Genomic DNA, 53,485 nt, shown 5'->3' with positions numbered 1-53,485 from the left:
GCGTTTTGAGGATTGAGCCTGTGCGGTAAATGCCCTTCACCGGCACGCCGCCCGCTGCCGCTGCCGTATCATCGGCATAATTCCCGAGGCCGTCGATCTTCGGCGCTGCGAGCGTCTTGTTCGAGAATGTCTCGACGTTCGCCACCGTCGCAAGGATGCCCCCGAGCGGTATCGCAACCGTCGTATCGCCTGCGAGCGTCAGGAGCAGCGTGAAGTCGCCGTTGACGATGGGGACTTTCGAGCTGGTGCTGAGCTTGAGCTTGCCATCCTCATCGACGCCCGAAAGCCCCTGCCCCAATTCCAGAATCCGCTCGTTCGAGAAGGCCGCATTGCTCGCCAGCACGATGACCGATGCGTCCTGAATAGCCTCCGTCGCCTCCGCCTGTGTCGAGAGGCCTTCTGTCGCCACGTCAACCGCTTGGGCCTGCGCCTCCATCGCACGGATCATGCGGGGATTGTTGAACACCTCGCCGAGCAGTCGGCGGTCGAGCTTGTCGCGTACCTTCTGGCTCATGACAGCGGCTCCACGTCGGCCTCTATCTTGGTGAAGCCGGGCATCGAGGCGTCATATCCCCGGAACCGGAAGGTCGCGTAATTCGGGACGCGGACATTGGGGCGCCACATCATGCGCTTTCGCCGGCTGCCCGCGACCCCGATGCGGATCATCCGTTCGCGGCTCCACGTCTCGCCATCAGTCGAATAGGAGAAGAACACCGTTGCCTCTTCGTCGAACGGCATGCGACCCGGAAGCCCGACAAGCTCGATCTGGCCGAGTATATAGGCCTGCCCGTCTGCGTGGGCGAACGGAGTATCGAACTGCCACTGCACCGGATCGCCCAAGATGGTGGATACGTCGTGCGAGAGGGTTCCTACCTCATCACCGACAGCCGCGAACCATTCGCCGTTCAATTCGACGGCATGACGGGGGCAGTCCGTGCGGCGATACCAGATTTTCTCCTGACTCTTGCGCGAAGCCGTGTCGCAGTAGATCCACGTTTCGCCGGGGAGATGGACGAGCAGCCGCTTCTCATCGAGAAAGGTCCATGCCTCCAGCTCGATAACCGAGGGATCGGGAACGCGAGCCAAGGCCCTGTCCAGAGCGCGCGTGCTGAGCTTGATCGCCGTCCCTGCCCCCGCGACATAAATCCCGAGCGCTTCATTGCGAGCCGAGCCGCAGAACGCGAAGCTCTCGGCATAGAGGCACTTGGCCGACGGGCTGACGCAGCCATAGGGGATCGTCGCGCCATCGACGACGGAGAACGGGAAGCCGTTGCCCCCGGTGTTCTGCAAGACCTCGATGGTATAGCGTCCCGGCACATATCCTTCGCCGCGAACCTTGATCACGCCTGTGATCATGTCGGGGTCCTCTTCCGCAGAGCCGTATTTGAGCGGATTGACCGAGGTCGGGTCGGAGAGGTCGGTGACCACGATGAACTTGCCATCGGTCGTCATCGTATAGCCGTCGATCCAGATAGCGTCCTTGACGATACCAAGGTCAGGGTCGGTGACCTGAGAAAGCCCGTTCGCGTCATAGTAGAAGAGCTTTTCGCCCGACGCGATGGAGAGGCGGTCGAACCCATAGTCCAGGGCGACAGGTCCGGTTCCTCCAACGTCGCCGATCACGGTCACGACGCCGCTCGCAATGCTGACCAGCTTCGTCCCCATGACGCGGTAGTGGACGCCGTTCCATACGATTGCGCCTCGATCCTCGCCGGGGCCGGTGGAGTTTGGAACGAGACCAGCGGGAGCGCGAAGCTGCCCGGTCGAAATCTTGTTGTCGATCGCTACCGGCTCAAGGTTGAGCGGCACGCTTTCAACGAACTCGGCCTGACCGTTTGCGACCATGCCACCAAGGAGAGGGACGGAAACCATAAATCACCCATTCGAAAAGGTCCGCGTTCCGAGGTAAAATTCGGACTGCGAACGGCTGCCAAGATAGAGGTTTGTGAATGTGCGGTTGCCGAGGTTGACGAACTCGCCGCCTCGATCCGCGGAGCCGGCGACTGACGCGCCCTGCGCCACCATGCCGCCGCTGGAGGCGTGGACTCTCGTTCGAGCCGCGCCACCGGCAACGGCGGAGCCGACTCCGGCAAGCGCTCCTGAGGTCGTCATAACCCTGAAACGCATCGAGACTCCGGAGATGGCCGATCCTTGCCCGGTCAACCCGCCCGAAGTGGCGTGGCTCGTTGTGCCGGACGCCCGCGCCGCAGAACCTGATACAGAACCTAGTTGACCCGTCAGCGCCCCCGAGGTCGAGAACGACCGAAACCGTGCGGCGGAACCGCTGATGCTGCCTAGCTGCCCAGTCAGCGCTCCCGTCGTGCCATGCAACGCGAAATGGGCGGCCGATCCGGCGACACTCCCAATTTGCCCTGCAAGAGCGCCCGAGGTGCCGTGCATTGCGACATGGGCCGCAGAACCCAAGATGCTGCCGAGTTGGCCTGTCAATGCGCCTGTAGTGTCGTGCGATGCGCCACCCGGATCGTCATAGACGACAACTAGGATGGAAGCCGAGCCAGCCCTGCCGCCGCCCGTGGACTGCGAACCGCCGCCGCCCGCACCGTAGCCTCCGCCGTTGCCACCGTTCGCCCCGACGACACCACCGCCACCGCCGCCACCGCCACCCGGCCCAGCGGTCGCGAGCGAGACGGTATCGGTCCACACGGTCTGCTGACCGCCGTTCGCGCCGTGGTGGGCGTTGTTGCCGTTGGTCTGATAACCACCACCGCCACCGCCGCCGATTGTGCCAGCGCCCGGAGGCGTGTTGTTCGCGCTCGCTGAGCCTCCACCCGAGCCGCTTGTGCCATGGCCGCCACGGTTCGTGCTGGACGTCCCGCCAGCATCCGAGGAACCGCCGTTCGAGCCACCGCCGCCGCCGCCGAGGATATTGAACCCGGCACCGCCAGCCTTACCCGCTCCTGTCGAACCAGCCGCGCCGCCACCGCCACCAGCGCCGGAGGACGGACTATTACCCCCCGCCCCTCCCGAATAGCTGTAATTCTGCGTCCCGCCGCTGACCGCGTTGTTCGACGATGATCCGCCAGCCGCACCCGTGCCGGATGAGGCGTTGCGACCATAATCGACCGTGAACGACTTGCCCGTGGCCGTGAACGTCGTTGTTGCGCCAGCACCGCCCGCCCGAACCGTGGCGGTCCAAGTGTCTCCTCCCGAAACCGAAAAGGTCGCTCCGAGCGCGGCCCCGCCACCACCGCCTCCACGCGAACCCGACGCACCTCCGGTCCCATTGCCGCCGCATCCGATGCCATGAACGTCGATAGACGTCACGCCGGTCGGAACGACGAACGAACCGCTCGCCGTGATCAGTTTGGTTACAGTGACCACGGGCTATCTCCCGCCCGAGGGGTTACGCGCTCAAGGCGGTATAGGTCAGCGACGAGCAGGACACCGTGTCGCCAGCAGCCACCGTGAGGCCGTTCGTCATGTTGATGTCGGAACCCGACGAACCGACCGCACAATGGATCACCACCGTGCCGCCGCTGGTCTGCAAGGTCGCGGTGGCAACGGGAGAAGCATTGCCGGTCGCGTTCGTGTCGGAGGTGATGCTGTTCGCCGTTGCCGTTCCCGACGAGGAAGCGCCAAAAGCTGTGGACGACAGCGAAAGCGTTGCGACAGCGGTCCCCGGCGAGCCAACCGTTCCCGACAGGCGAAAGACCAGCTTGCCAGACGTGCTGATGAGCGCCGTCACCGCGTCGGTTGCGGCATTGCGGGCGGCAGTGGAATGCGTAACGGCCATTATTCGGGTTCCTCGCTCTCTTCGTCATCGGGTTCTTCGACGATCTTCCCGACAAGATGATGGGTTTCGACTTCGCCCGTCGCCGCGCGCTTCACCTCGATGGTGAAATGAAGCTCACCGGGCTGTGCGGTAAGATCGGCCATTCTCTTCGGTTCCTAGGCTGGCCCAACCAGCACGAAACCGAACTGGTCAGGGGTTGGAGTGTCTTTGAATGAGATCGTCACGGCATTGAGCGTCGTCCGCTTCACGTCCGCCTCGATGTTCAGGTAATCGCCGCTGTTCTCGAACAGCTTGACATCGACGAACCGCGTCCCGAGGCCATGCGGGATCACAAAATCCTTATCGACCCCATTGCCGATGGTCCCGGTCAGCCTGATCGACGTTCCCGGCTCTACATCGGCTTCCAGAGCGTCCACGCGCCGATTGATGCCGCCGACGACCTCGGCCAAGTCCCGCAGGCGAGCAAAGGCGATATTGTCGATCACGACGATGCAATCCCGGCAAGGTCGCCGGGGTCTCCCTGCGGCTCCCATTCGCTCTCCACCGAATAATCAGGGAAGAACGGCGAACGGCTCCAGCCGCCATTTTTGGCACCCGCTCCCCGGATCGTGCCCGGTGCGAATTTCGTGAACGGAACGCTCACCGCCTGAGCGCGGACGTAGGCAATCGACTGCGCCGAGGTGACGCGGAAGGTTTCGGGAGGGGTCTTGCCGAATGCCGCCATCAGCCGGAGCGCGAGAAGCTGAGCGATCCCATGCGTCACGTCGCGGGGAAGGTTCGACAAGTCCTCGCCGGTCCCCTCGCCCGATGCGGGAAGATCATAACCAAGCAGGTTCCAAGGCCATTCGCTCATCAGAGTATTGAGTCGCCGGAGAGCCATCAAATCCTCTTCCGGCGTGCGGTCGAAGTCGAAGCCCGAGATGCGACAATCCTCGTAGGCCATCTCGATAATGGCCTTCTTCGGAACCCCAATCGCTGAAACCGGAATCGGGGTTGTCATTTCTTTCGGCCGCGCACAGCCTTGACGGCTTCGGCAAGGGGATTGGTACGCCAGCCAGCCTTGACGGCTTCGGCCTCTTCCTCCTTGTCGTTCACAACGATACCGTCGAGCTTATGGCCCTCCCATTCGAAGGCCGAGCCGTCCCGGTACAGACATTTGGGGTATTCCATGATTGCCTCCGCTTGATCGGTCAGAGTTTGGCCCCTCAAGAGGAGGGCGGGACCGAAGCCCCGCCGCACCCGGTTACGTCTGGTTTGCGATGATGATGCCGCACTGCTCGGGATCGAGGACCGTGGTCGCGTACAGCGTGGTAAAGCGAACGGTCGTGATGCCGGTCAGGTGGTTGAAGGCGTAGCTCATGATGAGCGGTACGCCGTTCTTGGTCGTCGCGGTCATGACATCGGCGCCCTGCCCGGTCGGGAAGGCGAGCTTGCCATAATCGAGAGCAACCGCGCCCTGCGCCCAGAAGGCATTGACCGGCTTCGTCACCGTGTTGAGGAATGTCAGGGTCGCACCGTTGGCAGCAGCGGCGGTGCAATTCTGATACGGCCCCGTCGCGATGATGCCGGGAGTGACGACGAGGTTGGCCGTGCCGCCGCCCGAAAGCACGCGGAACGTCATCGGCTGACCCGAATCCGACTTGTCGATCTGGTGAACCGCGTTGATCGGCGTACCGCTGTTCGCGAGCGTGAACGTGTCGCCGTTCTTGATGTTGGCGATGTTCGCGCCGGCCACCGTCATCGCCATCTGGCGGTTGTCGGTCGGAAGGTCGCCGGTCATCGCGCTCGGGGTGAGCGAGGTAGCACCCGAAACGGTCGTGCCGGTGACGGTGCCGACAGCGGCGAGGTTCGAGACGTTATCCGTGCGGAAGGTCTTGAAGCCCGCGATATCCGGAACCTGACTGCGCTCATAGGCCGCCTTGCTGCGGTCGCCGAGATAGGCGCGGTTGCCGAGGTCCTTGGCCACGTCCTTGTAGTCGAACGGGTTCAGGAACATCTTGCGCTCGCGGCCAGCGCCGATACCGCGCGATAGCATCAGGGCTTCGGCGGTCGCGCCGTCGTCCCACGTGAACGCGCCGGTTTTCTTGATGACGATCGCTGCGCGCGCCGCCACGGTCGAATAGAGGTTTTTGTCGATTTCCGCCGCGAGACGTCCCGAGGCGGCCTGACCCATGCGCTTCTTGTGCTCGGGGTCGCGCATTTCCTTGGCGTCGAGCTGGTACACGACGTTATCGGGCGAGCGATAAACGGTGGGGACCATGCGCTGAATGAGATCGGTTTTCTGCGCCGCCGACACGTCAAGGCCGGTGACGACCGACGCATGGTAGTTCTGCGGCTTGTAGAACACGTCGCCCGCGCGCTGCATGTCCTGCGGCGAGGGGTACGAGGTTTCGGCTTCCATCGAGATGACGCACGCGGCGTCGTAGCCCTCGATATATTCCTCGAACATGATTTCGAGGTCTTTGGTCAACGAGTTAGGCATGTTGAAAAACTCCAGAAATTGGGGTTTTCCGCATGTCTCTCCCGTTTCAGCCGGAGGTCGCTGGGTCAGCGGATGCGAGGAGAATTACCCCCTCGCACCGCCGGATTCATTTGGGCAAATTACGCCGCCTTATCGCGGAGCTTGCGCTTGTGGGCGAGGAGCGCCGAGTAATCGCCGCTTGCCTCGGCCTGCTTCTGGAGGCGGGCCAGTTCCTTGTCGCCGCCCTGTGCGGGCCGCGCATCGCCCTGGCGGATATTCTCGGGCGGCGGGGGTGCCTTGCGGCGCGTCGTCGTCATCTGTGCCTCCATGCGGGCTACCTCGGCGATGAACTTCACCGGGTTCTTGATTGCGGAAAGAGCAGCGAGACGGTCGGGGTTCTTGCCGAGTGCATAGATCAGCTTGGCGCTCTCGTTCGACGCCTGCGAAATCATGAACTGCTGCGCGTCGGTCAGGGCTTCCATGGCATTCCCGACAACCTCGCTCGCATCGGCGAAGGCAAGAGACGAGAGACCCGTCTGGAGCTTGGCGACATCGGCCTTGGCCTCCGTCTCAAGGTCGGTCGGGGCGCTGGCCTGCTGTTCCGCGGCGAACTTGTCGCGGTTCCACTTGTCGATTGCGGCGTCGTATTTCTCGTCGTCCCAATCGAACTCGTCGCGGGTCGGGCGCGGGCCTACCTCAACGACAGGTGCGGGCTTATCAAGCTCGGCGAGCCGTTTGTTGGCGATGGCCAGCTTGCGGTCGCGTTCCTTGATCTCGGCGCGGAGCCGCTTCGGAAGATCGGCGGCGGTATCGTCGTCCTCGGGCGTACCGAAAACGATTTCCTCCTCGCCATCGTCCTGATCGTCGTCGTTTTGAAGGTCGGCACCTTCATCACCGGCAATATCCTCGCCGGGTTCGAGGATATCATCCTCGGGATCGTTCAAATGCATATATCACCTGTGTTACGCAGCGTATGGAGGCACGCCGGGGGCCTTATTGAGGGGCCGTCCCTCAAAATCGTTGGCGGGTAGATGCTTGACCCCCGCATCGGTGAGCGTTTCGATAGTCTTGGCCTTCGACAGGCCGGTGTCCGCCTCTGCCTTCTTGGCGAGCGCCGCGTCTTTTGCCGCCTGAGCCTCAAGAGCGATGCCCTGCTTCTCGGCCAGCACGGTTGCCGGGTCGGGCTGCTGCGCCTGCTCCTGCATCTGCGCCGCCTCTTCCTCGTTCGGCTCGACGAGACCGATCTGGAGGCCGCGCTTGCGGGCGTAGGCCTGCAAGTCCTCGATACCCTCACCGTCGCTGTTCATGATCGCGGTGATGATGGAAGCTTGGGCAAGCTCCATGTCCCCTGCCTTCAAGGCGATCTCGGCGGTATTCAGGGCGGCGCGAACAGTCTTGTCGCGGCGGGTCGCGGTTGCCTCGGTGACGCTCACGATGACCTTGTACCGACCGCGCGAGAAGTCGTTGCGAACAGACGACACGCCCTTGGGGTCGATGTAGGGCTGGTTCAGAACCTCGGTTCCGTCGCTGCCCTCTTCGTCCATCGTCTCGACCTCGCGGCCATCTTCGACATAGACGTCGGGCAACATGCCGACATAGATTTCGCCCTCGCACTGGAGAGTGAGGCGCATGTTATCGAGATAAATCCCCGATTTCGCATCGACACGGGCGGCGGCAATATCCATCGCCTCGGCGGAGGTGTTGGCCTTTACCGTGTCCGCGCCGTCCTGATCCTCTTCGGTCAGGTCGTTGTTGGCAATCTGGAGCAGGCCAACCGTCGCCGGGGGGAGGTCAGGCGGCTTCAAATAGGAGACGGGACCGGTGGTGAGTATCTGCCCGGTCTGCGGGTCAATCAGAGGGTTCGCAAGTAGGTATGGCAGATTGTCGATATGCGCCCGCGCCCATAGGCCCGCCAGATTGGGTGGCATCTGCTCGGGAGCAAAGATGGGCTTCTCGTTCGGCGACAGCGCGTTGATCGAGGCAAGGCGCGAGACCATGCTGTTGTAGATGCGCTGGCGGTCGATGTTGTCCTGAACGTGCCCCTTGAAACGCTCCTTGCCATCAACGAACGAGCGCTGCCCGTAGAACGGAATGATCGGAATGCGGCAGCCGGCGATAACGCCATGATCCTCCAGCACCCGCGTACCGGACAGGATATACTTGTGAACCCGCTTGCGCTTGCGGCGCTGCGTGGCGATCTGCCAGCCTGCTTTCTTGCGATAGTCCAGCGCGTCGTCGTCGATCTCCGAGCGCCAGAAGCGTTCCTGCAACCCGGTGATGGTCTGCGTCAGGACGTAGAGCGTTTCCAGCCGGTCTTCGACCTCGTAATACTCGCAGGCCATGACGACCTCAGGACGATACCAGTCATAGGCGGGCTTGGTGATATGGTCGGGCCAGTCGGTCGGCTCGGCTTCCCCGAACTCTTCCTTGTAGGCCTCGGGTGTGTAGGGGAGCAGCACGAACGCAAAACGCGACTTCGCCTTGCTGTAGGTCTTGTCCTGTGGGTCGAAGAATACATACTGGTCGGCGTCGGTGATGATCAGGCCGGGGTTGATGCGCTGCTTGTCGTTGTCGCGGTCGTACTCGTCCTCAAGCACGTTGGCAGCACGATAGGCGCCCATGCCGCCACGAATGCCCTCAAAGAATGCATTGTCCCGCGCCTCTTGGGCATTGAACTTGTAGCTGTCCGCCCGGTGCATCCCGGCGATGGTCGATGCGGTGTCCTGATTGCTCTCACCCCCGTCGGGCTTGAACTCAGGAACGATGCGGTTTTCCCGATAGTCCGTCTCGATCTTGCGGACGGCGCGGCCGATCTTCGGAATCTCGACGCGAATGCTGTTCTCGAACTGCTCGCCCCACGGCCCTTCCCATTGCGCGCCGGGTATCTCGACGAACCGGCGAGCAGCCAGCGCCTCTTCGCGCATGGGGATTTGCGGGATTACGGTGGCGTCGAAGCGGCGGATGGCGCGGCGATGCACCTCGGCCAGACGGTCGTCTGCTTCGCGAGCGTCGTCCTCGGTTTCGTCGTCATCAGCCACAGGGCGGGTTTATCTGCCGAACGGACTGTCCGCATTTTGGCAAATTACCGGCGAGCGACCATGACCGTGGAGGGGATATGAACGGGCGCATTCTCGCGCTTGACGACGGGCTTGCGGACGGCTGCTGTCTCGAACGCCTTATAGCCGTGGCTGAATTGGTCGTGGAGCGGCTTGTCCTTCCACACCCCAAGCTTCTCGTCCCACTCCTTGCGGTAGCTATCGAGGCAATCGATCAGGCGCTGGCACCGCTCCTCGTCGATCCAGACGCTCGGGAGGTACTGGCGCGAAGCCTCGATGCCATCCTGTTCGCTTGCGATACGCGGCACGACGCGAACGGGCTTGATACCGACCTCCTCGGCGTGCTGGCGGGCACTCTTGGCGTCCTTGCCCAAGCGCCGATGATCCGCATCATGCGGCATGAAATGCTCGCTGTAGTTGTAGCCCTTATCCGCCAGCGCCTTCGCGTAGTGCGCGAAACCTTCCCCGCTGTTTTCGTAATAATCGATCAGCCGGCGCTCCATCCCAACGTCCTGCCAGAAGCAGATCGTCATCGCATCGCCGACGCCCAAATCCCACGTCGTGTAAACCGGAATATCAAGGATCGGGATGCGGCAGATGCGGCCTTGGCTGCGAACCTTCAGCATCTGCTTTGAGAAATAGGCGCCTTCGACGCTGGCCTCGAAAGCCTCATCGGGATGCGACGGATGCTCTTGCGTCATCTTGTCGCCCTGCTGCTCCGCCTTCTTCACGTACCAGGCACGCTGCTCCCGCGTGAACTCGACGCCGCGACTTTTCAGATACGGATGCGCTAGCGTCTTGGCGAAATACTCCTGCATCTCGGTCGTCTCAACCACATCGGCGTCAAGAACGTTGCCGTGATCCTGCCACCATGCGGTGAAGTGGAATTTGAAATCGAGCGCGGTAAGCTGCCTGCCCTCATCCTCTAGGCGGCGGGCCTTCTTGACCATGCCGTGAAACTCGCCCGCTCGCCCCTCTGCCGTTGACTCGACGGTGATGTTCATTCCGACAGCCACCGTGTTGAACGCGCCCGTCTTGACCTCCTCGGCGCGGTCAGGGAATTTGGCGCACAGCTTTCCGTATTCGGAGACGTGGAGCCGCTGGAGCGTGCCGGATCGCAGCGAGACGCCGACCCGGATGCTCGACCCGTTGTTGAAGCGCAAACTCTCTGCGCTGTCATTGTCGGCCGATACGACCTTGCGAAAAGCCAGCGGCAGATTGTCGTAGGCAAACTTGATCTTGTCTTTGAAGAACGCCTTGGCATCAACGAGATTGTGGGCGATCACGCCAGCGCTGAGATTGGGCGTGAACAGGCAATCATCGAGCATATCGAGCTGGATCACTGTGGTGTAGCCAAGCTGGCGAGCTTTCAACACCACGTCCATCCCGTGGCGCTCGGCAAGGAACTGCTCCTGATGCTCGTTCATGCGGAACGGCACCTTTTTGCCCTGCTTGTCTTTGATGTCGTAGAAGCCGCCGCGAAGCCGATCTAGCTTGGTCGGGAAGCGCTTGCGTATCTCATCCAGAAGCGCAAGCTCCGGCGCTACCGCTGCCCCAGCCACTCGGCCAAGTCCTTTCCGACATTATGCTCGACCTCGGACTTGTCGCGCCAATCTGCCGAACGTCGATTCTTGAGCCAGAAGATCGCCGCCGTGGTGTCCGGCGCAACCTTTGCCGTGAACGGGGCGTAGACCGGTTCATCCGCGCCGGAGGGCATGAAGATTTTGACCTCTTTCTGCTCGTAACCGATCGCGCGCTGATACAGGCTGCGCTCAACTCGCTCGTCAGCGGCCTCCTTCGCGCTTTTTATGGACTGACAAAATTCGTCATGATCATGCTTCCACCGGTACACGGTGCGCACGTCGATCTCGAAGAAATCGGCGATCTCTTGGTCGGTAGCACCCAATGCGCAAAGCTTGGCAGCTTGTTCGGCATACTCCGGCTTGTAATCGGTCGGACGTCCTGCGGGCATAGCCTTACCCCTCTACCTGATTGGCCATGCGCTTTCCTTTGCGCAAATTACGCAAGTGACGAAGGCGGGACCATGCTGCTGTTTCGGTGATGCCGAGTTGATGGGCGTAGTCTGCTACCCCTCGGCGAAGATGCTGGCGGGATAGAAGCTCGCGATCCTCTTTCGTGGACCAGCGGTGATAGGTGCGCGGATTGCGGCGGCGCTGCTTGCGAACGATACTCTCGATCAACATGCTCTCGTCGTCGGGATGGGCGCGCAGCTTGCCCAAGCGTTCGACCAGCTCAAGCACAAGCGGCTCGGCCTCGCTCGGGATCAGGTTGGCGAGGTTGACGAGATTCATTTGCGCCCCCGTTTGGCCTTGTGCGGCGGGATAGGAAGAACAGTCACGACGGCATGATCGTGAACAATGACGCGGTGGCCGGTCGGCAGGATGACGGAGGCTGAGCCGAGCTGGTCGGCCGCATCGAATGCAGGACCGCATAGGCGTTGAACGACAATGGCAGCGGGAACGTCATCGACCCGCTGCTGGTATCGCTCGATTGCGTGCAAGGTGATTTCGAGGCCCCCGCCCTTCCCCATTACGACGTTGCCCCTCCTTGGGATTGTGCTATAGTTTCAGCATCTTGAGCGCCAAATTGTCCTACGCGAACCATGGCCCGCCAGATTTGCGCGTTCGCAAGATCAGGATACAGGTCTTTCGCGTGAACGCCCGCCTCCTGCATGGCTACGCTCGGCTCCACCGGGACTACGGCATAACCGCTCTCTGATATGGCGGTGAGGACGGCCTCAATGCGCGGGATCCGGCTTTTCCAGACGGGCACTACCTTCATGCCCACGCCCACAGGCGCGTCAGACGACGAGAAATGCTCGGCTTCGCTCAGCGCCCTCGCCATTGCTTCGATAAGGTTGGGGGTCATGCCTCGTTCTTCCAGCAGAAGCCGAGCGCAAACGGGCCAAGGCAAACGAGAAAGCAGCCATCCGTCCAGCGTATGCCAACGACGAATTCACTCCCTGTCCACATGGCCAACGCTGTTCCGCCGAGCATGTCGAAGCCGAAATATTCAGCGCGGGAACTCGTTACGATCCGGTCATCCATCTTCTTTCTCCTTCTCAATCGGAATAGCTGGTTGATTTCATTGGCTTTCATGGGCCTTGGCCGGACAGGTGGGCCAGCATCGACGAGCCGTCGTTCGCTGCGGAGCGTCGTTCACCGATGGTTGTGGGCCGCGCCCATCGGCGACTATTCAAGACCCATGTCCCCCAAGCGTCCTGCCAATCGACGAACCGATTTCCCTTGCCGCGGTGGTGCTTGATGAAATGCTCGATCTGGCCATCAAGCTCTTTGGGCGACCAGCTATCGACGATCTCTCGGCTCTGGCTCCCAACGCCAAACTGCTCAGGCTTCCAATCCTTCGGCAACGCGCGCTTTGTGTTTTTATCAGTGGTGGTTCTTGATGGTTTGTCCGCAGATTTTGCGGGGGTCTTTGTCAATTTCTGCGGGGGTGCTGATTTTGCGGGGGTGCAATTATTGCGGGGGTGGACGGTGTAGAAGCAGCCTTTGCCGGGGCGTTCGTCGCGGGTGATGTGACCGCTATCGACAAGCGACTTGATCGACGCCTGAATTGTGCGCTCACCCTTGCTGCATTTCTTGACCAGTGTCGCCATAGAAGGCCAACAGCCACCCTCATCGTTCGCGCAATCGGCGAGCGCGAGCAACACCAGCTTGTCGCTGGCGGGAAGATCTATCTCCCACACGGCAGTCATCAGCTTTATGCTCACTTAGGCCACTCCTCTAGGAGTTGATCCGTCCAGAGCGTTGGCGCGGCCTGCATGGGCGGCGCAGACGTCATCAGGCTGTGCACATAGGCCGACAGCGATCCTTCGAGGCTGAACCATTCCCCGTACCCACGATAGGCTGCAAAGCGGTCATGGAGGCGCCGCTCATCGACTGGTTCGCCGGGAGCGAATGCGAGAATGTTGAGCGAAAACGGGCAGCCGGTTTGCAGCGATCGGCGACGAGTTTCAACCGAGCCAGTGGTATAGCCTATCTTGACCCATGACTCTTCCGTCTCGCCGTTGGCGATAAAGTATATCCAACCGCTCACAGGCCGCGCACCGCCTGATATGCGCCGTGGAAAGCACCCAACGCCTTGCCCGTTTCACCGTTGCGGCGCTTGGCACAGATGAACTCGATCTTGCCGACGTGCTGCTCCATCGCCTGCTCCCACTTGATGCGGTCGGGCGATGTCATTTCAGGCTCTTCCTTGCGGAGATAATATTCGTTGCGGAGCAGGAACATCACCGTGTCGGCGTCCTGCTCGATCTGGCCGCTGTCCCTGAGGTCCGATAGCTGCGGTCGGCAACCTGCCCGCTTCTCGACCTCGCGGCTGAGCTGAGCGAGCGCCATGATTGCAATGTCATGTTCCTTGGCCATCGCCTTGAGCGCGCGGCTGATGGCCGACACAGCCTCATACGCGTTCTTTTGCTTGTCGGCGGAGAGCAGCTGCAGATAGTCCACGACAACGAGGTCCAGGCGGTCGCCACGGGCAGCGAACTTGCGTGCCTGCCTCCGGATGATGACATTGAGCCGCGCAACCGAGAGGCTACCGGCATCTATCACCTCCATGGGAAGGTCGGCCGACATGTCGCGGGCGCGTTTCAGGCGCTCATAGTCCCCGTCAGACAGACGCTGGTTGATGATATTGGCGAACGGCACGCCGCCCTGCCCGTTGAAGCACAGGTCGGCGGCCATGCGAGCGCCTAGCTCAGCGCCGGACATTTCGAGGCTGATATAAAGGACGCCATACCCGTTCATCGCCGCTCCGATGCTGTAGGACAGCGCGACGGCGGTCTTGCCCATACCGGGGCGGGCCGCGAGGATGATCATCTGCTTGCGACGTGCGCCACCCAGAAGGTCATCCATCGGCGGGATGAGCTTGCAGGTGACGCCGCGGTCTTTGCTCGCCAGTTGGCCTAGCAGGGCGTCGATGCATCCCGCGCCCGTCAGGTGAGCGATCGATGCTGACGTTTCGGCAGCGGACGCGAGAGCAGCGTCAGCGTGGTCAACGGTATCGGCAAGCGTCACCGACTGATCGGCCGCCATCTCGATAGCCTCGGTGAGGCCTTCCGACATACGGCGACGGCGGGCGAGGTCGGCAACTTGCTTGGCGAGGTCAACCGCACCGATGAGGGCAATCGAGTTGCCCGACATTTCCGCAATGAGGCGCCGGCCACCCGCAGCCTCATACTGCTCGTCGCCCTCGAACATGTTGTTAAGAGCAACGGCATTGGACGCCCTGCCCGTTGCATGACAATCGCGGGCGGCACGGAACATCCGGCTCAGCAATGGATCCGAGAAGTCGTCGGGCGCAACAATGTCGGCAACGCGGTCGATGATTCCCGCGTCCTGCATCATCGCCCCGATGACGACGGCCTCACCAGTAGCGTTGGCGATCATCCGACGAGAATCCTTCCAAGCACGCGGTTCGCCACGGCGCCAATCGGCACGGCCTCGCGGCTTTCCCAGCCATGGGCGACGAGGAAGCCGATCAGGGTATCGAGGGAACGGAAGATGCCGCAAATATGCCCTGCTTCATGCAGGCGGTTGAGCATCGCATATTGAGAGAGCTTGACGTCGCCGCTGGCCTTGATCTCGGCGCGGCAGACCTTCCCGGCGTTGGGACCAATGCCGTCGATGATAAGGTCGGGATAGCCGGTCGCCAGTCCCTCACGTTGGGCCTTCCCCCTGCCCGCTTTGCTGGCAATATGAGTGCCGTTCGGAACTGCCGACACCATGCAAGGAATGACGCGCGGCAAATCCTTGACGATGCTCGCCTGTATCGCAAGCTCTGAGACGCTGCGGCCATAGGCGGTGCGAGCAACGCCTACCTCGTCATAGTGCCATCCAGCGGCGCGGCAGTCGGCAACCGGAGCGTAGTCGGGTTGCTTCATGGCCGCAGCGCCTCCGGTATCTCCCGGCCCTGCTCGCGGTACATGCGACGGGCGGTTTCCCTGATAGGCTCGCGGTCCAATGCCTTGCGGTGCTTGGAGAGGGTCTTGGCGGCCATGCGGGCGCGGTGTTGCTCGTGCCACTTCATGCGTCTGTCCTTTCAGCAAACCGGGCAGAGAGGACGCACCAGACTAAGTGAAAGGTCGCGCGGTCGTATTCGCCCTGAAACATCCAAACCAACGAACAGATCATGTTGACGACCAAGAGGACTCGCCAAACCATCACCGTTCTCCCCTGAGGATCGCCGCCATCTTCTTGCCGACGTGAGCGGAGTTTTCAGTGACGCACGACAAGGCACGCTCTATGCGTTGGTTCTTGGTGGTCAGGGCGTCGCTGCAACGGCGGTGGGCATTTTCAACATTGATCCGAAGTCCGACCAACTTGCCGATCTGCTTTTCCTGTTGAGCGATGCGTTCGCGGAGCGGTTCGCAGAGGGTGCAATCTTCGCCATGCTCGGCGCGCATGTCCCCCGCCTTCCCTGCCATCCTCAACTTACAGAGGAAGTACCCAGCGATAGCCCCACCTATAGTGAAGGCGGTGATGATGAGAGGGTTCATGCTGCCAGACCCTCCCAGTCAGAATCAGAGACAGAGGCGGTGGGCACAGGCCCCAGTCTGGCGCGCACAGCCTCCCAATCGCCATGCTCCTCCTCGGCAATTTCCATCGCCTCTTCTTCTGACCGCGCATAGACGGTGACAGCCTTGTCCTCCGAATACATGCAGTGAGGGCAGTCGCAGTCACATCCCCGCGAAAGCTCAACCTTGAAAGGAACAGGCTCGGAGAGATCGACTTTCCAAAAAGGATCGATGCGACGGATGACCGCCTCCGCTTGACCGAAGTACGGCAGGGCCGCGAGCGCATGGATGGTGGCGGGGCGAGTGAAATCGATTTTCATGCTGCCCTCCGCTTCCCGAGCGCAACCAACTGGCTACCGCGCGTGACCATGCGAGAGCCGACAACCTTGAGGCCGGGCCGTTCGTGTTCGTCGAATTTGCCGTCGATGGCGGCGCGGGTGACGGTCGCGTTGTCGTCGCTGTTATCCGCCGCGAGCGTGCCGGGATCAGGCTCCTCGTCGGGAAGCTCGAAAGCCCCCTGCCCTGCCAGATGCAGAAATTCGTTGGTGAAATCGGGGCCGAGAAATGCCATAAGGCCGAGCAGGCATTCGGGTGGCAACGGGCGGTAATCCACGCTCCCCGCGTCGGCCATCGCGCACTCGATAATGCGGTCTTTGACCCCCGTGCCGTTGGCGAGCTGCTTGACGCTGTAGCGCCGCCCGCGACCAACGAAGAGGCGCAATGCCGAGCCAATCTTGTTCCCCGCCTGTTCGCGGGAAATGAGCAACGGAAAGTTCGCGGACCAGTCGTCAGCCACGGGCTATCTCCTGAGCATGGAAAGGGAAATGGATGAAGCGGGCGACACAACCGCCGCCCACGCCGATGAAAACGACACGCGCGCTCGCCTGATCGGAGAGTTGATCGCGGAAATTGTGCTGGGGCTTGGCGACCGTCAGGCGATCATGCCCGGCAACTACGTTTGGTTCGGGGAGCGAGGCAGGGTTGATTACCTCGCTCCCCTCCGCGCGGAGATGAGGCGGGACGCGCGGGATGGTGATATGTTTGCCCCCCAGCATGGTCAGGCTGCCGTTGGTTCGGCTTTGGGCAGCGCCTGCACATGCGGCAGCCACCAGCGCGGAATGCCGCCCTTGGCCTTCTTCCAGCTCGACACGGTTGAGGGGGTGAGGTCGAGCGCCGCCGCGACCTTCACGGTGCCGCCCTTATCGGCGATGATCTGTGATGCTTCGGTCATGGCTCCGCACACTACGATAAACGTAGCATGACTTCAACCATAAACTTTACGAATTGCGTAGCGGACGCGTTTTGCCGCGCGCCTTATCTAAGGCAGGTGCTTACGACCGAGGAATTTCTAGCCGAGATTCGGCTTCGCGCGGGCAAGGACGCCGAGGTCGGGCGCGCGCTCGGGCTGCCCAGTTCGCGTGTCGCGGAGCTATTCAGCGGCAAGCGCCGGCTACTCTATCACGAGGCCAAGACGCTTGCCGATCGCTTCATGCCAGAAGAAAGCGGCGCGTCGATCAGTGCAGAGAAACTTGCACCAATCCTTGCCGCGTGTCTCCGGCTTGCTCCAAAAGACGGCTGGTCGGAGTCAGAAGCTCCACGTCTAGCGAGAGCCGTCGAATATGGCCTTGGACTTCTCGCCAGCGCTCCTGCCAATCAGGATAGCGACGATGCTGTGGCCGTGGCCGGTCAAGCAGCAATGCTTCGGCTTCGCGAGTCGCGTCTAGAAGCATGAAGCGCGCCATTGCGCAGTTTATCGAGCATTCGGGGCACCCCTCCCCGCAACCAGCTTGCGTCATATACCCTCCACGAGCGTTCTTATTATGTTCTCGTGCGTCCCAGAATCCTACAATGCAAGGGTCCAGCTTAACTTTTCTGTGGACGGATTAACAAGGGGTGTTTTGACACGGAAGGTGTCACAAGGAGGGGCAATGAAACGCTTGGTCTTAACGAGCGCTCTTGTAGCGGGCGCATTCGGAGCTGGCGCATATGCGAAGGGCGGGGATGAGGCCGCCCCATCCCATACAGTCGAGCAGGCCCGGTTTGCGTTGGGCGTGCCGGAAGCGTACGGCCTAAGCGCTGAACAACAGAAGCTGTTCAATCCGATCGTGCGCCAGTGCGGCTCTGACCTTTCGTCCATGCGAGGTTTCCGAAAGGGCGATGAGTGGTATGATTGGGCGCCTGTAAAGGACGAGTCCCGGCGCAACGAGATGCGGGCCTATTGCGCCGCGTATCAAGTAGGTATCGTGGACGGGATCGGGATTGGTGATCGAGCCGCCAAGCGGTGAAGGATTTCGGGCATGTCGAACGAACCAGACCAGTGGGCTGCTACCTTTGGGAATTCGGCCCCACCCACTCCGGATATAGAGGACCGCGTTCGGCGACTGGAAATTGACCTTCGCGCGGAGCAGGCGCGGTCGAGCGAGACCCGCAAGAAGCTTGCCAACACACATTCTCGCGTCGAGCGTGCGAAAGACGCGATGGAGTTCAGCTTTGCATTGGGGCTCATTCCGTCGATGATCTTGACGGCCAACCTCCTGTGGCATCGCTACGAAGGATGGGAATTCGCCGCAGCGTGGCTGGGCACTGGCCTTCTCGTCGTCCTCTTGGGCCGAGACGCCTTCAGCAAGATCAATTCGATATAGGGACGCCTTGCCCCTGCGCGCCGACCTTGAACTGGCAGCCATCACCCTGCCCCTAGATATCGTCCTGCGACTGGCAGAGGCGTCCAAGGGGAAGCTGTCAGAGGAGACAGTGGCGCTGCTCAAGATCGAGGTGGCGTCGGTCCTTATGTCGATACCTGGCATTGAGGAGGAGGTGGTGATGGCGATCTTCAATGAGGCGTTCGGTCCTTAGCTTTCGTCTAAGTCCTTCAATCCAAGCGTTTGATCCATTTTTGCGCATCCTACGTTTTTCGTATTGACTACGCCCTACGAATAACGTAGCAACGCCTCACAGACAACGTGAGGCTGACAATGTCACATAAGATCATACGCACCGCCAACATCGAAGGCACCTACGGCACTGAACAGGCTGTCGTCAGCGTTCAGACCACTGGTCGTTGGAAGGGCCGCTACTTCACCCGTGGCGCTGGCTATGCTGGCCGTGTCGCTTACCAGACGCAGGAGCGGGCCGAGCGCAGCATCGAAGCGCACCGCTGCTTTCGCGGGTGGGCGGCATGATGCTCAAGCACTTCTCCATGTGGGCCGACAAGCGCCTCGCAGACGCTGTCGATCTGATCGAAGCCGTTGTGCAGGACCACTCGACCGCCGACGACAAGTTGCCCGAGATTTACGGCCTGATCCATGAGGTCAGCAAGGCCGACGATTTTCTCGCTGGCGTGCTGCGTGATCGGGCCTCGACGTGAGCGCGCTGCCCCTCACTGTTGAGGCAGACGCCACCGGCCCGTGCAATGGCGACCACATCGTTCGCGATGCCCATGGTCGTTTGATCGCCCTCGTCTACCGGGGCTTCGGAAAGCACGGCGAAGCGGTCGCACAATGGCGGGCACAGCAGATTGCCAATGCCCTTACCTCAGCTTGGTGCGGAACTTGCGGCGAGGATACCCCCGGCACGGCTGAATGCGAAACCTGTGAAGCATGGTGGGCGGAAAATGCACCACGCGCTGGAGGCGTCGCATGACCTACCCCGCCCACATTGCCCGCCATATCGCATCCGAGATAGGCAAACCGCAGAACGCGGCCAAAGAGCGCGTCGCTTTGCAGGACCGCGTCCGCAACGGCACGGCGTGGACCGCGCTCCATATCCTGCAGGACGAAATCCTCCTGACCGCTGGCCGCATTCGCAATGCCCGCCGCGCCGGTATGCAGGACATCGTTCACCGCCACACGGCAGCCCTGTTCGCCCTCCTTCGCGTCAAGAAGGCCATGAAGGGCCGGTTCCCCAAGGCGATGCCCTTCTGGCAGCCGGTCGGGGAGCCTGTGGCATGAGCGAGTATCGCGCCCATGAAATCCAGACGTACATGATCGCTTGCGGCTTTCACTTCGCAGCGGCGGGATTTGTGCGCCGCTTTCAGCAGGATCACAGCCCACGCGCTTGGTCGTCGCTGGAACGCGCATGGCGGGCGCATTTCGCCATGAAAGAGGATCTGGTCGCATGATCCCGACCTACCTCTGCCGCGAGCATCCCATCGAGACGCACGTCGACCTCATCCAGACATGCTCTGACGATGAATGGTTCGAGATGATGACCGCCAAGTACGGCTTCGACTTCGAGACCCGCGACTTCACCGCTGGCCCTGACCAGCCCAACCAACATTCCGACCGTATCTGAAAGGCGAAACGACATGTTCTACACGTTCGAGACGGAGAGCGAAGCCCTCTCATTCTGGAGGAAGGGAAACGGCCTGATCTACCGTCCGGCCTCCCGCAGCTACAAATTCTGGACGGTTTTCATGACCTCGGAAGCTGCGATTGGGCACCCCAGCAGCGATCGCTCCGCCTGACAACCCCCTTATCGAGAGGTAGAGTTATGACCACCTACCGCGACGCTTTGGAAGCATACAATAGGGAAACGCATTCAGATGCCCTCCCTGAGCTTATGCTTGTTCCCGCCGAGACCGTTCAACCCCTCCCCCTTGAAGGGGCTTCTGTCCCTCTATGGGTTTATGCTGGGGTGGGACTTCTTTTTGCTTTGATGGTGTCGCTGTGAGTTCGGCGCATCGCTTCGCGACCGGGGCTTTCGTCCTGTCGGATCAAGCCCCTTCGGGTCTTGCCGCTTCGCGCATCAATCCCCTTGCGAATGGAGAATCGAAATGACCGCTTTGCAGAAAGTCGAGGCGCCCGAAACTGCTGTTGCCAACTATTCAGCCAGCCTTATCGACGTCATCGCTCGCGCAGCCAGCGATCCCGCTGTCGATATCGACAAGATGGAACGCCTGATCGCTCTACAGCAACAGGTGTCCGCTCGCGAGGCCGAACTGGCGTTCAATCAAGCGATGAATGCCGCGCAGGCGGAAATGCGGCCGATCTCGGCGAACGCATCCAACCCGCAGACCAAGAGCCGTTACGCCACGTTCGACAAACTGGATCGCGCATTGAGGCCGATCTACACGGCGCACGGCTTTTCCTTAAGCTTTGACGAGGGAGATAGCCCCAAGCCCGAGCATGTCCGCGTCCTCTGCTACGTCGCACACACAGCCGGACATACGCGCACCTATCACCGCGACATGCCTGCTGACGGCAAGGGAGCGAAGGGCGGCGACGTCATGACCAAGACGCACGCGGCAGGCGCCGCAGGCTCCTATGGAGCGCGCTATTTGCTCAAGGGCATCTGGAATGTGGCGGTCGGCGCGGAAGATGACGACGGCAACCTTGGTCCTCGCCGGGAAGCGCCCAAAACGATCGGTGAAAAGGATATCGACGATATCGAGACTATCATGACCTCGAACAACATCCCTATCGCCGACTTGCTCAAGGTCGCGAAGGTCGCCGACGTTGCCGAAATCCGCGCCGACCGGCTGACCAGCGTGAAAAACTGGATCGACCGGCAGGTCAAGGCGCGAGGTATCCAGTGATGGATGAGATCGAACAGCGCTCGCCAGAATGGTTCGCTGAGCGGTGCGGAAAGGTCACGGCGAGCAAGATTGCTGACCTCATGGCCCGCACGCAAAAGGGCTGGGGTGCTTCACGCGCCAACTATGCAGCGCAGCTCGTCTGCGAACGCCTGACCGGCACGGCTGAGCAGGGCTACTCGAACGCCGCGATGCAGTGGGGGACCGATTGGGAGCCCGAAGCTCGCGAGGCGTATGGCCTCCACGTGGGCGAATTCGTCGATGAGATCGGCTTTGCTCGCCATCCGGTCATTGCCGACAGTGGAGCATCGCCTGACGGGCTGGTCGGGGATGATGGCCTTGTCGAAATCAAGTGCCCCAACAGCGCAACGCATATTGCCACACTGCGGGGCGAGCCGATTGCGGACAAATACATCAAGCAAATGCAGTGGCAGATGGCCTGCACCGGTCGCCAGTGGTGCGACTTCGCCAGCTATGACCCCCGCTTACCCGAGCGGATGCGCCTGCATGTTGCCCGCGTTTCCCGCGATCAAGCGATGATCGATGACATTGAGGCGCACGTTCAGGATTTTCTCGCCGAAGTCGCGGCCACCGTCGCCGACCTTGAGGCCCGCTATCTGAAAGAAGCGGCATGACCCTCGCCGAGCGCGCCCATATGGCCACCGCCGTTCGCGTGTCGGCCCGCATTGCACGACAGCGGGAGCTTTCCCGCCTGCTGGCAGAGGGCATGCCGCTCAAGCGCGCCGCCCATGCTGTGGGCTGGTCCTATCGCAGCGCCCGTCGCTGGCGGAAGGCCGGCTGATGTTCCCGAAGCGCATCCCGAAGAAGCCCAAGCGCGCCACCCGCTGGCGGTCACAAGCCCACTGCAATTTCGTGCGCTCGCATGAATGCTGCATCACCGGCTGCACTGACCGTCCGATAGAGGTCGCGCACGTCCGCTTCGGGAGCGGTGCAGGCATTTCACAGAAGCCGGACGACTTCCGCACCGTGAGCCTCTGTCGGGCGCACCATGCCCGTCAGCATGAGGTCGGAGAGCGGACCTTTTGGGCAGGGATCGACGTGGAGGCCCTCATTGACGAGTTCTGCCGCCAGTCGCCGCGGGCTGCTCAAATCCGCGACGCCAAGCGTGAAAGGGAGTTGGCATAATGCCGAGCCGGATCATCAATAACGAAGACGACCTGTTCGACTTCATGGTGCTGGCAAAGAACCTTGCCAAGCCCTTCACCGTCGAATGGCAGTTGGGCCGCGACCGATCGCACGAACAGAACCGGCTGCAATTCCTGTGGGCGCGAGAAGCGGCCGAGCAGCGCGGCGACATGACAGCCGACGAAGTGCGCTGCGAATGGAAGCTGGTTCACGGCGTTCCGATCCTGCGGGAAGAGAGCGCCGAGTTTCGGGAGATCTACGACGCGGCAATCAAGCCGCTGCCATACGCGCAAAAGCTGATCGCGATGCGCTTCATCCCCGTCACCAGCGAGATGAAGGTTCCGCAAATGGTCCGCTATCTCGACACCATCGAGCGGGAATGCGCCGAGCAGGGAATCCGGCTGACCAGCCCCGACCCCGACCTGAACACCTATCACGCGCGGTATCGCCAGCAGCGGGCCGCATAGTTCCACCGCAACGCGAGCAGCATAATCCGTCGGTCCGCTCGCATAACCCCGGGGCCGACGGGAAAGGGATTTAAGATGGCACAAGATACGGGCGCTTCCGACAAGTCGGACCGGGCCGTCGTGAACGGAGCCGCAAGCGTCTCCGCCGTTCCGGCTTCCGTCCCTAGCGCGGAGTTCGCTATCGAGGTCATGCGTCTGATCGCCAAGCACGAATGGTTCGGCGGCGAGATATGGTGGCACTCATTCCCTGTCGGAGAGTCGCCGTCGCAGGTTTTCGTGGCTTGCAGCGATTTGTTCTTGTGGGGGTGTGCGGACCTAGAGCCACTGACGCCCGATAACATTGCGTTGCTCGACGAGGCTGCTGGCGAGTTGACTGCGATAGATGATTGCTACGGGCCTGAATGGGCGCCCCGTCTCTTCTGCTGCCGAACGCGCAAAATGAGGCCGCAGGGGGCGTACTACAAATACATCCCTGATCAGTTTCGCGACAAGTTCGACGCCTGCGGTCCCGAACGACAGCCGACCTTCGGCGATCCGCAATCCGCCGCGCAAGCGATCGAAGCCCGTCAGGGCGGTAACGGCAAAGCCGGTGCCGTTCACGAGAGCGCGGTCCCCGAAGGGAATGCGCCATGAACAAGTCCGGCAACTGGAAACAGGTAGAGCGCCTACCCCACAACCCCGAGGCAGCCGTTATGACAAGCGGAGGCTACTGGCTCAAGGGAAGGTTCTACCCTACCCATAGGGCTGCTCCGAAGGTCGTGGAGACGCGGCGGGGGTGGTTCAGGTGACCCAGTTGCTCACCGAAATGGAAGCCGCCACGCGCCTCCGCATTGGTGAGCGCACCCTTCGCAGCATCCGCCAGCGAGGGGAAATCCGGTACGTGCTGATCGGCGCTCGCAAAATCTTCTATCGACCGGAGGATTGCGAGGAGTATCTTGCGGCCCGTCTGAGGGTGGAGCAATCATGTCCGACAAACCGCAAAGTACGCCGTGGCAATGGCGATATCGGAAAAATCATTCCGCTCAGCCAGTATCGCTAACGCAATGACGGTCTATCAAACGCCTAAGTCTCCATACTGGCAGTATGACTTTCAGGTCGGAGGGGTCCGCTACCACGGCTCCACCGGGACCGAGAAGAAAGGTGCCGCGAAGGCGTTCGAGACCAACAAGCGCCGCGAAATCGCTTCCGGGAGCAAGGAAAAGCCAGAGATAACCTTGGACGAGGCAACTGGATACTATTGGGGAGTGGTCGGCCAATTCGAGGCCAACGCCAAAGCGACCAAGGTCCAGCTAGACCGTCTGGCCGGGAAGTTTGGAGCCTCCACCCTGCTAAGCGAGATCGACCGCGAGGGCATCGAGAAATATATCGCATGGCGGCGCGGTCAGAAGGCAAGGAACAAGAACACTCTGGTTTCCAATGCCACGGTCAACCGAGAGACCCAATTGCTCAAACGCGTCATCAGGCGCGTCCCCAAGAAATACGCCAAGCCCGACATCGAGTGGGAAGGCGTCATGCTCAAGGAACCAAAGGAGCGCACCCGCGAGCTATCCGCAGACGAGGAGCGCAGGCTATTCGAGAAATTGCCCGAGGACTTGGCCGCGGTAGTCGAGTTTGCCATGCTGTCGGGGCAGCGGCGACAGTCGGTTATTACGCTCTTGTGGAGCAAGGTGGATCTGATTGGAAATCGCGCCGAAGTCCGCGTCAAGGGCGGCGGCTATCACGGCTTTCCCTTGTCGCCCCGCATGATCGCCATCATTGCCAGCCGCCCCAAAGTCGGACCACGGGTTTTTACTTATGTGTGCCAGCGTTCTGCGCCAAAGCGGAACGATCGGGCAGCCCGCGTCAAGGGCGAGCGATACCCGTTCTCGCGTGAAGGATGGACGCGTAAGTGGGCGAAAGCGAAGGCGGACGCCGGGATTGACGACTTCCGCTTCCATGACTTGCGGCACACTGCGGCAACGCGGGTAACAAGGGCAGTCGGCAATCTCAAGGTGACGCAGCGGCTTCTCGGCCATTCCAATATTGCGACGACTGCGCGCTACGCGCATGCCTCGGATGGCGATGTCGCGAATGCCCTTTTGCTCACCGAGTCCCGGAATAGTCCCGGACAGCCGGATTTGAACTTGCAGGAAAGCGGCAGAAATGCTAAGAAAATCGGGTAGAACGCTCTATGCTCCCAAAGCAAGCGCGCTACCGGGCTGCGCCACTCCCCGACGCTGCGCGCGCCTTAGACAGGCTTTGACCCCGAGTCTATCCCGCAGAGGTCGCGATCAGCCGCGCATAGAAATCGATCATCCGCTTGAAGCTGTCGATCGCCATATGCTCGTTGGTGCCGTGGATCATCGCCGATTCCTTCAGGCTGAAATGCATCGGCATGAAACGATACACGTCCTGCGATACAGGCTCCATGCTGCGACTGTCGGTCCCCGCGACCACCAGCGTCGGCGTCAGCACCGCGCCGGGCGCATCGGCGCGCGCGGCGGCTGCGATCCATTTCCAGCCCTGCGAACTCGTCGACGATACACGCGACGGCTCGCGCGGCGGCTTCACCCAGGCAAGATCGACCTTTGTATCGCCCACGGCCTCTTTCGCGCGCGCCATGACGTCGGCGGAGGTGTTCCAAGGCGAAATGCGATAATTGATCAGGGCGTTCGCCGACTGCGGCAGCACATTCTCCTTGGGGCTGCCCTCGAGCATCGTCGGGGCGATCGTTGTATGGAATGCAGCCGCGGTTGTCGGCGCCGCGCCGAGCTGGCGCTTCAGGAGCGGACCGAACAGCCGCTGGTTCGCGACCGCCATCTTGGTCGTGCCACCCTTCTTTGCCGCAAGCGATTCGATCATCGAGGCACCTGGCCCGCGCACTTCGAGCGGGAACGGCTTGCCGGTAATCGCGAGGACAGCCTTCGCCAGCGTCTCGACGCCGGTCTCTGCCGGCGGCATCGAACTGTGGCCGCCCGGCGCGTTCGCCGTGACCTTCAGCGTGCCATAGCCCTTCTCCGCGATCCCGATCATGATCGCGGGACCGTCGATCACCGGCGTATCGGTCAGGACGATGCTGCCCTCGTCGAGCGTATAGATGGCCTTCACGCCCTCGGCCTTCAGCTTCGTCGCCGCGGCGATCGCGCCGGTCCCGCCCGCTTCTTCGTCATGGCCCGAGACCAGATAGATCCCGCGCCTGGGCTTGAACCCGGCTTTGGCGAGCGCATCGAGCGCCTCGAACAGCCCGACAAGCGAGCCCTTGTCGTCAACGGTGCCGCGACCCCAAACCGCCTTCTCCGCGATCGTTCCCGCGAAGGGAGGATATTTCCAGTCCCCTTCAGTGCCCGGTGTCACGGGAACCACGTCCTGATGCGCCATGACGATGATCGGCGCCAAGGCAGCCTCGCTTCCGGCCCAGTGAAAGACGAGCGTGCGATTGGGCAGGATCGTCCGGGTCATCGCGCCATGCGCGGCTGGATAGGTGGCGGCCAGCCATGCGTGCAGCTTGTCCCACTCGGCGACGTCGTTGTCCGCGGGATCCTGGTTCGACACGGTACGCAGCTGCGCCGCCTCGCTGAGATGCCGGACCGCCGCGTCGAGATCGTAAGCCGGGGCCGCCGCAAGCTTCACATCGCGGCCGTCGGCAATGTCCTTTGGCGCGAAGGTCGCCGTACGGACGGCTACCGTGCCTCCTATGACGGCAAGAACCACGGCTCCGCCCAGAATGATCGCCCTGCCCTTGCGCATGTCGCTCTCCCTTTTCCGAGCCGGCACAAGACCGCGAACGATAGCGATATGCAACCCAATTAAGCGGCGGTTCAGCGAGACAGGCAAATGTTTCGCCGACAGGAGATACTGATGCGGTTGCCCCTTGCTGCCTTTCTTGCTTTCGCCCTCCCCGTTGCGGCACACGCCCAGTTCGTGCCGCGCAGCTTGCCGCCGGGCGACAGAAACCCCGGCATTTCGGACATGGGCACGCTCCCCGGCAGCGGGCCCTTGCCGGACCGCGAGCTTCGCAAGGCCCGCGATCTGATCAACGAAGGACGCGATCGGGGCGAATTGTCGAAAGGTGAAGCGAAAGCGCTTCGCCGCGAAGCGCGCCAGATCGACGCCCTCGCCGACCGCTATGACCGCGACGGCCTGTCCGATCCCGAGCGACGCGAGCTGGAAACCCGCCTCCAGCTGCTGCGTGCCGACACGCTCGCGGGGCGCAGCCAAGGCCACGACTGACGGGAAATGGTGGGCCCGGCAGGACTCGAACCCGCAACCTAGCCGTTATGAGCGGCCAGCTCTAACCATTGAGCTACAGGCCCCCGTCTCGAAACCCGGTCGGGGATGTGCGGGCGATAGCGGAGCGAGCCGATGATTGGCAAGCGGCTTAGGCCGGGCACTTTCGTGCGGCCATCGCCAATATTCCGGCGGTGTCGATCGGCGTCACGCCGCGCAGCGCCAGATGCGCAAGCACCGCGTCCCACCAGCGATAGAAGAGGTCGAGATCGCTGTCGGTCCGTACATAGGGGGTGTTGCCCGGCTGCAGCGAGGGCGAATGGAAGGAGAAATTGAGGACCGGCAGGCGCCGCTCTATCGCGATATCGATCGCACGGCAGGCGCGCTCCGCCGGAATGCCCTCCGGCGTGAGCGCGATACGCTCGACGAGCCCGAGCCGCGCAAGCGCCGCACCCGCGTGCATGCCGTTACGGGCGATACGGTGATACACGCCCTGCCCCGACGCGCCGAGGAAGCCGCCGAAAACGGTCGTGACCGGCATTTCCAATATGGGCCCTGCCTCCGTCGACACCCACCAGGGGGAAAGCGGCGCATCGCGATAATCGGGGCCCTGCCCCTTGCGGTAATCGAATCCGGAACGAACCGAGGTGTCGCAACGGAATCCCAGTTCGGCGAGCATCGTCGCGGTGTCGGGACCGAGCCCGTAGCGCCCGGCGCGATAGACCGCCGGGGCGACACCGAAACGGCGGACGATCGCGTCGCGCAACGCCTCCATCTTGGCACGTTGCAGGGTTGGCGGCAGATTACCGGTATAACTGTTGCGTTCGTTCACGTCCTCGTCGTGCGGCGGCGTGACCCAAGGATGCAGCTGGGCCCCTACGTCGCAGCGCCCGGCCTTTTGCGCCGCCGCCAGTATATCGACTGCGCGGTCGTCCTGCACGATCGGCCAGTCGACGAGATAGATGGGCGCCACACCCGCACGCTCGAAAAAGCCTTGGCATTCGGCCAGCGCCGGAACCGAATCGAGCCGGAATCCCGTACGGGCAAACGGAGCGGACCAGTCGAAATCTTCCTCGGTGTCGATCGTCACCCAGAAGCGCGGGCTCTCCTCCACACCCAGCGCGATCAGATCGGATGGTTCCGGATATGCCTGGAAATCCCCCGCAGGCTGCACCTTGATCCCCTTTGCCAACGCCTGCCCCGACGTGGCTATTCGCTCTGCTGGATGCCGAGCTCCGTATCGGCCCTTGGGTTGGCCGAGGGAAGATGCAAGGTCAAGGCGTTATGCCCGATATCGAGGCGTCCGCCGACGCCGCGAGCGAGGCTGTCGACGAGGCGGAGCGAAAAGCCGAGGCTCAGGATCGCAGCGCCGGGCGCCTCGCCTTCGGGGCTGAAACCAGGGTCGAGCAGGTCGGCCGCGGTCGCGAACCGGATCGCAAGCGGCCGGACCACACGCAGCTGGAGCATGTCGTCATGCAGGGGCTCGACCACGAGCTGACCGACCAGCGTCGTGCCGGCCTCCGAAATGTCGACCAGCGCCGTCAACAGGCGCCCGATCATCCGCCGCGAATTCGCGTCGTTTGCCTGGGCGAGAAACGGCCCGCCGACGCGCGAAATGCTGAGGTCGATACGCTGCTCGGCCAGTATCTCGGCAAGGTCGCCCTGCACCTGTGTCATGACCGCGCCGATATCGACCACCTCGCCCGGCATCGACGCCGGCGGCGTGTCGACGGCGCGCGTTGCGGTTTCGAGATCGTCGATGATCTCCTGAATCGCGGCGGCATCCGCGACGATGGTTTCGGCCATCGCGCGATAGGTGCCGCTGACCGGGCCGAACATCTGACCCGATATGATCTGCGCGAAACCCGAAATCGCATTCAGCGGACTACGCAGCTCGTGGATCAGCTGGCGGATCGAATCGCCCGAATCGGCCGACGCAGGACGGCCATAAGGCATCTCGCTCTGCTGCGGACGCCTGCCGCTGCCGCGATAACCGCGGAACTGCCCGGTTGCCGGGTCGAACCAGGGCAATGCCGAAAAGCGCCATTCGCCCGATTCGGCGGCCGAGCCCTCGAGAATCATACGCGCGTTGATGATCTCGGCGCGCTGGCGAAAGGCGCCGGCAGCCGCACCGTCTGCGCCCGGCTCGCCGCCGAGCGCCGATTCGGCGATCGACAGCCCGATTGCCGCGCCGCGTGTGATTCCGTCGACCCAGCAGATCAGCCCGTCAGGCCCGGTTTCGAACAGGAAGCTCGTCCGCGGCGCGCGAACGGCGGGCTGGCTTCGCGACAACTGATATTTGTCGATCCGGCGAACCAATTCGCTGATCTGGCTCGGAACCGCCTCGGGCGGCGCCTCTTCGGCGATCTCCGCCACAATGGCGGCATTTTCGGGCTGCGGTAGCGCCACCGACCCCGCACCGAGGCTCTCGAGCGCACGCCGGACGCTCACCGGCAGGTCGGTACGGCCCGCGAGAATCGACCGCGCGGTTGCCGCGGTCGCCGGCAGCAGCGCCAGCCAGTCGGCTTCCGAAAGCCTCGCGCGGCGCAGCATTGCCGTCGACACGGAGGGCACATCGTTGGCGTAGAAGGCGACGAGCGGCGCGAAACGGCCATGATGCGCGATCGCTTCGGCGCAGTCGCGTCGCACTTTTTCGGGGATTTCGGGGCGCAGGACCGCAAGCGCGTGCAGCGATCGCCGAATATCTTCATCGCCCAGTTGATTGCCGCGCTGCGCCAGAATATCGGAGATCTGACGCCACGCGGCAACGCTCGCACGCCGGTCCTTCGGCGCCTGACGCAAGATAGTCGCGATCATCGAGTCAGCAGTCACGCGCGGCCCGCCCCACCCACTTTGTTGGTTAGCATATGCTTAGCGGCTAGCGTGAATCATCCGGTCATGAAAGTGGCTTCGCCCGTCACGTCACATTGTGGGACAATTGCATTCGGCTGAAATAATATTATGGTCATCGCAGTTTTGGAAAGCGGATGTTTCAATGATGGCCAGCCAGAAATTCGATCAGATCGACCTGCAGATACTCGGGGAGCTGCAAAAAAACGGGCGTATGACCAATGTCGAGCTGGCGCAAATGGTGGGACTCACCGCACCGCCGTGCCTGCGCCGGGTTCGCGCGCTTGAGGAAGCGGGAGTTATCCGTTCGTACCACGCCGATCTGGATGCCGCGAAGCTGGGCTACGGAATCACCGTTTTCGCGATGGTCAGCCTGCGGAGCCAGGCGGAATCCGATCTGAAATCGTTCGAGGATTATGTCGGAAAGCTGCCGGAAGTCCGCGAATGCTATATGCTCAACGGTGAAATCGATTTCCTGCTGAAGGTCGTCGCGCGCGACCTGCAAAGCTTCCAGTCATTTCTCACCGCGCACCTGACCTCGGCGCCGAATGTCACGAGCGTGAAAACCTCGCTGACGATTCGCACGGCAAAGCAGCTTGCAGGCATTCCCGTCGAACTCTGACCGGCTTGCACCGCGTATAAGAAAAGGGCGCCATCCGGTCCGGATGGCGCCCTTTTTTGTGCCTGAGCAGCTATCAGTTGGTCGCTGGCGCCGGAGCCGGAGCAGCTGCCGGAGCGGCAGCCGGGCTCTGGACGTTGATCGTCCACAGCTGCGCGAGTCGCGCACGATCGCCCGTCACCTTGGCAAAGCTCGCGACCGCGGCGTCCTTCTGTCCGGCAAGCGCCTGCGCCACGCCGAGGCGATACTGCGCCACCGGATCCGAAGCGGCGACGCCCTGGTAGAGCGGAATCGCCTTCGCATATTCGCCGATACCGACAAGCGCATCGGCAGTCGCACGCGCGGCCTTGGGGGTTGCCGGGGGCTTCGATGCATCCGCAAGAAGGCCGGCACGGTCCGACGCCGCACGATTCTTCTGCGCTTCGAGGATCGTCGCGAAGCGCTCGTCCTTGTCGGTGAAGACCTTCGCCGCGATTCCATGCTCGACGACGGCAACGACTTCGCCCGGATAGCCCGCTTCGGTAGCAAGCGCCGCATATTCCAGATATTCGCCGCGCTCGGTCATCGCGTTGGTGGCGCGCATCAGGCGCAGGATGTCGAGGTTCATGTCCTTGTCGCCGCCCGCCTGTTGCAGCAGGATATACAGCGTGTTGCGCCAGATCGCCGGCTGCGGGAAATCGCGGACACGCAGCGTCAGGATATCGAGCAGTTCGTTCGTGCGTTTCGCCGCCTGGAGCGCCTTGGCCGGACGAACATACAGTTCCTCGGACGGTCGCTGACCCGCGGCGCGCGAGGCCTCGATCGCTTCCTTGGCGAGCGCGACGCCCTGGTCGACCTGGTTGTTGTTGATATAGCTGTCGACGAGCAGCAGGCTCAGGCTCGGTTCCTTCGATCCGGCGGCCTTCGCCGCTTCGAGACGCTGGACGGCCTTCGCATAATCCTTGGCGCCATAGGCAAAGTTGCCCGAATAGAAATTATAGACACCGAGCATTTCCGCCGGCGCGACGCCGGTCGCAAGCACTTCGTCGAGGCCCTGCGCCTGCGCCGCGGTATCCTTGGTCAGGATGCCGAGCTGAAGACGATAGTGGCCCAGCCAGTAGCGATCGCCGGCCTCGGTCGGATTGGCAGCCTGCGCTTCGGCGATGGCGGCCTGCAGCGCGGCGGCATCCTTGGCGGTGCTCGCCTCGTACATTTTCTTGACTGCGGGACTGAAGCCCTTGCTTACGGGAACGTCGGTTCCCTTGCCGGCCTCTTCCTTCTTCGGCTTGTCCTTGGCGGCCGCCGGGGCCGCGCTCGCCATCAGGGCAACGCCGAGGATGGCAGCCATGGCCGTTGCAGGCTTCTGGCGAAAACGGGTGAACATCGAAATCTCTCCTCACAAACGGCCGCCTTGCCATGACGCAAGCGGGGGGCTCAGCCGCGGTGAATACGCGGCTAAACCCGTAGCGTTGCCATGGCAAGACGGCCGGGATCGATATTTATATGCCGGTGAGTGGCTGAACGGCGTTTGAACCCGGAAAATGGCTCAGACGAGCGTGTCGACCGCCGCATTGATCTCGCGCAGGACCGCCGGATCGCCGGGCGCACCCTCCATCGCCGCTTCGGCAAGCTGGATGAGCGGTATGATGCCAAAGGTCGCCGACAGACTCTTCAGCCGTTCGGCCGCAACGTGCCAGTTGGCATCGCAACGGGCGCGGCGCATCAGGTCGCTCAGCTCGCGCGCGCTTTCCACGAAGCTTGCGCGCAATTCCATCGCCATCGCGGGATCGTCGCCCACCGCGGCGCTGATATACCTGTCGAGAGGGCCACTATCGAACGACATTCCACAGCCTTGGCAGATCGTAGTTAAGTTTCCGTTTCATGGCGGCCATTTGATGCTAAGATGGCAGGATGACGGGGGAAAAGAAGATCGTCGGATTGTGGCGGGATTCCGCGGCAAAGACCGAAGCCGAAGGCGAAGTCCGGGCGGAAGCCGCCGCGGAGGAAAGCGTGTCGCAACCCGAAGCCGCGCCGGTCGCCGAGCGTGACTGGCTCGACACCTCGTCGCTGGCGGATACCGGTGAGCACTGGTCCGGCGACGAGCCGGATTCGGCAGGGTCCGTCTGGTGCGACAGGATCGCACCCGCCTTGCTGATCCTGCTCGCGGCAAGCTGGGCAGGTTTTGCGCTGTTCATGGCGACCGGCGGATTTGCGACTACGCCATCGCCTGCCGAATGGCCGGGCCTGCTGGCGACGATCGCCATGCCCCTCACCCTTCTTGCCGTGCTCTGGATGGTGCTCCTCCGCTCGGGCCGGTCGGAACAGGCGCGGTTCGCACGCGTTGCGAGTGCGCTGCGTCACGAGAATATGTCGCTCAACCAGTCCATGCACGCGCTGGGGCTTCATCTTGCCGACGCGCAGAAGCAGCTTTCCGAGCAGGCGAAGACGATCCAGCAACTTGGTCTCGATACCGTTTTGCGGCTGAGCGAGAGCAGCGACAAGCTGGCGACTAACGCGTCGGTCATCGCCAATGCCCATGATCAGCTGGCACGTTCGGGCGATGTCGCGATGCAGCGGATGGACGGGCTGCTCGCCGGTCTGCCGCGGATCGACGATGTGGCGCAGCGGCTGGCGGTCAATTTCCGCGAAGCCGGACTCGTCGCCCACCAGCAGGGTGCAAATCTCGAGGCGAAGCTCGCCGCGTTGAGCGAAGAGGCCGCCAAGGCCGCGCAGACCGGGGAGGCATCGGCCACCAGTCTGCATGAGGCAATCGGCATTTTGCGGCAGCAGGCCAGGGAAACCGAAGAAGGACTGATCGCAACCGCTTCGCAAGTGACCGATGCTCATGGCATCGCACTTGCGCAAATGACCCAGGCATCGGCGACCGCACGCGACGATCTGAAATCGACCGTCGCGGCGGTTACCAAGCAGATGGACGGAAGCTGGAAGCAGTTTCGCGACCGCGTCGACGACGCCGCCGGACAGCTCGAATCAAGGCTGGCGACGGCGCGCGAAGCCAGCGACGCGATGGGCCTGCAGCTTGCGGCGCACGGAGAGGCAAGCGAGGCGCTCGCGACCCGCATCACCGCGCACGTCGCAGAAGTCGGGCAACAGCTCGAGCACCTCGACGGCAGCGTGTCTGCGAGCACCGGGGTCATTGGCCGGGCGATCGAGGATACCAAGGGCCAGCTGGCCGCTTTCATGACCGAAGTGCAGAGCGGAAACGGCTCGGCGCATCAGCTGATCACGCAGGCCGAATCCCTGCTTCTCGCGCTCGACGCGGTGACGCGCGAGCTCGATGAGACGCTGCCGCACGCGCTCGACCGGATGGTGTCGCACGGCAAGACGACCCAGACGACCCTGTCGCAGCTAAAGCCGATGCTCGAGGCGTCCGAACTCGTTGCCCAGTCGACCTTGTCGCATGTGAATGCGGTCAAATCGACGCTGCAAGCCAGCGAAGACAAGATGGCCGAGCATGGCGCCAGCCAGCAGGCGCTGGTCGAGCGCATCAACGCCTCGCTGGCCGACGCCAATGCGGCGCTTGCAAAGCTGCGGGTCGGCGCCGACGATTTTGCCGAAAAGGGCGGCGCACGAATGATCGCGACGCTCGGCGAAGTTCGCAAGACCGCGGACTCGGCGGCCGAAGAAGCCCGACAGACGCTCGACAAGCTGGTTTCCGGTGCTCGCGAGGCGATGCAGGCGACCGCGACCGAAGCGATCGATGCGGCTTTCAAGACCGAGATCATGGGCCAGCTGAATGCGATCGAGGAAGCGTCGCAGCGCGCGGTCGAGGCCGCCAACGGCGCGGCCGACCGTCTGATGCGCCAGTTGATCACCATCATGGATACCAGCGCCAGCGTCGAACAGCGCGCGCTCGAAGCCGAGCAAGCCATCGCTGCATCGGATCGCGATTCGCTCGCGAAGCAGGTCGGCGTGCTCACCGAGGCGCTCAAGTCGACCGCCATCGACGTGACCAAGATCCTGTCGAGCGAGGTCAGCGACACGGCATGGGACGCGTATCTGAAGGGCGATCGCGGTGTCTTCGCGCGGCGCGCGGTCAAGCTGGTCGAGAATGGCGAGGCCAAGGAGATCCTGCGCCTCTACCAGAATGACGACCGCTTTCACGCATCGGTGAACCAGTTCATTCACGATTTCGAAGCGATGCTGCGCCTGCTCATCGGCGCTCGCGACGGATCGGCGATCAGCGTAACGCTGCTCTCGTCGGATATCGGAAAGCTCTATGTCGCGCTGGCGCAGGCGATCGACCGCCTGCGGAACTGATCAGGCGCGCCCGGCGAACACGTCCGGATCGGCCCAACCGTTCACATAGGCGACGTAATAGATCACGAAGCCGATGGTCGCGAGAATCGTCATCTGCAACAATACGCGTCCCGGGCGGAAGGTCGCCGGCGCGCCGTGATCCTGCCCCTTTACCAGCGGCGTCGCTTCATCTTCCGCGCGGCGGCCATGAAAGGGCAGCACGAAGAAGGCGCTGAACGCCCAGAAGAGCGTGTAGATTGCGAGAGCCGAGGTCCATTTCATCGGTCAGACGTCCACGAACAGCACGTCGGTGACGGGCTTCTTGCCCGTCCAGTCAGTCGCCACGCGGCGAACACCGAGACGAATCGCTTCCTTCAGCGCGTCGCGGTCGCGGGCTTTGCCGGTCGCGGCCTGCTCCGCGGCCTCATTCATTTCCTCGAGGAAAGTCTCACGGTCGTCTTCGACGGGAACGCCGCGATACTGGATCGCGCTGTCGACGAACTTGCCGTCGGACAGCACGACCGCGACCGAAATCTGGCCATGCAGCGACAGCTTGCGGCGTTCGTTGATCGTTTCGCCGTCGGCGGGGAGGATCACGTCGCCGTCGAGAATCAGACGCCCCGACCGGACGCGCTCGACAATCCGCGCCGGCCCGGGCGCCAGGCGGACGAGATCGCCATTTTCCTGCACCAGTGCGTCCGGGACGCCCTTTTCGAGCGCAAATCGCGCCTGTTCGTGCATGTGGCGGATCTCGCCATGGACCGGCAGCACCAGCTTCGGCCGCAACCAGCCGTAGAGCGCGGCCAGTTCGGGCTGCCCGGGATGGCCGCTGACGTGGATATGCGCCTGCTTCTCGGTGACCGTCAGCACATCTTTCGCGGCAAGCTGGTTCATGATCCGCCCGATCGCGACCTCATTGCCCGGGATCTGTTTCGACGAGAAGACGACCGTATCGCCCGCCTCGAGCTTGATCTGATGGACGTCGGCCGCCATGCGCGCGAGCGCCGCGCGCGGCTCGCCCTGCCCGCCGGTAGCCACGACCATCACCTTGTTGCGGGGCAGCCGCATCGCTTCGTCGAAATCGACCGTCGCCGGGAAATCCTTGAGATACCCGACCGAGCGCGCGACGCCGAGGATGCGATCCAGCGAGCGTCCTGCCACGCAAAGCGTGCGTCCGGTCGCTTTCGCCACCGCGCCCAAGGTGGCGAGACGCGCGGCGTTCGACGCAAAGGTGGTGACGACCACCCTGCCCTTCGCGGCGCCAACCGCCTGCATCAGCCCCTCACGCAACCCGCCTTCGCTGCCCGACGCTTCCGCGTTGAACGCGTTGGTCGAATCGCAGACGAGAACATCGACCCCTTCGTCACCGACCGCACTCAGCGCCGCGGCGCTCGACGGCGTACCGAGAATCGGATGATCGTCGAGCTTCCAGTCGCCGGTGTGGAAGACGCGACCGTAAGGCGTGTCGATCACCGCGGCACTCATTTCGAGGATCGAGTGCGCGAGCGGCATAAGACGGATACCGAAAGGTCCGATCCGGAAACTGTCGTCGATGTCGACGACCTTGATCTCGACCTCCTTCTCCAGCCCCTCTTCGGCGAGCTTGTGCGCGATCAGCCCCGCGGTGAAGCGGTTCGCATAGAGCGGCACGCCAAGGTCGGCGGCGAGATACGGGATCGCACCGATATGATCCTCGTGCCCGTGCGTCAGCACGATGCCGAGCAGATCCTTCTTGCGATCCTCGATGAATTCGAGGTCGGGCATGACGATCTCGATACCGGGATAATCCTGGCTGCCGAAGGTCACGCCAAGGTCGAGCATGATCCATTTGCCGTCGCAGCCATAGAGATTGGCGTTCATGCCGATCTCGCCCGATCCTCCCAATGCGAGGAAAAGCAGCTCCTTGCCCGGAGTCGTCATATCGTTGGCTTTCGTTGATTGTAGAGATGCATGAGCCCATTGAGCGTCAGATCGGGCTCGATACGATCGAAGAGCTGGGCCTGCTTGTCGAACAGGGTCGCAAGGCCCCCGGTCGCGATGACGGTAAGCGGCTTGCCGATTTCGGCCTTCATCCGCGCGATCAGGCCCTCGATCATCGCGACATAGCCCCAATAGACGCCGATCAGCATCTGGCTTTCGGTCGTGCGGCCGATGACGCTGTCGGTTGCCGGCGCCTCGATCGCGATGCGCGGAAGTTTGGCCGCGGCGGCTACAAGCGCCTCCAGCGACAGGTTGACGCCGGGCGCAATGATCCCGCCGAGATAGGCGCCGTCGGGACCGATATGATCGAGCGTCGTCGCCGTCCCGAAACTGATCACAAGCTTGTCCTTGCCGGGCTCGACCGCCTGCGCCGATATGGCGTTGACGGCACGGTCGGCGCCGACCGACTGCGGCTCGTCGACCTTGAGCGCAATGCCCCAGCTCACCGGTTCGCGCCCCGCGACGAGCGCGTCGACGCCGAAATATTTATGCGCGAGCAACTGCAGGTTGTGCAGCGCCCGGGGCACGACGGTCGATATGATCACGGCATCGACGTTGGCGCGATCATGCCCCTCGATCCGCAGGAGCTGATCGAGCCAGACCATATATTCGTCGGCGGTCCGGCGATCGTCGGTCGCAATGCGCCAGCGCGCGAGCAGGTCCTGATCGCGAAACAGCGCGAATTTGGCGTTGGTGTTGCCGACATCGATCGCGAGCAGCATCTCAGTTCCCCTCCACGGGCCGTCCGAGTTCGACGTCGCCCGCATGAACCAGCATGATCTCTCCGTTCGCACGGCGCAAGCGCAGCGCGCCATCATCGGCGAGACCGTCGAAAACACCGTCGATGCCTTTCTCGGACACGTGCAGCGGCGTGCCCGGCGGATGGCCGAACGGCAGCCAGGCACGGATCGTGCTGCCGATACCTTCCTGTCGCCAGGTCCAGACCGCATCGACCATCGCGACGCCAAGCACATCGGCGAAATGATCGCGATCGAGCCGCGCGCCCCGATCCGCCAGCGCGGCGGTCGGGCGGTCGGGAAGATCGGGCGCGGCAACCAGGTTGACGCCGATTCCGATCACGACCGAATTGCCAGCACGCTCGAGCAGGATGCCTGCGCATTTCGCGCCATCGACCAGCAGGTCGTTCGGCCATTTGAGGGTAAAGGCAAGCCCGGGCGCCAGCGCCGACACCGCCTTTGCGAGCGCCACGCCGGCAACCAGCGCCAGCGTCGCGGGCGACGGATCGCCTGCCGTCAGATGCACGACGGTCGAGCCCATGAAATTGCCCTGCCCGTCGTTCCAGCCGCGGCCAAGGCGGCCGCGACCCGCGGTCTGGCGGTTGGCGACGAGCCAATGCCCTTCGCCCACGAGCTCGCCGCTGGCGAGCCTCGCCAGCAGGTCGGCGTTGGTCGAACCGGTCTGCTGGATCCGCTCGATCGGCGGGATCAGAAGAGCACCGCCGCGGCGCTTGCCGACAGCATCGCAAGGACACCGATGAACAGATAGCCGACGACCGACAGCCACAATGCGCTCGCCGTGATCACCGCGTCCTCGACGACCGTACCGGTGCCTTTCGGAAACTCGGTTTCCGATTTGTCGTCGAAGTACATCGTCTTGATGATCGCGATATAATAATAGGCGCCGATCACCGAAGCCACGATACCCGCGACTGCCAGCGGCACCAGATGCGCGTTCACCGCAGCCTCGAACACCAGATACTTAGGCCAGAAGCCGAACAGCGGCGGGATACCGGCAAGGCTGAACAGGAAGACCGCAAGCGCCGCAGCGAGGCCCGGGCGGCGCTGCGAATAGCCGGCCAGCGCGGGAATGCTCTCGACATAATTGCCCTCGGGGTCGCGCAGCTGAAGCACGACGAGGAAAGCACCGAGCGTCGTCACCATATAGACGAGCAGATAGGTCAGCACGCTTTCGACCCCCTGCTGCGTTCCGGCGGCAAGGCCGACGAGCATGAAGCCGACGTTGTTGATCGAGGAATAGGCAAGCAGACGCTTGATATTCTTCTGCCCGATCGCGCCGACCGCACCGAGGATGATCGAGGCGAGCGCGAGGAAGATGATGATCTGCTGCCACGAACCGACTGCCGGACCCATCGCCCCGACGACGACGCGCGTCATCAACGCCATCGCGGCGACCTTCGGCGCAGTGGCGAAGAAGGCCGTCACCGGGGTCGGTGCGCCTTCATAGACGTCGGGCGTCCACATGTGGAACGGCACGGCGCTGATCTTGAACGCCAGACCGGCGATCACGAAGACGATACCGAAGATCAGGCCGATATTGAGCTCGCCGCCCATCGCGGCGGCGACCCCGGCAAAATCGGTCGTCCCGGTGAAGCCGTAAAGCAGCGAAATGCCATAGAGCAGGATGCCCGAGGCAAGCGCGCCGAGGACGAAATATTTGAGCCCGGCTTCGCTCGACCGGTCGTCGGTGCGCATGAAGCTGGCGAGCACATAGGCCGCAAGGCTGTTGAGCTCGAGCCCGACATACAGCGTCATCAGGTCGCGCGACGAGGCCATGATCCCCATGCCGAGCGCGGCGAACAGGATCAGCACCGGATATTCGGCCCGCATGCCATCCCTGAAGAAGCGCGGAGCGATCAGGATGCACATGAAGCTCGCCGCATAGATCAGCAGCTTGGCGAACCCGCCGAACGTGTCGACCGACAGCGTGCCGGAGAAAACGGTCGCCTCGGTTCCGAAGGTCGCCACCACCGCCGCTGCGGCCGCGGCGAGCGTGACCAGCGCGGCGACCTGATAGAGGCCGACCTGGCGATCGCCGGAAAAGGTCCCCAGCATCAGCGTGATCAGCCCGCCGATCGTCAGGATCAGTTCGGGCCAGATGAGAGCGAGATCGGCGGTCATTGGACGCCTCCCGCATGGCTCGATCCGTGGGCGGGAGCACCATGTCCGGCGGCAGCCGGTTTGGGCTTGCCTGCAGCGAGATGCGCGTCGCCCGCCGGCTTCGCAGGGGCAAGGCGCGCCACGACCGTCGTCACGTCGCCGCGCATCGGCGCGAGGAAGCTTTCGGGATAGACACCCATCCACAGCGCCACAGCGGCGAGCGGAGCGAGGATCGCCCATTCGCGCGGGTTGAGATCGGGCATGGCCTTCACATCGTCCTTGGTCAGTTCGCCGAACACGACGCGGCGGTAGAGATAGAGCATGTATGCAGCGCCGAGAATGATGCCGGTGGTGCAGACGAAGGCGACCGTGCTCGACGCTTCGTAAATGCCGGCAAGGCTCAGGAACTCGCCCACGAAACCGCTGGTCCCGGGCAGGCCGATCGACGCCATGGTGAACAGCATGAAGAACAGCGCATAGGCCGGCATGTTCACGGCAAGCCCGCCGTAACGGTCGATCTCGCGCGTGTGGAGCCGATCGTAGATCACGCCGACGCAGAAGAAGAGCGCGGCCGAGACGACGCCATGGCTGAGCATGATGATCAGCGCACCCTCGATCCCCTGCTGGTTCAGCGCATAGAGGCCCGCGGTAACGATCGCCATGTGCGCGACCGAGGAATAGGCGATCAGCTTTTTCATGTCGCTTTGCACCAGCGCGACGAGGCTGGTGTAGACCACCGCGATCATCGACAGCGCAAATACGACCCACATGAACTGCGCCGATGCCTCGGGGAACATGGGCATCATGAAACGGATGAAACCGTACGAACCCATCTTCAGCAGCACGCCGGCAAGGATCATCGAACCCGCGGTCGGCGCCTGCACGTGCGCGTCGGGAAGCCAGGTGTGAACGGGCCACATCGGCATCTTGACCGCCAGGCTGGCAAAGAAGGCAAGCCACAGCCACGTCTGCATTTCCGGCGGGAAATTATAGACGAGCAGCGTCGGGATGTCGGTCGTGCCGGCTTCCTGGATCATCGCGATCATCGCGATCAGCATCAGCACCGAGCCGAGCAGCGTATAGAGGAAGAATTTGAACGCCGCATAGATGCGGTTCGCGCCGCCCCAGATGCCGATGATGAAATACATCGGGATCAGGCCGGCCTCGAAGAACACATAGAACAGCAGCAGATCCTGCGCCGCAAAGACGCCGATCATGACGACTTCCATGATCAGGAACATCGCCATGTACAGCCCGACGCGCTTCGTGATCGCTTCCCAGCTCGCGAGGATACAGAGCGGCATCAGGAAAACGCTGAGCATGATCAGCATCAGCGCCATGCCGTCGACACCGAGGGCATAGTTGAAGCGGCCGAACAGCCCCTCATGCAGTTCCTGGAACTGCCACTGCGCACCCCCGATATCGAACCGCGCCCACATCACGATGCCGAGCACGAAGTTCACGAGCGTCGCACCGAGGGCGATGAAGCGTGCGCCCCGGTCGCCGGCGAAGACACAGGCGATGGCGGCGGCCGCGGGGACCGCCAGCATCAGCGAAAGGATGGGAAGACCGCTCACAGGAACTTCACCATGGCCCAGCTGGCGAGGCCGACAAGACCCAGCAGCATCACGAACGCATATCCATAAACATAACCCGATTGCAGCCGGACCGCGAGACGGGTCCCTCCAGCGACGAGCGCCGCAGCGCCATCGGGACCGAAGCGGTCGATGGTGCCTTCATCCCCGCGCTTCCAGAAGAAGCGGCCGATCGCGAAGGCCGGCTTCACGAAGAGGAAGTTGTAGAGCTCGTCGAAATACCATTTGTTGTACAGGAACTGGTGGAGCAGCCTGAACTGCGCCACGAACCGCGCCGGCAGCGTCGTGTTGCGGATATAGCTGTTCCACGCGAGGAACAGGCCGAATGCCATGACCGTGAACGGCATCCACTTGACCCACAGCGGCACCTCGTGCGCGGCGTGCATCAGGTGTTCGTCGAACGCGAGGCTGCCCTTCCAGAACGCCATGCCCTCTTCGGGGTAGATGAACTGGTGGTGGAAAGCGAAGCCGGCGAAGACCGCGCCGATCGACAGCACGATCAGCGGAATGAGCATCGACAGCGGGCTTTCGTGCGGATGATAGCCCGCAGTGCCATCGCCATGCGCATCATGGTGGTGATCGTGCGCATGATCGTCATGGCCGTGGCCATGGTCGTCGTGCACCGCGTGCTGGATATGCTCGCTCTGGTCCCAGCGCGCCTTGCCATAGAAAGTCAGGAAGACGAGGCGCCACGAATAGAAGCTGGTAAGGAAGGCAACGAAGATGCCGACCCAGAATGCGATGACACCGCCGCCGCCGCTTGCAAAGGCCGCCTCGAGGATGCCGTCCTTCGAATAGAAGCCGGCAAAACCCGCGACGCCTGCGATGCCGACGCCGGTGATCGCCAGCGTGCCGAGCATCATTGCCCAATAGGTGAGCGGGATCTGCTTACGCAGCGCGCCGTAATAGCGCATGTCCTGTTCGTGGTGCATCGCGTGGATGACCGAACCGGCACCGAGGAACAGCAGCGCCTTGAAGAAGGCGTGCGTGAAGAGGTGGAACATCGCCGCGCCATAGGCGCCGGCCCCTGCCGCAAAGAACATGTAACCGAGCTGCGAACAGGTCGAATAGGCGATGACGCGCTTGATGTCCCACTGCGTCGTCGCGACGGTCGCCGCGAAGAAGCAGGTCGCGGCGCCGACGAACATCACGACACCCTGCGCCACCGGCGCGGTCTCGAACATCGGCGACAGGCGGCACACCATGAAGACGCCCGCGGTCACCATCGTTGCGGCGTGGATCAGCGCCGACACGGGGGTCGGGCCTTCCATCGCGTCGGGAAGCCAGGTGTGCAGACCGAGCTGCGCCGACTTGCCCATCGCGCCGATGAACAGCAGCAGGCAGAGGATCGTCATCGTATCGAAGCGCGTACCCATGAAGGTGATCGTGCTGCCCGCCATTCCCGGCGCGGCGGCCAGAATTTCGGGGATCGAAACGGTACCGAACACCAGAAAGGTACCGAAGATGCCGAGCATGAAGCCAAGGTCGCCGACGCGGTTGACGACGAACGCCTTGATCGCTGCGGCATTGGCACTCGGCTTCTTGTACCAGAAACCGATGAGCAGATAGGATGCGAGGCCGACGCCTTCCCAGCCGAAGAACATCTGGACCAGATTGTTCGCGGTCACGAGCATCAGCATCGCGAAGGTGAAGAGCGACAGATAGGCGAAGAAGCGCGGCTGGTCCGGATCCTCGTCCATATAGCCCCAGCTGTAGAGGTGGACGAGCGCCGACACCGTCGTGATCACGACGAGCATGACGGCGGTCAGCGTATCGACGCGCAGCTCCCAGTTGAACTGGAGCGCGCCCGACGAGACCCAGTGCAGCACCGGCGTCACCGTCGCTTCGCCGCTGCCCGCGACGAACGACAGGAAGATCGGCCAGCTGAGCGCACAGCTCAGGAACAGCGCGCCGGTGGTCACGATCTTCGCCGGCACCTTGCCGATGAAGCGCTGGCCGAGGCCTGCAACGAGCGCCGCGAGGAGCGGCAGGAAAACGATCGCCTGGATCACCGGCTTACCCCTTCATCCGGTTGGCATCGTCGACGGCAATCGTGCCGCGGCCGCGGAAATAGATAACGAGAATGGCAAGACCGATCGCGGCTTCGCCCGCAGCAACGGTCAGCACGAACATCGAGAAGACCTGCCCGACAAGGTCGTTCAGCGCCGCGCTGAACGCGACAAGGTTGATGTTCACCGCCAGCAGGATGAGCTCGATCGCCATCAGGATGACGATGATATTCTTGCGGTTGATGAAGATGCCGAGCACGCCGAGCGTGAAAAGAACCGCCGAAACGGCGAGATAATGGCCGACCGAAATCACAGTTCCATCCCCTGCCCGACGCCCGGATCGACCAGGCGCGTCGCGTCCTCGGGACGGCGCTGGTTCTGCTTCGAAATATTCTGGATGCGCACACCGCCGCGCTGGCGATGCGTCAGCACGATCGCGCCGATCATCGCGACGAGGAGGACGATGCCCGCTGCCTCGAACAGGAAGATATAGCGCGTGTAGAGCAGCTCGCCGATCTGCTGGATATTGCTGGTGTCGGTCGCTGCAGGCGCAGCGCGCGCCGCGAGATTGACCCCGCCCGCGCTCCACGCGCCGATTGCGAAGATCAACTCTGCCGCAAGGATAATCGCGACCAGCGCACCAAGCGGCATATAGCGCACGAAGCCGGCACGCAGCTCGGCGAAATCGATGTTGAGCATCATCACGACGAACAGGAACAGCACCGCGACCGCGCCGACATAGACGATGACGAGCAGCATCGCGATGAATTCGGCGCCAGCGAGCAGCATCAGTCCCGCCGCGTTGAAGAAGGCGAGGATCAGCCACATGACGCTGTGGACCGGGTTGCGCGCGAAAATCACCATCGCCGCCGAGGCGATGACGATGGTCGCAAAAAGATAGAAGGCGATGAGCTGGATCATGTGCGCGCGCCCTTATCGCCAGGGCGCGTCGGCGGCAAGATTCGCCGCGATCGCGCGTTCCCATTTATCGCCATTGGCGAGCAGCTTGGCCTTGTCATAGAGCAGTTCCTCGCGCGTTTCGGTCGCGAATTCGAAGTTCGGGCCCTCGACGATCGCATCGACCGGGCAGGCTTCCTGACAGAAGCCGCAATAGATGCACTTCGTCATGTCGATGTCGTAGCGCGTCGTGCGGCGCGAGCCGTCGTCGCGCGGTTCTGCCTCGATCGTGATCGCCTGCGCCGGACACACCGCTTCGCACAGCTTGCACGCGATGCAGCGTTCCTCGCCGTTCGGATAGCGACGCAGCGCATGCTCACCGCGGAAACGCGGGCTGAGCGGGTTCTTCTCGAAGGGATAGTTGATCGTCGCCTTCGGCTTGAAGAAGTATTTCAAGGTCAGCCAATGCGCCTTGACGAACTCCCACAGCGTGAAGCTTTTGATGAGATGGGCGACGTTCATTTCCGAACACCTGTCTTGAGATTTGAAATCCGGCAAAGACCTGCGGCCAGGTCGCTCCCCACACCCGGAGGAACGGCACTATTCCTGACCTGAATGGACAAGTTCACCGGATCGGGAAAATTGCCGACGACGGTAACGCTGGTAAAGTCCTTCCCGCCCTCGCGATGGCTGTTCCGATATTCCGGCAGGAACTCCACGAGCTCATACATCGGCACACCGTCGAAGCTTCCCCGCTGCCGGGGCACGGGAGATGATTTTCCGGCAAAATGATCCTGAAACGAGCCTTCTTCGGCAAACTTCAGATCGAACATCCTGTCGGCTTCCTGCCCGCTGACGACGAGGCGGCCGTGCCTTGTCGCGCCGTTGGCGTCGACAAGGTGACAGGAGGCTTCATACTCCGGATAGGCCTCGGGGCTCCAGGGCGGCGGCGGCGGCACCACGTCCAGCAATAGAGCGGCTGCCGATGTGGCAAGGGCGAAACTCATGCCGCGTACCTCGTCAGCATCAGCCAGCCGGATACCAGGAAGACCCAGAAGAGCGAGAGCGGCAGGAAGATTTTCCAGCCCAGCCGCATCAGCTGGTCATAGCGGTAGCGCGGGACCGTCGCCTTCACCCAGCTGAAGACGAAGAAGAAGAACAGGATCTTCGCGAACAGCCAGACGATGCCCGGGACGACATAGAGCGGCGCCCAGTCGATCGGCGGCAGCCAGCCGCCCCAGAAGAGCACCGCGTTGAGCGTGCACATCAGGAGGACGTTGGCATATTCGCCGAGCCAGAAGAGCGCGAAGCTCATCGACGAATATTCGGTCTGATACCCCGCGACGAGTTCGCTTTCGGCCTCGGTCAGGTCGAACGGCGCGCGCGCGGTTTCGGCGAGCGCCGAGATCAGGAACATAATCGCGAGCGGGAACATGATCGGATAGAAGCCGAAGCCCTGGAACAGGCCCAGCGCCGCGCCGTCGCCGCCCTGCGCCTTGACGATATCGTTCATGTTGAAGCTGTCGGCGAAGAGCACGACGCCGATCAGGATGAACCCGATCGAGACTTCATAGGAAATCATCTGGGCCGACGCGCGCATCGCCGAAAAGAAGGGATATTTCGAGTTCGAAGCCCAGCCCGACAGGATAACCCCGTACACGCCAAGCGACGAAATCGCGAGGATGTAGAGCAATCCGACGTTGATGTCGGCAAGCACCGCGCCCGAATTGAACGGGATCACCGCCCACGCCATCAGCGCGACGGTGAAGGTGATGATCGGCGCGATCAGGAACAGCCCGCGGTTGGCCGATGTCGGGATGATCGTTTCCTGCAGGAACACCTTCAGGCCGTCGGCAAAGCTCTGGAGCAGGCCGAAGGGACCGACGACGTTCGGACCGCGGCGCAGCGCGATCGCCGCCCAGATCTTGCGATCGGCATAGATGATCATCGCGACCGCCAGCATCAGCGGCAGCGCTATCAGCAGGATGCCGCAAATCGTCGCGACGCCCCAAGCCCAGTTAGGGTCCATGCCCCAAGAGATGAAAGTCTCGGTCATTCGCGGCCCTTATCCTTCACCCGGGTAGCCAGTAGGTGCGGTCGATCCCGTAGTTCGAAGCGTCCCTTCAGAGGTCGTTCTGGCTCCTTCGACAGCCGAGAACTCGGGGTTTCTCCAGTTGTTGTGCGGACCCGACCGGAAACGCCGGTCGCGGCGAAACACGCGCCAGAACGCAAAGGCAACCATGCAGGCACCAAACACTGCAACCGAAGGAATATCGGTGAGCGTCATTTCCCTGCCCCGTCCTGGTTCCGCCAGCCGTTATGCGGGCCGGGCTTTTCGGACTTGCTCTTCGGATTGAAGCCACGCCAGACGGCATAGCCCATGCCGACGAACAGTGCGCCGGCGACGATAGGTGCGTGGATCATTCCGCCGCCTCCGCAATGTCTGCGCCATGGACGAGTTCGTCCGAGCAGCGCTGCATCGTCGGCGACGCGCGGCAGATGGCGTTGGTGAGATAGAAATCCTTGATCGGCGACGGGATCGCACGCGCTTCGGGCTTGGCAGCCAGCTTGGGCACCGACCAGCCATAGCCGGCAAGACCTTCGGTGCCGAGTGCGGGGACCGCCGCGATCATCGCCGCGCGGCACTGCTCGAAGCTGTCGAAACCGACCGACACGCCGAGCGCATCGGCGAGCGCGCGGAAAATGCTCCAGTCCTCACGCGCGTCGCCGGGTGCGAACACGGCCTTCTCGCTGCGCTGGACGCGGCCCTCGGTGTTGACCGTCGTGAAGTCCTTTTCGGTCCATGCCGCGGCAGGCAGAATGACGTCGGCGGCATGCGCGCCCTTGTCGCCATGATGGCCGACATAGACCTTCAGCGTCTTGTCGAAGGCGGTGAAATCGACCTCGTCGGCGCCGAGGAAGAAAGCGAGCTTCGGCTGCGCCGCGACGACATCCTTGATGCCGCCTGCCTGTGCGTAGCCAAGCATCAGCCCGCCCATGCGGCTCGCCGCCATATGGACGACGCTGAAGCCGTTCCAGCCGTCCTTGACTGCATTCACAGACTTGGCGAGCGCGAGCGCCGCGCCGTGGACGCCGGGAACCGCGAGACCGCCGCCGCCGACGATGATCAGCGGGCGTTCGGCGCCCTTCAGCGCGTCGAGCGCCGCCGCAGGCAGCTTCGCGACGAGCGAGGCGTCGTCGCCGAGCCAGCTGACCTTGTAGGTCTGGTCCTTTTCGGGCCCGATCGCGAAAACCTTTGCGCCCTTCTTCCACGCCGCCTTGCGGATGCGCGTGTTGATCAGCGGCGCTTCCCAGCGCAGGTTCGTGCCGACCAGCAGGATGACGTCGGCATTCTCGGCCTCGGCGATGGTGGTGTTGAAATTGACCGCCGAGAGGCTGGACACATCATAGTCGAGCCCGGTCTGGCGCCCTTCGAGCAGGTCCGAACCCAGCGCGTTCACCAGCGTCTTCGCCGCGAACATCGTTTCGCAATCGACGAGGTCGCCCGCGATCGCGGCGACCGACTTGCCCGCCTTCGCGGCCTTGATCGCGTCGAAAGCTTCGGCCCACGTTGCTTCGACCAGCTGGCCGCCCTTGCGCACATAGGGACGGTCGAGACGGCGGCGGATCAGGCCATCGACATGGTGGCGCGTCTTGTCGCTTGCCCATTCCTCGTTCACATCGTCGTTGACGCGCGGCAGGACGCGCAACACTTGACGACCGCGGCTATCGATGCGGACATTGGTGCCGACCGCGTCCATCATGTCGATGCCCAGCGTCTTGGTGAGCTCCCACGGCCGCGCTTCGAATGCATAGGGCTTGGACGTCAGCGCGCCGACCGGGCACAGATCGACGATATTGCCCGACAGCTCGCTCGCGACCGCGTGCTCGAGGTACGAGGTGATCTGCATATTCTCGCCGCGATAGATTGCGCCGATATCTTCCACGCCCGCGACTTCCTCCGCGAAGCGGACGCAGCGCGTGCACTGGATACAGCGGGTCATCACCGTTTTGACGATCGGACCCATATATTTCTCGGTCACCGCGCGCTTGTTCTCGTCATAGCGCGTCGCGCCGCGGCCATAGGCGACCGACTGGTCCTGCAAATCGCATTCGCCGCCCTGGTCACAGATCGGGCAGTCGAGCGGGTGGTTGATGAGGAGGAACTCCATCACCCCTTCGCGCGCCTTCTTCACCATCGGGCTGTCGGTCTTGATGATCTGGCCCTCGGCGGTCGGCAGCGCACACGACGCCTGCGGCTTCGGCGGCCCCGGTGCGACTTCGACAAGGCACATGCGGCAATTGCCGGCGATCGACAGGCGTTCGTGGTAGCAGAAGCGCGGAATTTCCTTCCCCGCCATCTCGCACGCCTGCAGGACGGTCGCGCCCTGCGGAACGTCGAGTTCTACACCATCTACAGTTACTTTAGGCATCAGCAGAATACCTTGATTTCTCTAAGGTTGAGCGAACGACCAATCATTTGAAACGCTCCACCAGTTCGGCGCGCACGCCGATGCGTTTTTTGAACCAGGTCAACACCGCCCAAACGCCAACCAAAACAGCCGGCCACAGCAGAAACTCTCCGCCGGATATATATCCGCGCCGGAAAGGCTCCGTGTTGGAACCCAGCATGACGCCTCCTGCGAACAGGGACAGTGCCGCCAATGCACTGAAGAGATTGCGCAACATCACTCCGCAATCTCCACACCGCCGAGAGAAATACCGCGCATCAGCCCGCCGATCCTTCTTTGCTCGTCACGGCCACACGGTAGGCAGCGAGCGCCATCAGCGCGCGCAGCCCGACGCGGTTGGTGCGGAACTCGGTGCCCTGCCTGATGCAGGCCGAAAGCTGGGGCGCAAGCGCCTTCATCGCGTCGCGCTCGGCGTCGCTCATCACTTCGGTGTCGAACAGCGCGACGCTCTGCTGCGGAGCCGACATCACGATGCACATCGAGATCGTCTCCAGCGTGCCGCGCGCGGTGATCGGTGTCGCCGTACGGTCACGGCCGAGATCGGTCGCAAGCGCCGCATCGGTGAACTGGTCGGCCAGCAGATGCTCGGCAAGATTGCCGGCAAAGACGAGCCCCGAAAAGCCAAGCTTGCTGTTCGGCGCGCAGCGCTCATGCCCCTTGGCGATCTTGCGGATATCTTCCTGATAATCCTTCGACCGATAATCCTTCGAAAGCAGCTTGACCGCACCCGGACGGCTGATCTCGACGACGCAGCCCGCGAAATTATAGATCGCCTGTGCAGCGAGCGGATCGATCTTCGGCGCAGTATCGTCCTTGTCGTCCTTGTCGTCGGAACCGGACCGGACCGCGTTGGCCATCAGCGTCTGGTCGAACGGGTTCGCATTCGCCGCCTGAACTTCGCGCTGGGCGAAAGCCGGGGTCGCCGACAGGGCGGCACCGGCCATGAGCAAAAGAAGCGTCGTCCTCATTCGGCTGCCTCCAGCGCGCCGCCGTTCTCGCGAATGCGGCGTTCGATCTCCGGACGGAAATGCTTGATCAGGCCCTGGATCGGCCATGCTGCAGCATCGCCGAGCGCGCAGATGGTGTGGCCTTCGACCTGTTTCGTCACATCGAACAGCGTGTCGATCTCGCTGATGTCGGCGTCGCCCGTGCGCAGGCGCTCCATGACGCGCCACATCCAGCCGGTGCCCTCGCGGCACGGCGTGCACTGGCCACAGCTTTCATGCTTGTAGAAGTAACTGATGCGGCTGATCGCCTGAACGACGTCGGTCGACTTGTCCATCACGATCGCGGCCGCAGTGCCTAGACCCGATCCGACGGCTTTAAGGCCATCGAAGTCCATCGGCGCGTCCATGATCTCGGCCGCCGGAACGAGGGGCACCGACGAGCCGCCGGGAATCACCGCAAGCAGATTGTCCCAGCCGCCGCGAATGCCGCCGCAATGCTTTTCGATCAGCTCGCGGAAGGTGATTCCCATCTCTTCCTCGACGACGCACGGGCGCTCGACATGGCCCGAGATCTGGAAAAGCTTGGTGCCCTTGTTGTTCTCGCGCCCGAAGGACGAGAACCACGACGCGCCGCGTCGCAGGATCGTCGGCACAACCGCGATGCTCTCGACATTATTGACCGTCGTCGGGCAGCCATAGAGGCCCGCGCCCGCCGGGAACGGCGGTTTCAGGCGCGGCTGGCCCTTCTTGCCTTCGAGGCTTTCGATCATCGCGGTTTCTTCGCCGCAAATGTATGCGCCGGCGCCGCGATGGACGAAGACGTCGAAGTCGTAGCCCGACTTGGCGGCGTTCTTGCCGAGCAGGCCGGCGTCATACGCCTCCTGCACAGCGGCAAACAGCGTCTCGGCCTCGCGGATGAACTCGCCGCGGATGTAGATGTAGGCGGCGCGCGCGCGCATCGCATAGCCCGCGATCAGCGCGCCCTCGATCAGCTTGTGCGGATCGTGGCGAATGATCTCGCGGTCCTTGCACGAACCCGGCTCGGATTCGTCGGCGTTAATGACAAGGAAGCTCGGCCGGTCGGCGCGCGGCTCCTTCGGCATGAAGCTCCACTTGAGCCCCGTCGGGAAGCCCGCGCCGCCGCGGCCGCGCAGCCCCGATGCCTTGATTTCCTCGATGATCGCGTCCTGGCCGCGCTTCATCAGGTCCTTCGTCTTGTCCCAATCGCCGCGCGCCTGCGCGGATTTGAGGTTCCACGGCTGGAAGCCATAGAGATTGGTGAAAATGCGATCCTTATCGGCGAGCATGGCTTACCACTCCTTCCGATAGTCGTGGTTGGCCTTGACCATTTCCTTCAGCGTCGTCGGGCCGCCTTCGGGCTCGCTGGTGTAACGCTTGGGGTTCTGGGGGCCTGTCTTCGGCTGCTTGCCCGCGGCCAGATCGTCGAGGATGCGGACCATCGAGTCATAGTCGAGGTCTTCGTAATTATCGTCGTTGATCTGGACCATCGGCGCGTTCGTGCAGGTGCCCATGCATTCGACCTCGGTCAGCGTGAACAGGCCGTCGGGCGTGGTCTTGCCCTTCGTCATGCCGCGGTTCTTGCATGCCGCCATGACGTCGTCCGACCCGCGCAGCAGGCACGGCGTCGTCCCGCAAACCTGCACATGATAGCGGCCGACCGGCGCCATATTGTACATGGTGTAGAAGGTCGCGACCTCATAGGCGCGGATGAACGGCATATCGAGCTCAGCCGCGACGAACTCGATCACCGGCACGGGCAGCCAGCCCTGCGTCTGCGTCTCGGCACCGACCTGGCGCTGCGCGAGGTCGAGCAGCGGCATCACCGCCGAACGCTGACGCCCTGCGGGGTAGCGCGCGATGACGGTCTTCGCCTGTTCAGCATTTTCCTTCGTCCACGCAAAAGCGCCCCAGCGCGCGCGGACTTCGGCTTCGTCGGGAATTTGGGGTGCGTCAGCCATCTACTTCAACCCCGTAGTTTTTGAACACTTCTCGTTTTTTTTCAGATGGATCAAATCCGATCATTCCCAGCCCGGAAAAAATCACTGTAACCAGAACCGGCCACCAAACCATCCGTACACCTTTGCGCTTGGCGAGAATGCGCCCCACGACGATTCCCCCAACGAGAAGGATAACCCACGTCGCATAGGTTCCAAAAATCAGGCCTTCGTATTCGGCCTGCGCTATTTCAGCGGGTGAGGAACTCACCGGTCGCACTCCCCGAACACGACGTCGATCGCGCCGATGATCGCGGTGGTGTCGGCGAGCATATGGCCCTTCGACATCATGTCCATCGCCTGCAGGTGCGAAAACGCCGTCGGGCGGATCTTGCAGCGGTACGGCTTGTTGGTGCCGTCGCTGACGAGATAAACGCCGAACTCGCCCTTCGGGCTTTCGGTCGCGACATAGACTTCGCCCGCGGGGACGTGGAAGCCCTCGGTATAGAGCTTGAAGTGATGGATCAGCGATTCCATCGACTGCTTCATCTCGCCGCGCTTCGGCGGGACGACCTTGCGGTCGAGGCTGGCGATCGGGCCGGTGGGCATGTCACTGAGGCACTGCTTGATGATGCGCGCCGACTGATAGACTTCCTGCACGCGGACCATGAAACGGTCGTAGCAGTCGCCGCGCGTGCCGACGGGAATGTCGAACTCCATCGCCGCATAGGCGTCATAGGGCTGCGACTTGCGCAAATCCCATGCGATGCCGCTGCCGCGGATCATCGGGCCCGAGAAGCCCCAAGCCAGCGCGTCTTCCTTCGACACCGTCGCGATATCGACGTTGCGCTGCTTGAAGATGCGGTTGTCGATGACGAGGCTCATCGCGTCGCCGAACAGCTTCGGCAGGCGCTTCTCGACCCATTCGCCGATGTCGTAAAGCAGCCGCTCCGGAACATCCTGGTGGACGCCGCCCGGACGGAAATAGGCGCTATGCATGCGTGCGCCCGAGGCGCGCTCGAAGAAGTTCAGGCAATCCTCGCGCAGCTCGAACACCCAGAGGTTAGGCGTCATCGCGCCGACGTCCATGACGTGCGACCCGATGTTGAGCATGTGATTGCAGATGCGCGTCAGCTCGGCGAACATCGTGCGCAGATATTGCGCGCGCGCCGGCACCTCGAGATCGAGCAGCTTTTCGATCGCGAGCACATAGCTGTGCTCCATGCCGAGCGGCGAGCAGTAATCAAGCCGGTCGAAATAGGGCAGCGCCTGCAGATACGTCTTGTACTCGATCAGCTTTTCGGTGCCGCGGTGCAGCAGCCCGACGTGCGGATCGACGCGTTCGATGATCTCGCCATCGAGCTCCATCACCATACGCAGCACGCCGTGCGCCGCGGGGTGCTGCGGGCCGAAGTTGATCGTGTAGTTGGTGACAGCCTGATCGCCGGCGGTGTCGGCAGTGTCGACCGGATAGCCTTCGAACATGTCGCTGCCATGGTGCTTGACCTGAGGAGAGTCGGTCATGCGTCACCTCCCGTCTTGGGCTTGCGCGGTTTTGCGGGCGCCTTCGGCTTCGCCGGAGCCTTGGCAGGCGCCTTTTCGGCCTTCTTGGTCGCCGGGGTCTTGGCCTTGGCCGCCGCGGTCGCCTTGGCGCCGTCGCGGCTGGTCTTCGCGGCCTTGATATTGGCCTTCGCGCCCGCGCCCGTCTGTTCGGGCTTGTCGGTGGTCTTGGGGGTCGGCGGCGGCGGAGCCTTGGCGGCTTCATCGGCCTTCTTGACCTGTTGCGCGGTCATCGGCGACGGCGCGCCCTTGCCCGGCGCTTCACCGGTGCCACCAGCCTTTTCGTCGCCCGGCAGCACATAGTCGGCGCCTTCCCACGGCGACATGA

72 protein-coding genes and 1 tRNA gene (2 of these 73 running past the window's edge) are annotated in these 53,485 nt (G+C 62.7%); 21 read left to right on the top strand and 52 right to left on the bottom strand.

The window, feature by feature from the left end:
- The 25 genes from L7H23_RS01230 to L7H23_RS01110 all read right to left on the bottom strand — a co-directional run.
- Window positions 1–514: the 5' portion of a hypothetical protein gene (locus L7H23_RS01230; RefSeq protein WP_237837547.1), read on the bottom strand. 11 nt of this gene lie to the left of the window's left edge; only the first 514 of its 525 coding nucleotides appear in the window; its start codon is at window positions 512–514; its stop codon lies off the left edge, out of view.
- Window positions 511–1,872, bottom strand: coding sequence for a packaged DNA stabilization protein (locus L7H23_RS01225; protein ID WP_237837546.1), 1,362 nt, complete (start codon window positions 1,870–1,872; stop codon window positions 511–513). The genes L7H23_RS01230 and L7H23_RS01225 overlap by 4 nt, the downstream gene beginning before the upstream one ends.
- A gap of 3 nt (window positions 1,873–1,875) precedes the next feature.
- Window positions 1,876–3,342 carry a hypothetical protein gene (locus tag L7H23_RS18485; protein ID WP_275671217.1) on the bottom strand — a complete coding sequence of 489 codons (1,467 nt, stop codon included), beginning with the start codon at window positions 3,340–3,342 and terminating at the stop codon, window positions 1,876–1,878.
- A gap of 22 nt (window positions 3,343–3,364) precedes the next feature.
- Window positions 3,365–3,754: a hypothetical protein gene (locus L7H23_RS01215; protein WP_237837545.1), complete on the bottom strand. Its 390-nt coding sequence runs from the start codon at window positions 3,752–3,754 to the stop codon at window positions 3,365–3,367.
- On the bottom strand, window positions 3,754–3,897 hold the full coding sequence (locus L7H23_RS01210) for a hypothetical protein (protein WP_237837544.1): 144 nt from the start codon (window positions 3,895–3,897) through the stop codon (window positions 3,754–3,756). Before L7H23_RS01210 ends, L7H23_RS01215 begins: the two co-directional genes overlap by 1 nt.
- 12 nt (window positions 3,898–3,909) lie before the next feature.
- On the bottom strand, window positions 3,910–4,239 hold the full coding sequence (locus tag L7H23_RS01205) for a hypothetical protein (protein ID WP_237837543.1): 330 nt from the start codon (window positions 4,237–4,239) through the stop codon (window positions 3,910–3,912).
- A complete protein-coding gene (locus L7H23_RS01200) occupies window positions 4,236–4,607 on the bottom strand; it encodes a hypothetical protein (protein WP_237837542.1) in 372 nt (123 codons plus the stop codon). The genes L7H23_RS01205 and L7H23_RS01200 overlap by 4 nt, the downstream gene beginning before the upstream one ends.
- 143 nt (window positions 4,608–4,750) lie before the next feature.
- Window positions 4,751–4,924: a hypothetical protein gene (locus L7H23_RS01195; protein ID WP_237837541.1), complete on the bottom strand. Its 174-nt coding sequence runs from the start codon at window positions 4,922–4,924 to the stop codon at window positions 4,751–4,753.
- A gap of 73 nt (window positions 4,925–4,997) precedes the next feature.
- A complete protein-coding gene (locus L7H23_RS01190; RefSeq protein WP_237837540.1) occupies window positions 4,998–6,224 on the bottom strand; it encodes a P22 phage major capsid protein family protein in 1,227 nt (408 codons plus the stop codon).
- Window positions 6,225–6,355: 131 nt separating this feature from the next.
- On the bottom strand, window positions 6,356–7,159 hold the full coding sequence (locus L7H23_RS01185) for a hypothetical protein (RefSeq protein WP_237837539.1): 804 nt from the start codon (window positions 7,157–7,159) through the stop codon (window positions 6,356–6,358).
- An 18-nt stretch (window positions 7,160–7,177) separates the two neighbouring features.
- Entirely contained in the window at window positions 7,178–9,253 is a 2,076-nt protein-coding gene (locus tag L7H23_RS01180) for a portal protein (RefSeq protein ID WP_237837538.1), read from the bottom strand.
- 44 nt (window positions 9,254–9,297) lie between these two features.
- Window positions 9,298–10,833 carry a hypothetical protein gene (locus L7H23_RS01175; RefSeq protein WP_237837537.1) on the bottom strand — a complete coding sequence of 512 codons (1,536 nt, stop codon included), beginning with the start codon at window positions 10,831–10,833 and terminating at the stop codon, window positions 9,298–9,300.
- The gene (locus L7H23_RS01170; RefSeq protein ID WP_237837536.1) at window positions 10,815–11,243 is read right to left on the bottom strand and encodes a helix-turn-helix domain-containing protein; all 429 of its coding nucleotides are present in this window, start codon (window positions 11,241–11,243) and stop codon (window positions 10,815–10,817) included. Before L7H23_RS01170 ends, L7H23_RS01175 begins: the two co-directional genes overlap by 19 nt.
- 4 nt (window positions 11,244–11,247) lie before the next feature.
- Window positions 11,248–11,583, bottom strand: coding sequence for a hypothetical protein (locus L7H23_RS01165; protein WP_237837535.1), 336 nt, complete (start codon window positions 11,581–11,583; stop codon window positions 11,248–11,250).
- A complete protein-coding gene (locus L7H23_RS01160) occupies window positions 11,580–11,822 on the bottom strand; it encodes a hypothetical protein (protein ID WP_237837534.1) in 243 nt (80 codons plus the stop codon). Before L7H23_RS01160 ends, L7H23_RS01165 begins: the two co-directional genes overlap by 4 nt.
- Complete coding sequence (locus L7H23_RS01155; RefSeq protein ID WP_237837533.1) at window positions 11,822–12,160, bottom strand: hypothetical protein; 339 nt, start codon at window positions 12,158–12,160, stop codon at window positions 11,822–11,824. The genes L7H23_RS01160 and L7H23_RS01155 overlap by 1 nt, the downstream gene beginning before the upstream one ends.
- Complete coding sequence (locus L7H23_RS01150) at window positions 12,157–12,339, bottom strand: hypothetical protein (protein WP_237837532.1); 183 nt, start codon at window positions 12,337–12,339, stop codon at window positions 12,157–12,159. Before L7H23_RS01150 ends, L7H23_RS01155 begins: the two co-directional genes overlap by 4 nt.
- A 47-nt stretch (window positions 12,340–12,386) precedes the next feature.
- Window positions 12,387–13,022 carry a helix-turn-helix domain-containing protein gene (locus L7H23_RS01145; protein WP_237837531.1) on the bottom strand — a complete coding sequence of 212 codons (636 nt, stop codon included), beginning with the start codon at window positions 13,020–13,022 and terminating at the stop codon, window positions 12,387–12,389.
- 322 nt (window positions 13,023–13,344) lie between these two features.
- Window positions 13,345–14,700 (bottom strand): DnaB-like helicase C-terminal domain-containing protein, encoded by a 1,356-nt coding sequence (locus L7H23_RS01140; RefSeq protein ID WP_237837530.1) that lies wholly within the window; start codon window positions 14,698–14,700, stop codon window positions 13,345–13,347.
- Window positions 14,697–15,194 carry a VRR-NUC domain-containing protein gene (locus L7H23_RS01135; RefSeq protein ID WP_237837529.1) on the bottom strand — a complete coding sequence of 166 codons (498 nt, stop codon included), beginning with the start codon at window positions 15,192–15,194 and terminating at the stop codon, window positions 14,697–14,699. The genes L7H23_RS01140 and L7H23_RS01135 overlap by 4 nt, the downstream gene beginning before the upstream one ends.
- Entirely contained in the window at window positions 15,191–15,340 is a 150-nt protein-coding gene (locus L7H23_RS01130) for a hypothetical protein (RefSeq protein ID WP_237837528.1), read from the bottom strand. Before L7H23_RS01130 ends, L7H23_RS01135 begins: the two co-directional genes overlap by 4 nt.
- A gap of 133 nt (window positions 15,341–15,473) precedes the next feature.
- The gene (locus L7H23_RS01125; protein ID WP_237837527.1) at window positions 15,474–15,716 is read right to left on the bottom strand and encodes a hypothetical protein; all 243 of its coding nucleotides are present in this window, start codon (window positions 15,714–15,716) and stop codon (window positions 15,474–15,476) included.
- An 89-nt stretch (window positions 15,717–15,805) separates the two neighbouring features.
- Window positions 15,806–16,147, bottom strand: coding sequence for a hypothetical protein (locus L7H23_RS01120; RefSeq protein ID WP_237837526.1), 342 nt, complete (start codon window positions 16,145–16,147; stop codon window positions 15,806–15,808).
- A complete protein-coding gene (locus L7H23_RS01115) occupies window positions 16,144–16,623 on the bottom strand; it encodes a hypothetical protein (RefSeq protein WP_237837525.1) in 480 nt (159 codons plus the stop codon). The genes L7H23_RS01120 and L7H23_RS01115 overlap by 4 nt, the downstream gene beginning before the upstream one ends.
- A gap of 261 nt (window positions 16,624–16,884) precedes the next feature.
- The gene (locus L7H23_RS01110; RefSeq protein ID WP_237837524.1) at window positions 16,885–17,058 is read right to left on the bottom strand and encodes a helix-turn-helix domain-containing protein; all 174 of its coding nucleotides are present in this window, start codon (window positions 17,056–17,058) and stop codon (window positions 16,885–16,887) included.
- Between the two features lie 96 nt (window positions 17,059–17,154).
- On the opposite strand from L7H23_RS01110, the gene L7H23_RS01105 reads away from it, so the two are divergent.
- From L7H23_RS01105 to L7H23_RS01020, 18 genes are all read left to right on the top strand, one after another.
- The gene (locus L7H23_RS01105) at window positions 17,155–17,559 is read left to right on the top strand and encodes a hypothetical protein (RefSeq protein WP_237837523.1); all 405 of its coding nucleotides are present in this window, start codon (window positions 17,155–17,157) and stop codon (window positions 17,557–17,559) included.
- 196 nt (window positions 17,560–17,755) lie between these two features.
- Window positions 17,756–18,112: a hypothetical protein gene (locus L7H23_RS01100; RefSeq protein ID WP_237837522.1), complete on the top strand. Its 357-nt coding sequence runs from the start codon at window positions 17,756–17,758 to the stop codon at window positions 18,110–18,112.
- Window positions 18,113–18,124: 12 nt separating this feature from the next.
- Window positions 18,125–18,469: a hypothetical protein gene (locus tag L7H23_RS01095; RefSeq protein ID WP_237837521.1), complete on the top strand. Its 345-nt coding sequence runs from the start codon at window positions 18,125–18,127 to the stop codon at window positions 18,467–18,469.
- Between the two features lie 7 nt (window positions 18,470–18,476).
- Complete coding sequence (locus L7H23_RS01090) at window positions 18,477–18,680, top strand: hypothetical protein (protein ID WP_237837520.1); 204 nt, start codon at window positions 18,477–18,479, stop codon at window positions 18,678–18,680.
- A gap of 119 nt (window positions 18,681–18,799) precedes the next feature.
- Entirely contained in the window at window positions 18,800–19,006 is a 207-nt protein-coding gene (locus L7H23_RS01085; RefSeq protein WP_237837519.1) for a hypothetical protein, read from the top strand.
- Complete coding sequence (locus L7H23_RS01080; protein WP_237837518.1) at window positions 19,003–19,191, top strand: hypothetical protein; 189 nt, start codon at window positions 19,003–19,005, stop codon at window positions 19,189–19,191. Before L7H23_RS01085 ends, L7H23_RS01080 begins: the two co-directional genes overlap by 4 nt.
- 271 nt (window positions 19,192–19,462) lie before the next feature.
- Entirely contained in the window at window positions 19,463–19,774 is a 312-nt protein-coding gene (locus tag L7H23_RS01075; protein WP_237837517.1) for a hypothetical protein, read from the top strand.
- Entirely contained in the window at window positions 19,771–19,944 is a 174-nt protein-coding gene (locus L7H23_RS01070) for a hypothetical protein (RefSeq protein ID WP_237837516.1), read from the top strand. Before L7H23_RS01075 ends, L7H23_RS01070 begins: the two co-directional genes overlap by 4 nt.
- Entirely contained in the window at window positions 19,941–20,117 is a 177-nt protein-coding gene (locus tag L7H23_RS01065) for a hypothetical protein (protein WP_237837515.1), read from the top strand. Before L7H23_RS01070 ends, L7H23_RS01065 begins: the two co-directional genes overlap by 4 nt.
- A gap of 13 nt (window positions 20,118–20,130) precedes the next feature.
- A complete protein-coding gene (locus L7H23_RS01060; protein WP_237837514.1) occupies window positions 20,131–20,289 on the top strand; it encodes a hypothetical protein in 159 nt (52 codons plus the stop codon).
- A gap of 309 nt (window positions 20,290–20,598) precedes the next feature.
- The gene (locus L7H23_RS01055) at window positions 20,599–21,360 is read left to right on the top strand and encodes an ERF family protein (RefSeq protein WP_237837513.1); all 762 of its coding nucleotides are present in this window, start codon (window positions 20,599–20,601) and stop codon (window positions 21,358–21,360) included.
- Window positions 21,360–21,992, top strand: a complete 633-nt coding sequence (locus tag L7H23_RS01050; protein ID WP_237837512.1) for a lambda exonuclease family protein — start codon at window positions 21,360–21,362, stop codon at window positions 21,990–21,992. Before L7H23_RS01055 ends, L7H23_RS01050 begins: the two co-directional genes overlap by 1 nt.
- The gene (locus L7H23_RS01045) at window positions 21,989–22,159 is read left to right on the top strand and encodes a helix-turn-helix domain-containing protein (RefSeq protein ID WP_237837511.1); all 171 of its coding nucleotides are present in this window, start codon (window positions 21,989–21,991) and stop codon (window positions 22,157–22,159) included. Before L7H23_RS01050 ends, L7H23_RS01045 begins: the two co-directional genes overlap by 4 nt.
- A complete protein-coding gene (locus tag L7H23_RS01040) occupies window positions 22,159–22,503 on the top strand; it encodes a hypothetical protein (protein ID WP_237837510.1) in 345 nt (114 codons plus the stop codon). Before L7H23_RS01045 ends, L7H23_RS01040 begins: the two co-directional genes overlap by 1 nt.
- The gene (locus tag L7H23_RS01035) at window positions 22,503–22,970 is read left to right on the top strand and encodes a hypothetical protein (RefSeq protein WP_237837509.1); all 468 of its coding nucleotides are present in this window, start codon (window positions 22,503–22,505) and stop codon (window positions 22,968–22,970) included. The genes L7H23_RS01040 and L7H23_RS01035 overlap by 1 nt, the downstream gene beginning before the upstream one ends.
- A 189-nt stretch (window positions 22,971–23,159) precedes the next feature.
- Entirely contained in the window at window positions 23,160–23,603 is a 444-nt protein-coding gene (locus tag L7H23_RS01030; protein ID WP_237837508.1) for a hypothetical protein, read from the top strand.
- A 151-nt stretch (window positions 23,604–23,754) separates the two neighbouring features.
- The gene (locus tag L7H23_RS01025) at window positions 23,755–24,009 is read left to right on the top strand and encodes a helix-turn-helix domain-containing protein (RefSeq protein WP_237837507.1); all 255 of its coding nucleotides are present in this window, start codon (window positions 23,755–23,757) and stop codon (window positions 24,007–24,009) included.
- Window positions 24,010–24,013: 4 nt separating this feature from the next.
- Window positions 24,014–25,132 carry a site-specific integrase gene (locus L7H23_RS01020; RefSeq protein WP_237837506.1) on the top strand — a complete coding sequence of 373 codons (1,119 nt, stop codon included), beginning with the start codon at window positions 24,014–24,016 and terminating at the stop codon, window positions 25,130–25,132.
- An 88-nt stretch (window positions 25,133–25,220) separates the two neighbouring features.
- Here L7H23_RS01020 and L7H23_RS01015 read toward each other — a convergent pair whose 3' ends face one another.
- The gene (locus L7H23_RS01015; protein WP_237837505.1) at window positions 25,221–26,696 is read right to left on the bottom strand and encodes a M20 family peptidase; all 1,476 of its coding nucleotides are present in this window, start codon (window positions 26,694–26,696) and stop codon (window positions 25,221–25,223) included.
- 111 nt (window positions 26,697–26,807) lie between these two features.
- Between L7H23_RS01015 and L7H23_RS01010 the strand changes: the two genes are divergently transcribed.
- Window positions 26,808–27,179, top strand: coding sequence for a hypothetical protein (locus L7H23_RS01010; RefSeq protein ID WP_237837504.1), 372 nt, complete (start codon window positions 26,808–26,810; stop codon window positions 27,177–27,179).
- A gap of 7 nt (window positions 27,180–27,186) precedes the next feature.
- Here L7H23_RS01010 and L7H23_RS01005 read toward each other — a convergent pair.
- The 3 genes from L7H23_RS01005 to L7H23_RS00995 all read right to left on the bottom strand — a co-directional run bounded on the left by L7H23_RS01005 (window position 27,187) and on the right by L7H23_RS00995 (window position 30,008).
- Window positions 27,187–27,262: transfer RNA gene (locus tag L7H23_RS01005), tRNA-Ile, on the bottom strand.
- Window positions 27,263–27,327: 65 nt separating this feature from the next.
- A complete protein-coding gene (locus L7H23_RS01000; protein WP_237837503.1) occupies window positions 27,328–28,368 on the bottom strand; it encodes a polysaccharide deacetylase family protein in 1,041 nt (346 codons plus the stop codon).
- 17 nt (window positions 28,369–28,385) lie between these two features.
- Window positions 28,386–30,008: a histidine kinase dimerization/phospho-acceptor domain-containing protein gene (locus tag L7H23_RS00995; protein WP_237837502.1), complete on the bottom strand. Its 1,623-nt coding sequence runs from the start codon at window positions 30,006–30,008 to the stop codon at window positions 28,386–28,388.
- Window positions 30,009–30,174: 166 nt separating this feature from the next.
- On the opposite strand from L7H23_RS00995, the gene L7H23_RS00990 reads away from it, so the two are divergent.
- Window positions 30,175–30,648, top strand: coding sequence for an Lrp/AsnC family transcriptional regulator (locus tag L7H23_RS00990; RefSeq protein WP_237839305.1), 474 nt, complete (start codon window positions 30,175–30,177; stop codon window positions 30,646–30,648).
- A 73-nt stretch (window positions 30,649–30,721) separates the two neighbouring features.
- Here the strand turns inward: L7H23_RS00990 and L7H23_RS00985 are convergent, their stop codons facing one another.
- Entirely contained in the window at window positions 30,722–32,008 is a 1,287-nt protein-coding gene (locus L7H23_RS00985; protein WP_237837501.1) for a tetratricopeptide repeat protein, read from the bottom strand.
- A gap of 162 nt (window positions 32,009–32,170) precedes the next feature.
- Complete coding sequence (locus L7H23_RS00980) at window positions 32,171–32,467, bottom strand: Hpt domain-containing protein (RefSeq protein WP_237837500.1); 297 nt, start codon at window positions 32,465–32,467, stop codon at window positions 32,171–32,173.
- A 68-nt stretch (window positions 32,468–32,535) separates the two neighbouring features.
- Here L7H23_RS00980 and L7H23_RS00975 point away from each other — a divergent pair, with 68 nt between their 5' ends.
- Window positions 32,536–34,905, top strand: a complete 2,370-nt coding sequence (locus L7H23_RS00975) for a hypothetical protein (RefSeq protein ID WP_237837499.1) — start codon at window positions 32,536–32,538, stop codon at window positions 34,903–34,905.
- Here the strand turns inward: L7H23_RS00975 and L7H23_RS00970 are convergent, their stop codons facing one another.
- The 21 genes from L7H23_RS00970 to L7H23_RS00870 form a co-directional block, all read right to left on the bottom strand.
- Window positions 34,906–35,166, bottom strand: a complete 261-nt coding sequence (locus L7H23_RS00970) for a DUF1467 family protein (protein ID WP_237837498.1) — start codon at window positions 35,164–35,166, stop codon at window positions 34,906–34,908.
- 3 nt (window positions 35,167–35,169) lie between these two features.
- Entirely contained in the window at window positions 35,170–36,804 is a 1,635-nt protein-coding gene (locus tag L7H23_RS00965; protein ID WP_237837497.1) for a ribonuclease J, read from the bottom strand.
- On the bottom strand, window positions 36,801–37,586 hold the full coding sequence (locus tag L7H23_RS00960; RefSeq protein WP_237837496.1) for a type III pantothenate kinase: 786 nt from the start codon (window positions 37,584–37,586) through the stop codon (window positions 36,801–36,803). The genes L7H23_RS00965 and L7H23_RS00960 overlap by 4 nt, the downstream gene beginning before the upstream one ends.
- Window position 37,587: 1 nt before the next feature.
- The gene (locus L7H23_RS00955) at window positions 37,588–38,388 is read right to left on the bottom strand and encodes a biotin--[acetyl-CoA-carboxylase] ligase (protein WP_237837495.1); all 801 of its coding nucleotides are present in this window, start codon (window positions 38,386–38,388) and stop codon (window positions 37,588–37,590) included.
- A complete protein-coding gene (gene nuoN, locus L7H23_RS00950) occupies window positions 38,310–39,743 on the bottom strand; it encodes an NADH-quinone oxidoreductase subunit NuoN (RefSeq protein ID WP_237837494.1) in 1,434 nt (477 codons plus the stop codon). The genes L7H23_RS00955 and nuoN overlap by 79 nt, the downstream gene beginning before the upstream one ends.
- Window positions 39,740–41,299, bottom strand: a complete 1,560-nt coding sequence (locus L7H23_RS00945; protein WP_237837493.1) for an NADH-quinone oxidoreductase subunit M — start codon at window positions 41,297–41,299, stop codon at window positions 39,740–39,742. The genes nuoN and L7H23_RS00945 overlap by 4 nt, the downstream gene beginning before the upstream one ends.
- Window positions 41,296–43,329 (bottom strand): NADH-quinone oxidoreductase subunit L, encoded by a 2,034-nt coding sequence (gene nuoL / locus L7H23_RS00940; protein ID WP_237837492.1) that lies wholly within the window; start codon window positions 43,327–43,329, stop codon window positions 41,296–41,298. Before nuoL ends, L7H23_RS00945 begins: the two co-directional genes overlap by 4 nt.
- A 4-nt stretch (window positions 43,330–43,333) precedes the next feature.
- Window positions 43,334–43,639, bottom strand: a complete 306-nt coding sequence (nuoK, locus tag L7H23_RS00935) for an NADH-quinone oxidoreductase subunit NuoK (RefSeq protein ID WP_058456728.1) — start codon at window positions 43,637–43,639, stop codon at window positions 43,334–43,336.
- On the bottom strand, window positions 43,636–44,247 hold the full coding sequence (locus L7H23_RS00930; protein ID WP_237837491.1) for an NADH-quinone oxidoreductase subunit J: 612 nt from the start codon (window positions 44,245–44,247) through the stop codon (window positions 43,636–43,638). Before L7H23_RS00930 ends, nuoK begins: the two co-directional genes overlap by 4 nt.
- Window positions 44,248–44,259: 12 nt before the next feature.
- A complete protein-coding gene (nuoI, locus tag L7H23_RS00925; RefSeq protein ID WP_237837490.1) occupies window positions 44,260–44,745 on the bottom strand; it encodes an NADH-quinone oxidoreductase subunit NuoI in 486 nt (161 codons plus the stop codon).
- Window positions 44,742–45,230, bottom strand: a complete 489-nt coding sequence (locus L7H23_RS00920; RefSeq protein WP_237837489.1) for a hypothetical protein — start codon at window positions 45,228–45,230, stop codon at window positions 44,742–44,744. The genes nuoI and L7H23_RS00920 overlap by 4 nt, the downstream gene beginning before the upstream one ends.
- Window positions 45,227–46,279: an NADH-quinone oxidoreductase subunit NuoH gene (nuoH, locus tag L7H23_RS00915; RefSeq protein WP_237837488.1), complete on the bottom strand. Its 1,053-nt coding sequence runs from the start codon at window positions 46,277–46,279 to the stop codon at window positions 45,227–45,229. Before nuoH ends, L7H23_RS00920 begins: the two co-directional genes overlap by 4 nt.
- Window positions 46,280–46,506: 227 nt before the next feature.
- Window positions 46,507–46,647 carry a hypothetical protein gene (locus tag L7H23_RS00910; RefSeq protein ID WP_237837487.1) on the bottom strand — a complete coding sequence of 47 codons (141 nt, stop codon included), beginning with the start codon at window positions 46,645–46,647 and terminating at the stop codon, window positions 46,507–46,509.
- The gene (gene nuoG, locus L7H23_RS00905; protein WP_237837486.1) at window positions 46,644–48,656 is read right to left on the bottom strand and encodes an NADH-quinone oxidoreductase subunit NuoG; all 2,013 of its coding nucleotides are present in this window, start codon (window positions 48,654–48,656) and stop codon (window positions 46,644–46,646) included. Before nuoG ends, L7H23_RS00910 begins: the two co-directional genes overlap by 4 nt.
- Window positions 48,657–48,699: 43 nt before the next feature.
- Window positions 48,700–48,912 carry a hypothetical protein gene (locus tag L7H23_RS00900; protein ID WP_237837485.1) on the bottom strand — a complete coding sequence of 71 codons (213 nt, stop codon included), beginning with the start codon at window positions 48,910–48,912 and terminating at the stop codon, window positions 48,700–48,702.
- A 40-nt stretch (window positions 48,913–48,952) separates the two neighbouring features.
- A complete protein-coding gene (locus tag L7H23_RS00895; protein WP_237837484.1) occupies window positions 48,953–49,663 on the bottom strand; it encodes a hypothetical protein in 711 nt (236 codons plus the stop codon).
- The gene (nuoF, locus tag L7H23_RS00890; RefSeq protein WP_237837483.1) at window positions 49,660–50,949 is read right to left on the bottom strand and encodes an NADH-quinone oxidoreductase subunit NuoF; all 1,290 of its coding nucleotides are present in this window, start codon (window positions 50,947–50,949) and stop codon (window positions 49,660–49,662) included. Before nuoF ends, L7H23_RS00895 begins: the two co-directional genes overlap by 4 nt.
- Before the next feature lie 3 nt (window positions 50,950–50,952).
- Window positions 50,953–51,621, bottom strand: a complete 669-nt coding sequence (locus tag L7H23_RS00885; RefSeq protein ID WP_237837482.1) for an NAD(P)H-dependent oxidoreductase subunit E — start codon at window positions 51,619–51,621, stop codon at window positions 50,953–50,955.
- On the bottom strand, window positions 51,614–51,868 hold the full coding sequence (locus tag L7H23_RS00880; protein WP_237837481.1) for a hypothetical protein: 255 nt from the start codon (window positions 51,866–51,868) through the stop codon (window positions 51,614–51,616). The genes L7H23_RS00885 and L7H23_RS00880 overlap by 8 nt, the downstream gene beginning before the upstream one ends.
- The gene (locus tag L7H23_RS00875; protein WP_237839304.1) at window positions 51,865–53,082 is read right to left on the bottom strand and encodes an NADH-quinone oxidoreductase subunit D; all 1,218 of its coding nucleotides are present in this window, start codon (window positions 53,080–53,082) and stop codon (window positions 51,865–51,867) included. The genes L7H23_RS00880 and L7H23_RS00875 overlap by 4 nt, the downstream gene beginning before the upstream one ends.
- Before the next feature lie 35 nt (window positions 53,083–53,117).
- Window positions 53,118–53,485 carry the 3' end of an NADH-quinone oxidoreductase subunit C gene (locus tag L7H23_RS00870; protein ID WP_237837480.1) on the bottom strand. The gene runs 553 nt beyond the window's last position, so only the last 368 of its 921 coding nucleotides appear in the window; its start codon lies beyond the right edge, outside the window; its stop codon occupies window positions 53,118–53,120.

This window comes from Sphingopyxis sp. BSN-002 (assembly GCF_022024275.1).
Lineage (GTDB): Bacteria > Pseudomonadota > Alphaproteobacteria > Sphingomonadales > Sphingomonadaceae > Sphingopyxis.
Note: the sequence above shows the minus strand (reverse complement) of the source record. Positions and strands in the feature narration are given on the sequence as shown.

Coding starts and splice junctions, on each gene's coding strand:
- L7H23_RS00885 (WP_237837482.1), bottom strand. CDS start 51,621: ATGGCTGACGCACCCCAAATTCCCGACGAAGCCGAAGTCCGCGCGCGC.
- L7H23_RS00985 (WP_237837501.1), bottom strand. CDS start 32,008: ATGTTCACCCGTTTTCGCCAGAAGCCTGCAACGGCCATGGCTGCCATC.
- L7H23_RS01130 (WP_237837528.1), bottom strand. CDS start 15,340: ATGAAGTGGCACGAGCAACACCGCGCCCGCATGGCCGCCAAGACCCTC.
- L7H23_RS00990 (WP_237839305.1), top strand. CDS start 30,175: ATGGCCAGCCAGAAATTCGATCAGATCGACCTGCAGATACTCGGGGAG.
- L7H23_RS01155 (WP_237837533.1), bottom strand. CDS start 12,160: ATGACCCCCAACCTTATCGAAGCAATGGCGAGGGCGCTGAGCGAAGCC.
- L7H23_RS01100 (WP_237837522.1), top strand. CDS start 17,756: ATGAAACGCTTGGTCTTAACGAGCGCTCTTGTAGCGGGCGCATTCGGA.
- nuoN (WP_237837494.1), bottom strand. CDS start 39,743: ATGACCGCCGATCTCGCTCTCATCTGGCCCGAACTGATCCTGACGATC.
- L7H23_RS01120 (WP_237837526.1), bottom strand. CDS start 16,147: ATGAAAATCGATTTCACTCGCCCCGCCACCATCCATGCGCTCGCGGCC.
- L7H23_RS01060 (WP_237837514.1), top strand. CDS start 20,131: ATGTTCTACACGTTCGAGACGGAGAGCGAAGCCCTCTCATTCTGGAGG.
- L7H23_RS01165 (WP_237837535.1), bottom strand. CDS start 11,583: ATGAATCTCGTCAACCTCGCCAACCTGATCCCGAGCGAGGCCGAGCCG.
- L7H23_RS00920 (WP_237837489.1), bottom strand. CDS start 45,230: ATGAGTTTCGCCCTTGCCACATCGGCAGCCGCTCTATTGCTGGACGTG.
- nuoI (WP_237837490.1), bottom strand. CDS start 44,745: ATGAACGTCGCCCATCTCATCAAAAGCTTCACGCTGTGGGAGTTCGTC.
- nuoG (WP_237837486.1), bottom strand. CDS start 48,656: ATGCCTAAAGTAACTGTAGATGGTGTAGAACTCGACGTTCCGCAGGGC.
- L7H23_RS01035 (WP_237837509.1), top strand. CDS start 22,503: ATGCCGAGCCGGATCATCAATAACGAAGACGACCTGTTCGACTTCATG.
- L7H23_RS00895 (WP_237837484.1), bottom strand. CDS start 49,663: ATGAGGACGACGCTTCTTTTGCTCATGGCCGGTGCCGCCCTGTCGGCG.
- L7H23_RS01030 (WP_237837508.1), top strand. CDS start 23,160: ATGCGTCTGATCGCCAAGCACGAATGGTTCGGCGGCGAGATATGGTGG.
- L7H23_RS01210 (WP_237837544.1), bottom strand. CDS start 3,897: ATGGCCGATCTTACCGCACAGCCCGGTGAGCTTCATTTCACCATCGAG.
- L7H23_RS01020 (WP_237837506.1), top strand. CDS start 24,014: ATGACGGTCTATCAAACGCCTAAGTCTCCATACTGGCAGTATGACTTT.
- L7H23_RS00980 (WP_237837500.1), bottom strand. CDS start 32,467: ATGTCGTTCGATAGTGGCCCTCTCGACAGGTATATCAGCGCCGCGGTG.
- L7H23_RS01135 (WP_237837529.1), bottom strand. CDS start 15,194: ATGAAGCAACCCGACTACGCTCCGGTTGCCGACTGCCGCGCCGCTGGA.
- L7H23_RS01040 (WP_237837510.1), top strand. CDS start 22,159: ATGTTCCCGAAGCGCATCCCGAAGAAGCCCAAGCGCGCCACCCGCTGG.
- L7H23_RS00975 (WP_237837499.1), top strand. CDS start 32,536: ATGACGGGGGAAAAGAAGATCGTCGGATTGTGGCGGGATTCCGCGGCA.
- L7H23_RS01125 (WP_237837527.1), bottom strand. CDS start 15,716: ATGCGCGCCGAGCATGGCGAAGATTGCACCCTCTGCGAACCGCTCCGC.
- L7H23_RS01140 (WP_237837530.1), bottom strand. CDS start 14,700: ATGATCGCCAACGCTACTGGTGAGGCCGTCGTCATCGGGGCGATGATG.
- L7H23_RS01215 (WP_237837545.1), bottom strand. CDS start 3,754: ATGGCCGTTACGCATTCCACTGCCGCCCGCAATGCCGCAACCGACGCG.
- L7H23_RS01195 (WP_237837541.1), bottom strand. CDS start 4,924: ATGGAATACCCCAAATGTCTGTACCGGGACGGCTCGGCCTTCGAATGG.
- L7H23_RS00900 (WP_237837485.1), bottom strand. CDS start 48,912: ATGTTGCGCAATCTCTTCAGTGCATTGGCGGCACTGTCCCTGTTCGCA.
- L7H23_RS01085 (WP_237837519.1), top strand. CDS start 18,800: ATGTCACATAAGATCATACGCACCGCCAACATCGAAGGCACCTACGGC.
- L7H23_RS00875 (WP_237839304.1), bottom strand. CDS start 53,082: ATGTTCGAAGGCTATCCGGTCGACACTGCCGACACCGCCGGCGATCAG.
- L7H23_RS01065 (WP_237837515.1), top strand. CDS start 19,941: ATGATCCCGACCTACCTCTGCCGCGAGCATCCCATCGAGACGCACGTC.
- L7H23_RS00910 (WP_237837487.1), bottom strand. CDS start 46,647: ATGATCCACGCACCTATCGTCGCCGGCGCACTGTTCGTCGGCATGGGC.
- L7H23_RS00965 (WP_237837497.1), bottom strand. CDS start 36,804: ATGACGACTCCGGGCAAGGAGCTGCTTTTCCTCGCATTGGGAGGATCG.
- L7H23_RS00960 (WP_237837496.1), bottom strand. CDS start 37,586: ATGCTGCTCGCGATCGATGTCGGCAACACCAACGCCAAATTCGCGCTG.
- L7H23_RS01080 (WP_237837518.1), top strand. CDS start 19,003: ATGATGCTCAAGCACTTCTCCATGTGGGCCGACAAGCGCCTCGCAGAC.
- L7H23_RS01110 (WP_237837524.1), bottom strand. CDS start 17,058: ATGACCGAAGCATCACAGATCATCGCCGATAAGGGCGGCACCGTGAAG.
- L7H23_RS01050 (WP_237837512.1), top strand. CDS start 21,360: ATGGATGAGATCGAACAGCGCTCGCCAGAATGGTTCGCTGAGCGGTGC.
- L7H23_RS01095 (WP_237837521.1), top strand. CDS start 18,125: ATGTCGAACGAACCAGACCAGTGGGCTGCTACCTTTGGGAATTCGGCC.
- L7H23_RS01150 (WP_237837532.1), bottom strand. CDS start 12,339: ATGGATGACCGGATCGTAACGAGTTCCCGCGCTGAATATTTCGGCTTC.
- L7H23_RS01055 (WP_237837513.1), top strand. CDS start 20,599: ATGACCGCTTTGCAGAAAGTCGAGGCGCCCGAAACTGCTGTTGCCAAC.
- L7H23_RS01075 (WP_237837517.1), top strand. CDS start 19,463: ATGACCTACCCCGCCCACATTGCCCGCCATATCGCATCCGAGATAGGC.
- L7H23_RS01010 (WP_237837504.1), top strand. CDS start 26,808: ATGCGGTTGCCCCTTGCTGCCTTTCTTGCTTTCGCCCTCCCCGTTGCG.
- L7H23_RS01015 (WP_237837505.1), bottom strand. CDS start 26,696: ATGCGCAAGGGCAGGGCGATCATTCTGGGCGGAGCCGTGGTTCTTGCC.
- nuoH (WP_237837488.1), bottom strand. CDS start 46,279: ATGACCGAGACTTTCATCTCTTGGGGCATGGACCCTAACTGGGCTTGG.
- L7H23_RS01045 (WP_237837511.1), top strand. CDS start 21,989: ATGACCCTCGCCGAGCGCGCCCATATGGCCACCGCCGTTCGCGTGTCG.
- L7H23_RS01160 (WP_237837534.1), bottom strand. CDS start 11,822: ATGGGGAAGGGCGGGGGCCTCGAAATCACCTTGCACGCAATCGAGCGA.
- nuoF (WP_237837483.1), bottom strand. CDS start 50,949: ATGCTCGCCGATAAGGATCGCATTTTCACCAATCTCTATGGCTTCCAG.
- L7H23_RS01225 (WP_237837546.1), bottom strand. CDS start 1,872: ATGGTTTCCGTCCCTCTCCTTGGTGGCATGGTCGCAAACGGTCAGGCC.
- L7H23_RS01170 (WP_237837536.1), bottom strand. CDS start 11,243: ATGCCCGCAGGACGTCCGACCGATTACAAGCCGGAGTATGCCGAACAA.
- L7H23_RS01200 (WP_237837542.1), bottom strand. CDS start 4,607: ATGAGCGAATGGCCTTGGAACCTGCTTGGTTATGATCTTCCCGCATCG.
- L7H23_RS01070 (WP_237837516.1), top strand. CDS start 19,771: ATGAGCGAGTATCGCGCCCATGAAATCCAGACGTACATGATCGCTTGC.
- L7H23_RS00930 (WP_237837491.1), bottom strand. CDS start 44,247: ATGATCCAGCTCATCGCCTTCTATCTTTTTGCGACCATCGTCATCGCC.
- L7H23_RS00970 (WP_237837498.1), bottom strand. CDS start 35,166: ATGAAATGGACCTCGGCTCTCGCAATCTACACGCTCTTCTGGGCGTTC.